The sequence below is a fragment of the Pseudomonas sp. GW821-FHT03A09 genome (assembly GCF_059421065.1).
This window is the reverse complement of the sequence record NZ_JBWKUX010000020.1, coordinates 1-57,325: the sequence shown is the minus strand read 5'-3', so window position 1 is coordinate 57,325 and position 57,325 is coordinate 1. Positions and strand designations below refer to the sequence as shown.

Here is a 57,325-nt window from a genome sequence, read left to right as displayed (position 1 = left end):
TATTTCGGCACTTCGATCTCGGCCAGGCGTGCGGAAACGCCCTTGGCGAAGTCGACGGCGATCTGCACCTGGCGCACCAGCTGGAACATGTCCGGGAACAGACGCGCTTGCAGCAAGGCGTTGGGCTCGATGTTCTTGGCGGTGGCGTGGGCTTCGGCTTTGTTCAGTACATCGCTCAGGGCGTTGAGCATTTGCTTGAAGACAGGGACGGAGGCGGCGTACAGGGAAATAGTCATGACAGTCTCACGGTTATGGCAGGGTTTGGAGCCAGCGGCGATTATAGACCTGCCGGCCGCTTGTCTTTTATTTTTTCCGGCTTAGGCTAGTGGGCTCACTGCATAGGGAAAAGCGCGATGACCGCTGAGCATGACACCGAGACCCCTGAGCCGCGCCTGAACAGCACGGAAATCCGCATCCTGGGCTGCCTGATCGAAAAACAGGCGACCAACCCGGAAACCTACCCCCTGACCCTCAACGCCCTGGTACTGGCCTGCAACCAGAAGACCAGCCGGGAACCTGTGACCAACCTCAGCCAGGGTCAGGTTGGCCAGAGCCTGCGGGCACTGGAAGGCCAAGGCTTTGCCCGACTGGTGATGGGCAGTCGCGCCGATCGCTGGGAGCACCGCGTGGACAAGGCGCTGGAGCTGGTGCCGGCCCAGGTGATCCTGATCGGGCTGCTGTTCCTGCGCGGGCCACAGACGGTCAATGAGCTGCTGACCCGAAGCGGGCGCATGCATGACTTCGAAGATGCCGAGCAGGTGGTGCACCAGCTGGAGCGCCTGATCGCACGCGGGCTGGCGGTGCTGGTGCCGCGCCAGGCGGGGCAGCGAGAAGATCGGTATACCCATGCCCTGGGCGATCCGGCGGATATCGAGGCGATCATCGCCGCGCGGGGCAACCCGGTGGAGCGCTCGACGAGTGCAGTCTCCCAGGATCGTATCGAAGAGCTTGAAGCGCGGATTGCAGCGCTGGAAGAACGCTTGGCGCAGCTGGAACAGGCGTAACACAATCAAACATGTGGGAGCTGGCTTGTGTGGGAGCTGGCTTGCCTGCGATGGCATCACCGTGGTGCGACTAACACACCGAGGTGCCTGCATCGCGGGCAAGCCCGGCTCCCACACAAGCTCCCACATTGGCTCTCCAGTGGCCTAACCCCGAGCGAAAGCTACCGCTGCCTCAAATTGCTCCTGCGTCGGCCGCACGCCGGTATACAACACAAACTGCTCCAACGCCTGGATCGCGATCACTTCCAAGCCGGTAATCACCCGTTTGCCCTTGGCTCGACCACGCACGATCAGCGGCGTTTCGGCGGGGATCGCCACGACATCGAATACGGTGTCTGCGACATCCACGGCGTCAGCCTCAAAAGCCAAGTGGTCCGCCTCTGCCCCACCGGTCATCCCGATCGGTGTCACGTTAACCAACATCTGCGGGCGCAAGTCACCCAGTTCGGCCCGCCATTCATACCCCAGGTTTTGCGCCAGCGCGCGGCCCGCCGCTTCGTTGCGCGCCACAATCACGCCCTTGGCATAGCCGCCGTCTCGCAATGCGCTGGCCACGGCCTTGGCCATGCCGCCGCTGCCGCGCAGGGCAAAGGTCGAGTCCTTGGGCACTGCGTGCTTTTTCAGCAACTGTTCGATGGCAATGTAGTCAGTGTTGTAGGCCTTGAGATGGCCAGCGGTGTTGACGATGGTGTTCAGGGAGTCAATGGCTTGAACCGAATCGTCCAGTTCGTCCACTAAGGCAATGGCGGCCTCCTTGAACGGCATGGAAACCCCGCATCCACGTATGCCCAGCGCCCGGATACCACCGATCGCTCCGGGCAAATCCTGGCTGCTGAAGGCTTTATAGTAGAAGTTCAGCCCTAGTTGTTCGTATAAATGGTTGTGGAAACGCAGGCCAAAATTCCCGGGACGCGCCGACAATGACATGCACAGTTGGGTGTCCTTGTTGGGGTGCATCTGCATGGATAACTCCTTTGGGTAAGCAACTCGGTACAGACCTTACACAACCTTTACCTATCGGCCGTGCTGTTTTTCAGAAATACGTTGTCTTAAAAGTATCCCCGCGACAATCCTTGAGTCTATTGATTGCTGACCACAAGCGCAGGGGCTAACCGAGGAATGACCATGATTCGTAAAATCCCCAAAATCGCCTTGCTTATCGGCGCACTCGCTATGGCAGGCCAAGCCTCCGCCCACGGTGGTGGTTGGGGTGGCCCGGCCGTTCTGGGTGCTTTAGTCGGCGCCGCTGTAGTGGGTTCGGTGGTTGCCAGCCAATCCCAGCCGGTCTACGTGCAGCAGCCGGTGTATGTCCAGCCGCAACCGGTCTATGCAGCTCCTCCGCCGGTCTACTACGCACCGCCACCACCGGTGTACGTGCAACAACAGGTTTACTACCGCCCTGCGCCGGTCTATTACGGCCCACCGCGCGGCTACTATTACGGCCACCCACACGGCTACTACGGCCGCGGCTGGTAACCTTGAACGGATTCGACTGAACAGGCCTCGCCCACACGCGGGGCCTTTTTTTGCCTGCACGGTCTGGATTTATTTTGCCAAGGTCGCAGTGAGGACAATGTTCGAGCGGCAATCCGACATCATGAGGGTCGAATGTCTTCTTGCTCGATTGAGGCCCGCCCTGTCATGTTTACGTCACGAAACGGTCTCACTATCGACCTGTCCACCGAATAACAATTAAGGACGACTGACCATGCCCACGCAAAACCCGCACCGCACTGCCGGCCTCTGTACCTCCAGCAAGGTCTACAGCGCCTTGACCGAACTCAAGCACCTGGAAGGCCACCGCAGCGCAAAATTCCTGGCGTTGCTGGCTGAAAACCTGGTGCGCAAGGGCCTGCTCAGTGAGCAGGAAGTGGTGATGATGCTGGATCAGGTGGTGGACTGACGCCTGGCGTTGATGTCGACTATCGAGCCAGATGATTTTTCCTCTGCGTCCCCCCACCGTAAGGTGACCTCCATAGCGATTGGAGGTACTTATGCCCACTGTTCAGATCATGTCCGTCATCGGAAGCGCCGTTCCCACCCCTCTGCGGGAGTTGGGCCTGCTCGCCTGCTGGTATGTGGTACGCGATGGCGAGCTCATCAGCGGCCCGCTCACGTCGTTATCCGACGCCGAAAAACAGCTTCAATATACGTCCAACTTCAGGCTCAACGCTTGAAGTCCAGGGCAACGGGCCGATCCATGCCAGGAAAACGGACGCGTGCAGCTCTGCGACTTAGTCCGCGGCAATCTCTACGAATGCCCTATTGGTTGCGCCAAGCATAGATCCAGATCAACAACCCCTCGCCTGGCCTGCACTACCCTGCCGCACTTTTGATCGAAGTGCCGACCATGCCCCCTGTTATTGCCCCCGAACTGCTCGCCCCCGCTGGCACCCTGAAAAACATGCGCTACGCCTTCGCCTACGGTGCCGATGCGGTCTACGCCGGTCAGCCGCGTTATAGCCTGCGGGTGCGCAATAACGAGTTTGACCACACCAACCTGGCCCTGGGCATTCAGGAGGCCCACGCCCTGGGCAAGCGCTTCTACGTGGTGGTGAACATCGCGCCGCACAACGCCAAGTTGAAAACCTTCCTCAAGGACCTGGCGCCAGTCATCGCGATGGGCCCGGATGCGCTAATCATGTCCGACCCCGGTTTGATCATGCTGGTACGCCGAAATTTCCCGTGGATGCCGATTCACCTATCGGTACAAGCCAACACGGTGAACTGGGCCAGCGTCGAGTTCTGGCAGCAGCAAGGCATCTGTCGGGTGATTCTGTCGCGGGAATTGTCCTTGGAAGAGATCGGCGAAATCCGCCAGCAGGCGCCGACCATGGAGCTGGAAGTGTTTGTGCACGGTGCTTTGTGCATGGCCTATTCCGGACGCTGCCTGCTTTCCGGCTACATGAACAAACGCGACGCCAACCAGGGCACGTGCACCAACGCGTGCCGCTGGAAATACCAGGCGACACCCGCCGTGGAAAACGCCACGGGTGATATCGTCCAGGAATATCAGCCGACGCTGGGCATCGGCGCACCGACCGACCAGGTATTCCTGTTGCAGGAAGCCAACCGCCCCGATGAACAGATGCCCGCCTTCGAGGATGAACACGGCACCTACATCATGAACGCCAAGGACTTGCGCGCGGTACAGCACGTGGAGCGGTTGACCCATATGGGCGTGCATTCACTGAAGATCGAAGGGCGCACCAAGTCCCACTTCTATTGCGCCCGCACCACCCAGGTGTATCGCCAGGCCATCGATGATGCCGTGGCCGGTCGTGCGTTTGACCGCAACCTGATGACTGATCTGGAATCCCTGGCCCAACGTGGTTACACCGAAGGCTTCCTGCGCCGCCATGTACACGACGAATACCAGAACTACCAGAACGGCAGCTCGGTGTCGGAACGCCAGCAGTTTGTCGGGGAATTGACGGGCGAGCGCCGCAGTGGCTTGGCCGAGGTCAAGGTGAAGAACCGCTTTGCCGTGGGCAATCACTTGGAGTTGATGACGCCCAGCGGCAACTTTCACTTTGACCTGGCCACGTTGCACAACACCCAAGGCGACCCCATCGAGGTGGCGCCGGGAGATGGGCACACGGTGTATGTGCCGCTGCCCATCGAAATGGATTTGCGCTTTGGCTTATTGATGCGCGATCTCTAGATCCGGAACTGCCCCACCAACTGCCCCAAACGCTGGCCCAACTCCGCCAGGCTGCGGGACGTCTGGGCACCCAATTGGGTTTCATCGGCCACGCTATCCACCGCCACGGCAATCTGATGCACGCTGCGGTTGATCTCTTCGGCCACGGCGGTCTGCTCTTCGGCGGCGCTGGCGATCTGCGCGTTCATCGAGTTGATGGTGCCGATCAACTGCGCCATGGTGTCCAGCGAGGCGCCGGCTTCGTTGGCCTGGGCCGAGGTGCCGTCGCCAGCGTCACTGGAGCGGCGCATGGCGTCCACGGCGGCGACTGTGCCTTTTTGCAGGCGGTCGATCATGCCCTGGATTTCCTGGGTGCTGGTCTGGGTGCGGCTGGCCAGGGCGCGTACTTCGTCGGCCACCACCGCAAACCCGCGCCCGGCCTCCCCGGCCCGTGCAGCTTCGATCGCCGCGTTGAGCGCCAGCAGGTTGGTCTGTTCGGCAATCGAGCGGATCACGCCCAGCACGCTGACAATCGACGAAACATCCTGCTGCAGACTGTCGAGGGACACGCCACTGCTGCGGATGTCGTTCACCAGCGCATGGATCTGCGCGATGCTGCCGTCCACCACACGCTTGGCGGCCTGGCCTTCGGCGTCGGTCTGTTGCGCGGCCACGGCGGCCCCCTGGGCACTGCGCGCCACTTCGTGGGCAGCGGAGGACATTTGGTTGATGGCGGTGGCCACTTGGTCAGTCTCGTGGCGCTGACGCTCCATGGCCTGCTCGGAACGCTGGGCCTGATCGGAAACTTGGCTGACAAGGCCGGTCAGTTGGGCGGTCATCTCGGTGATCTGGCGCACCAGGCCGTGGATCTTGTCGACAAACCGGTTGAACGCGCCGGCAAGTTCGCCCAACTCATCCTGGCTGGTGATGGTCAGGCGGCGGGTCAAATCGCCCTCACCGGCGGCAATATCGTCGAGGTTGGCCTTCATCAGGTTCAGCGGACGCAAGATGGTATTGGCCACCACCATGCCGACTGCGGCGATCACCAACAGCACGACGACCGCCACACCGAGGATGCTTAGCAGCACGCCCTCCATACGTTTCTCGACCTTGGCCTCGACCACCGCCACCTGGGCTTCGATGCCATCCAGGTTCACCGACGTACCCATCACCATGTCCCATTTCGGCAAGTAGACGGTGTAGCCAAGCTTGGGCACCAACTCCGTCTGGCCGGGCTGGGTCGAACTGTATTGCAGGTAGTGGGTGCCGTCCTTGCCGACCTTGACCAGGTCGCGGTTGACGTAGACACCGTTCGGGTCGCGGTTGTCCTTGAAGCTCTTGCCCACGCCGTCAGGGCTGTTGCCCTTGAACAGACGAATGGTCTCGGAGTCGTAGCCGAAGAAGTAACCATCCTTACCGTAGCTAGTGTTGGAGAGCAGCTTGACCACCTCGGCCCGCGCCGCCGTATCACCGGGGGCGGCGGCGTCGTAAAGCGGCTTGATGGTGGTCATGGCCACTTCTACATAACTCTGCAGGGTGGCCTTGGCGTCGTTGAGCAGGCGCTGACGGGTCTCGTCCACCTCGTTGCGTGCCTGGCCCTGCAGAATCCACACCGTGGTCAGGCTGATGACCACGGCAAACAGCAGTACCGGCACGACGGCCAGGGACAGGACTTTGGCCTTCAAACTCAGACGCATGGCTTTTCTCTCTTATTCGTGGCGACTTGAGAGGTTAACGGCCAATGGCGAAATATCTGTAGGCGCGAATCGTCAGAGGGTCATTGCGGCGATCCAGCCAAACGCCAACAGCGGGATGTTGTAGTGCAGGAAGGTCGGCACCACGGTGTCCCAGATATGGTGATGCTGGCCGTCGATGTTAAGGCCAGAGGTCGGGCCGAGGGTGGAGTCCGACGCCGGCGACCCCGCATCCCCCAAAGCGCCCGCCGTACCGACGATGCACACGATGGCCAACGGGCTGAAACCCAGTTGCACACACAGCGGTACAAAAATCGCGGCCAGGATCGGCACTGTGGAAAACGACGAACCGATGCCCATGGTCACCAGCAGGCCCACCAGCAACATCAGCAGTGCACCCACGCCACGGCTATGGCCGATAAAGGCCGCCGAGGTTTCTACCAGCGAACGCACGTCACCGGTGGCCTTGAGCACCTCGGCAAAACCTGACGAGGCAATCATGATGAAGCCGATCATCGCCATCATCTTCATGCCTTCAGTGAACAGATCGTCGGTCTCACGCCAGCGCACGATGCCCGACACCGAGAAGATCAGGAACCCGGCCAGGGCACCGATGATCATCGAATCCAACCACAACTGAATGATGAACGCCGAAGCAATCGCCAGCCCGGCCACCAGCAGGGTCAACGGGTTGTATTGCACCGCCACTTGCTCGACCCGCTCGATTTTTTCCAGGTCATACACGCGCTTCTTGCGGTAGCTGATAAACACGGCCACCAGCAGGCCCACGACCATGCCCAACGCCGGCAAGCCCATGGCGTGGGTGACGTTGACCTGGCTGATATCCACCCCACTCTTGGCCACGTTGGCCAGCAGGATCTGGTTGAGGAAGATATTGCCGAAGCCGACCGGCAGAAACATGTACGGCGTAATCAGGCCAAAGGTCATCACGCAGGCGATCAGGCGGCGGTCCAGTTGCAGCTTGGTCAACACGTACAACAGCGGCGGGACCAACAAGGGGATGAAGGCGATATGAATCGGCAGGATGTTCTGCGAGGCAATCGCCACCACCCATAGCAGGCCGATCAATAGCCATTTGACGTGACTGCCACCGCTCGCTTCCTGGCGATCGACCAACAGCAATGCCTTATCCGCCAGGGCGTGAGCCAAACCGGATTTGGCAATCGCTACGGCGAAAGCGCCGAGCAAAGCGTAGGACAACGCCACGGTCGCGCCGCCGCCCAAACCACCGTTGAACGCTTTGAGCGTGGCGTCGATACCCAGGCCACCGGTCAAGCCACCCACCAGGGCGCCGACGATAATGGCAATGACCACATGCACGCGGGACAGGCTGAGCACCAACATCGTGCCGACCGCGGCGATTACTGCGTTAATCATGGTTACCTCAAGACAAAAAACATAAAAACAGGCGTGCGGCGCCCAGGCAGCCATTCAATAGAGTGGCCAGCGTGCAGGCTGAGGAGGTCTTATTAGAGGGCGCGCACTTTGCAGCAGGTGAGCGACCATGTCAAAAAACGACACCGCTTTGAGCTTTATATTGAACGGTTGAATAAAGAAATAATTAGCGCAGCCGATAACGGATCTCTACGTGTTTTCAGGTAAGGATGTCCCGATGTCGCTTAGGCAGCTCTCCATTCAATGGAAAATCACCCTGCTCGCCGGCCTCTGCCTGCTGGGGATCGTGACCCTGCTGGTGGGTCTGTCGCTGTATCGCATGGAGCAGAGTTCCGAGCAGGTCAAGGCATCCAGCATGCAGATGCTCGATGCTGCCGCACAGGCGCGCATCGAGGCACAGGGTGAAGTGCAAGCGTTGGGCATTCGCCAGCAGTTCATGGATGCCTACCAGTACGGCCATGGGTTTTCCCGCCAAGTGCTGTTCCTGCGCGAACAAGCTGAAAAACGCTTCCTCGATGCCTTCGACACCCGCGAAGACCTGACTCGCCAGGTCAAGGCCGCGCTGCAGGCCAACCCGGACCTGCTCGGTCTGTCCCTGGTGTTCGAAGCCAATGCGCTGGACGGCAAGGACGAGTTGTTCGCCAATCAGAAAGAACTGGGCAGCAACGAAAAAGGCCGCTTTGCCCTGTACTGGTCGCAACCCACCCCGGGCAAGTTGACCTCGATGCCGCTGCCCGAAAGCGACATGGCCGACACCAGCGTCGGCCCCAGCGGCGAGAAAGCCAATGCCTGGTTCACCTGCCCGCGTACAACCCTCAAGCCCTGTGTGATCGAGCCGTACTTTTATGTGATCGACGGGCAGAACGTGCTGATGACCAGCATCGTGTTCCCACTGATGTCCAACGGCAAAGTCATTGCCTCGCTGTCGGTGGACATCAACCTCAACAGCCTGCAGGCCGTGAGCCAGCAGGCGAGCCAGAAGCTGTATGACGGCCAGACCCAGGTCAGCATCCTCAGTCCGACCGGCTTGCTCGCCGGCTACAGCCCGGATGCCAGCAAACTCAGCCAGCGCCTGGACCAGGTCGATACCGCCAGCGGCGCGCAATTGATCAGCGCATTGGCCAGCAGCACGCAAACCCGCAGCCTGCGCACCGACCACCAACTCAAGGTCTTGGCGCCGTTTACACCGATACCGGGTGGCAAGTCCTGGGGTGTATTGCTGGACGTTCCAAAAAAAGTCCTGGTCGCCCCTGCAGAAGCCTTGAAAGCGCAACTGGACGCCGATAACGCCAAGGGCACGCTGCTGGAACTGAGCCTGGGCCTGCTGGCCGCGGTGGTTGGCCTGGTCCTGGTGTGGCTGATGGCGCGCAGCGTGACTCGTCCGATTCTCGGTGTGGCGCGCATGCTCGAAGACATCGCCAGTGGCGAAGGCGACCTGACCCGTCGCCTGGCCTACGACAAAAAAGACGAGCTGGGCCAACTGGCCGGCTGGTTCAACCGCTTCCTCGACAAGCTGCAACCGATCATTGCCGAGGTGAAACGTTCGGTACAGGACGCCCGTGGCACCGCCGACCAATCCGCCGCGATTGCCACTGAAACCAGCGCCGGCATGGAGCAGCAATATCGCCAGGTGGATCAGGTTGCCACCGCCTCCCACGAGATGAGCGCCACTGCCCAGGACGTCGCCCGCAGCGCAGCCCAAGCCGCCCAGGCCGCACGGGATGCCGACCAGGCCACCCGCGAAGGCTTGACCGTGATCGACCGCACCACCACCAACATCGGCACGCTCGCCGCCGACATGAGCACCGCCATGGCTCAGGTTGAAGGTTTGGCTGCCAATAGCGAGCAAATCGGTTCGGTGCTGGAGGTGATTCGTGGCATCGCCGAGCAGACCAACCTGCTGGCGCTCAACGCCGCCATCGAGGCGGCCCGTGCCGGTGAGGCTGGTCGTGGGTTCGCGGTGGTTGCCGACGAGGTACGTAACTTGGCGCAACGTACCCAGGAATCGGTGGAAGAAACCCGGCTGGTGATCGAACAATTGCAAACCGGCACCACCGATGTGGTCGGCTCCATGGGCAACAGCTATCGCCAGGCCCAAGGCAGCGTCGAACAGGTCGGCCAGGCGGTAACGGCCTTGCGCCAGATTGGCGAGGCGGTCACCGTGATCAGTGACATGAACTTGCAAATCGCCAGCGCCGCCGAAGAGCAAAGCGCGGTGGCTGAAGAGATCAACAGTAATGTGGCGACAATTCGGGACGTGACTGAATCGTTGTCGGAACAGGCCAATGAGTCGGCGCGGGTGAGCCAGGCGCTGAACAGCCTGGCCAACCAGCAGCAGGGGTTGATGGATCAATTCAGGGTCTGAAGACTGAAGAGGTTCAAATGTGGGAGGGGGCTTGCTCCCGATAGCTGAGTGTCAGTCACCGAAGGTATTGACTGGTCTACCGCTATCGGGGGCAAGCCCCCTCCCACATTTTAATCCGCTGTGTGTCAGCTCTGGCGCTTGGGTAGCTCGATCAGCACTTTCAGGCCGCCCAGCTCGCTTTCTTGCAACTGCAACGTCCCGCCCCACATCTCGACGATATCCCGCACGATGCCCAGCCCCAGGCCATGGCCATCGATCTGCTCATCCAGGCGCGTACCTCGGCTGAGTACCTTGTCGCGCTCAGTTTCGGGGATGCCGGGGCCATCGTCTGCCACCGCCAACAGATAGCCTTGTGCCGTTTCACTGACAGTCAGACGGACTTCGGCGTCCGCCCATTTACAGGCGTTATCCAGCAGGTTGCCGAGCAATTCCAGCAGGTCTTCGCGATCCCAAGGCAGTTGCAGACCAGGCGAAACCTGGAAGCTCAAGTCAAGGTGTTCACCGTGGATCATGCTCAGCGTGGCCAGCAAGCTGGGCAGTTCTCTTTCACAGTCGAACAAGGCGCCTGGCAAGGTTTCACCGGCCAGGCGTGCGCGATTGAGTTCACGGTTGAGGCGTTGCTGTACCTGCTCCAATTGCTCGCGCAACAACTTGCTCAGTTGCGGATGGTCCTTGAGCGATTCGCTGGATGCCGCGCTTAACAGCACGGCCAATGGGGTTTTCAACGCATGACCGAGGTTGCCCAGGGCATTACGTGAACGCTTTAGGCTGTCCTCAGTGTGGGTCAACAGATGGTTGATCTGCGCCACCAGCGGTTCCAACTCCAGCGGCACCTGGGTATCGAGCTGGGAGCGTTGGCCTTGCTGCAGTTGGGCGATCTGTTCGCGAGCAGTCTCCAGCGGACGCAAGGCACGGCGCACGGTAATCCGTTGCAACACCAACACCAGCAACAGCGCCGCCAGCCCAAACACCAGACCGATCTGACGCATCAGGCGGAAGCTTTCCCTTACGGGCGTGTAGTCCTGGGCCACGCTGATGGAAATCGACTGGCCAAAACGCTTGTAGTCCGAACGCAAAATCAGCAGTTGCTGGCCCTCCGGCCCCAACTGTAGGTTGCCTTTAAGGCCTGCCGCCTGCAGATGCGGCAACTCCTGATCCCAAAGTGAACGAGAACGCCAGTGAGTGTCGGCAAAATCAATACGAAAATAATGCCCGGAAAACGGCCGCTGATAAGCCGGTGGCAAACGCTGTTCATCCAGTTGCACACCCTTGGGCCCACGCACCAGTGCTACCAACAGGTTTTCGCTGTCGTTGCGCAACCCCGCCTCCAGGTAGCGCTGCAATCCGGCCTCGAACAACCACAGACTGGTCTGCGCCAGTACCACACCGACGACCACCATCACACTGATCAGGCCAAGGCTCAGCCGCCGCTGAATGGATTTCATGCAGGACTGGCGCCAAATCGGTAACCCTGGCCACGCCGGGTTTCGATCACGCTGCGGCCCAGCTTGCGGCGCAGGTGGTTGACGTGGACTTCCAGCACATTGGAGTCGCGCTCGCTCTCGCCGTCATATAAATGCTCAGCCAAGTGACTTTTCGAAAGGATCTGCTGGGGATGCAGCATGAAATAGCGCAACAAGCGAAACTCGGCGGAAGTCAGTTGAATCTCATCGCCATCACGCAGCACGCACTGGCGCCCCTCATCCAAGTGCAGGCCAGCGGCTTGCAGGGTGGGCTGGTTGGCCTGGCCATGGGAGCGACGCAACAGCGACTGAATGCGTAGGAACAGTTCTTCGGGATGGAAGGGTTTGGCAAGGTAATCATCCGCGCCGGCCTTGAGCCCCTCAATACGTTCGGCCCAGGAATCGCGGGCGGTCAAGATCAGCACCGGTGTGGCCAGTGACGCCGCCCGCCATTGCGCCAGCACCTCAAGTCCGGGCATGCCGGGCAAGCCAAGGTCAAGAATGATCAAGTCATAGGGCTCGCTACGGCCCTGATAGACTGCGTCACGGCCGTCGGCCAGCCAGTCGACGGCGTAGCCCTGGCGCTGCAAACCCGTCATTAACTCATCGGCCAGGGGAACGTTGTCTTCCACCAGAAGCAAGCGCATCAATCGTCTTCCTTATCTTTGAGCAGTACACCGGTGCTCGCGTCGAGTTCGATTTCGCGCACTACCCCTTCGACCGTCAGCAACTCGATTTCGTAGATATAGCGCACCGGACGGTCTTTGTGTTCTTCAAGCTCGGCGTCGAGCAGCTTGGCGCCGGGGTAGCGATCGAGCGCCGGGCCCAACAAGTGCTCCAGTGGAGCGATAATGCCCTGCTGGCGCAGGCGCAAGGCTTCGTCCTGACCGAGATCGTGAGCCGCCAAGTGGGTGCTGGCCAAAAGCAATACCAGCGCCACTGAACCGACTGCGTTTAGATTTACCTTCATTGCGTATCCTGATGTTGCTTGAGGTCACGACGGTAACCGTTGCAACTTAACTGAAACTGAATTGCCACCATGGCAATTCTATCCATCGACTGCCCCATCGCCTTGTGAGATTTTCTATACTGCCACGCTCGCTTCAAATGAGACCGGTATGACAGCCATCCATATCAAATTCCCCGCCTTGACCCTCAAGGCCGGCCAACGCGCCATGACCCGCATTCGCGAACAGGGCCTCAAGCCAGCCGATGTCGGCATCCTACCCGGAGCGGCCGGTGGCCCCAAAGCCTTGGGCATCCAGGGCCTGGACCTGGTTTTGTTCGGCGATTGGCTTCCCCGCGCACCGCGTGAACGTGCGCTGATCGGCGCCTCTATCGGTTCCTGGCGGTTTGCCAGCGCCTGCCTGCCCGACCCGGTACAGGGCCTGCTCGACCTCGGTCGCTTGTACAACGAACAGCGCTTTGCCAAGGGCGTGACCATGGCCGAAGTCACCCAAAGCTGCCAGCGCATGCTCGATGACCTGCTGGCCGGCCGTGACGAGCAGATCCTGGCAAACCCTGACTATCGCCTGAACATCATGGTGGTCAAGAGCCACGGCCTGCTTGCCGATGACCATCGCGGGCGCTTGGGACTGGGCCTGTCGTCGGTGATTGCCGATAACCTGCGCGGTCGCGCACGGCTGTCACGGCATTTCGAACGGCTGATCATCCACGATCCACGCCAGGCGCCTCCGGTGCATCCATTGAAGGACTTTCCCTCGCGCTTCCTCCCTCTGGAACTGGGCAATTTGCGCCAGGCGTTACTGGCGTCCGGCTCGATCCCCATGGTGATGCAAGGCGTGCGCGACCTGCCCGGCGCAGGTGCAGGCACCTACCGCGACGGCGGCCTGCTGGACTATCACCTCGACCTGCCCTATCACGGCGACGACATTGTGCTGTACCCGCATTTCACCGACCGGGTCATCCCAGGCTGGTTCGACAAGGGCCTCCCGTGGCGACGCAGTAATCAGCAGGGTTTGCAGGATGTATTACTGCTCGCGCCATCCAGGGATTACCTGGCGCGCCTGCCCCACGGCAAATTGCCGGACCGCAGCGACTTCAAGCGCTTCATGGGCGATGATCCAAGCCGCAACCAATACTGGCAAACGGCAATGAGCGAAAGCCGGCGGCTGGGCGATGAGTTCTTGGAATTGGCCGATAACGGTGGCTTGGGCGAGCGCTTGCAGGCGCTTTGACCCAGCGGTATGCGCGGCAACGGAGCAAACTGTTAAACTCGCCGCCTGCCAGACACCTGACCGAGCTGAAACCACTGTGGAAATCTTCAAAGAGTTTACTTTCGAATCCGCCCACCGCCTGCCCCACGTACCGGAAGGCCACAAATGTGGGCGCCTGCATGGGCATTCGTTCAAGGTGGCCATCCACCTAAGCGGCGACCTGGACCCTCATACCGGCTGGATTCGCGACTTCTCGGAGATCAAGGCGATTTTCAAGCCGCTCTACGAACGCCTCGACCACAACTACCTCAATGACATCCCCGGCCTGGAAAACCCGACCAGCGAAGTCCTGGCCAAGTGGATCTGGAACGAACTCAAACCACTGTTGCCGGAACTCAGCGCCATTCGCATCCATGAGACCTGCACCAGCGGCTGCATCTATCGCGGCGAATAAACCGGCGATGTGAAGAAACCACCCTTGCGGTGGTTTTTTTATGCCTGCGGCTCCCTTACAGTCGAGGCATCCTGCCATCGTGTCCATACGACCAAGTGCCTACAGGAGAACCCCATGGAAAACCTCTGGCTGGCCCAGGCCAAACGCTTGCAGGCGCTGGCCTCCACCGGGCTGCACTTTTGCACCGACGATTTCGAGCGTGAGCGCCTGGAAGAAATTGCCGAGATTGCCCACAGCATGCTGGCGCAACTGGCCGAAGTGCCCTTGGAACGCATCACCGGGTTGGTGTCGGATTTTGCCCAGCGCTATTCCACGCCGATGATCGACGTGCGGGGCGCAGTGATCGAAGGCGACCGCATTCTACTGGTGAAAGAGCTGACCGATGGTTGCTGGGCGCTACCGGGAGGTTATGCGGATATCGGCTTGTCGGCTGCGGAAAACATCGTCAAGGAGATCCGCGAAGAAGCCGGGCTGACGGTGACCGCGCGAGCGCTATACAGCGTTACGCACAAGGCCAAGGGCTTGTATCGCCCAGATGTACGTGACTTCTACAAGCTGTACTTTCTCTGCGAACGGGCGGACCAGTTGGCGCCGATGGCCGGGTTCGAAACCACGGAGGTGGGCTTTTTCACTCTGGATGACCTGCCCCCGCTGTCCCGAGGACGCACCATTGAAAGCGATCTTGAGGCGGCGTTTGCGTTTCATCGCGGTGAGACTACACAGACGTTGTTCGACTGATTCCAAATGACCACCTGATTGTTTTTTTGCCCTAGAGGAACTTGCCCATGCACATCATCAATGCCCGCCTGCGCAACCGTGACGGCCTGCATGATCTGCACCTGGACCACGGCCGGATCGCCAGCATTACCCCGCAATCAGCAGCCCCCACTTTAATGCCCGGTGACCTGGATGCCGCCGGCAACCTGGTCATCCCCCCCTTCGTCGAACCGCACATTCACCTGGACGCGACCCTGACCGCCGGCGAGCCACGCTGGAACATGAGCGGCACGTTGTTTGAAGGCATCGAATGCTGGGGAGAACGCAAGGCCACCATTACTCAAGAAGACACCAAGACCCGCGCCCAAAAAACCATCCAGGCCCTCGCCGCCCACGGCATCCAACATGTGCGCACCCATGTCGATGTCACCGATCCCGACCTCACAGCGTTGAAAGCCATGCTGGAAGTGCGCGAAGAAACCTCGCACCTGATCGACTTGCAGATCGTGGCCTTTCCCCAGGAAGGCATCGAGTCCTTCCGCAACGGCCGTGAACTGATGGAGGAAGCGATTCGCCTGGGCGCCGACGTTGTCGGGGGCATCCCTCACTTTGAATACACCCGCGACCAAGGTGTGAGTTCGGTGAAGTTCCTTATGGATCTGGCCGAACGCACCGGTTGCCTGGTGGACGTACATTGCGATGAAACGGATGACCCGCACTCACGCTTTCTCGAAGTGCTCGCCGAAGAAGCCCGCAGCCGCGATATGGGCGCCCGCGTCACCGCCAGCCACACCACGGCCATGGGCTCCTACGACAACGCCTACTGCGCCAAACTGTTTCGCCTGCTTGGGCACTCCGGCATCAGCTTTGTCTCGTGCCCGACCGAAAGCATCCACCTGCAAGGCCGTTTCGACAGCTTCCCGAAACGACGCGGCGTCACCCGTGTCAACGAACTGCTCGAGGCCGGCATGAATGTGTGTTTTGGCCAGGATTCCATCGTCGATCCCTGGTATCCGCTGGGCAACGGCAACATCCTGCGCGTACTGGAAGCCGGCTTGCACATCTGCCACATGCTCGGCTACCGCACCCTGCAAAGCGCCCTGGACCTGGTCACCGAGAACAGCGCCAAGGCCATGGCCCTGGGTGAACGCTACGGCCTGGAACCGGGGCGTCCGGCCAACCTGTTGATCCTGTCGGCAGACAGCGACTATGAGGTGATCCGCAGCCAAGGCTTGCCGTTGTACTCGATCCGCAACGGCAAAGTGCTGATGAAACGCCAGCCGGCACAAGTGGAATTTTTATAACCGATTGGCGCGCAGGTCTTCAAAACCCGAACGGTCAACTAGTGCTCCCCTGCTTGCGCCTGCCGGTGTGCGGCCCCGAACAGACTGACGCTCAACAGGGTTTCTGCTTCTGCATGCAAACGGACAGGCGCCGTGCCTCCCGGCATCACCACGGCCACTTCGCCGGCGTCAATCCAGCCCGCCCGCCATGCCGCGCACGCCACGGCACTGGCGCTGGTCCCCGAAGACGCCGTCGGCCCCTCGCCGCGCTCAAACACTCGTGCAATCACCCGATTGCCTGAGGCACGCGCAGCCCATTGCAAATTGACACCGGTCACGCAGGGTTGGCCGCTACCGCCAGGGGGAGCAAAAGCTATCGCCTGCAAGCGCGCAAACAATGCAGCCTGGTGCATAGCCAGGTTTTCTGGCAGGTCCGAGATCTGCTCGACCAACGTCACGCAATGGGGGTTACCCACTCGCACAAACTGGCTACGTGCCCATTGCGGGTTGACAGCAGCCAGGGCGGCTATATGGCTGAACTCGCGATGCACCGCCGTGACGACTTCAACGCCTTCGGCGCCGACCGCTGCAGGACCGAACGCCGGCTGCCCCAAGGCCAGCCAGAACCCTGCGACCTGTTCATAGATCGCCGGTTCGACATGGGTGGCCAAAGGCGACGCTGCATCCGACTTATCGTGATGCACCCGCAGCTCACACGCTTGAGTCATCAGGCCCTGATCGGTCAACGCCTGGGCAAAGATGGTCAAGCCGTTACCACTGCGCTCTGCCAGCGTGCCATCGGTGTTGACGATCAGCAGATCAAACGGTGGTGCAGCCTGAAACGGTCCGATCAGCAAACCATCGCAGCGATGTGCCTTGGCGCCAGCCGGGCGAGGCAATGTTCCCCATCCACATTCGGATGCGATAGCCATTACGGCCCATGCTTGCCGCGTACTCGCCGCCAGGCCGGCACTGTCTGGAAGTTCGACACCTTGGCTGCGCAAAAACGCCGGGCTGACCACGCCATAGATATTGCCGCGCGCATCGTAGAAACGGGTCATGCTGCGACCTGCCTGGAAATTCTCATGGGTTCGTCCATACCGCTGCGTACTTATTTGCCAGCAGCGTATTACAGAACGCTCCAAGTGTGGGAAGTGGCCCGGAAGGTGGTAACCCAAGAAGCCTGGGGGTTCATCAGTCCTCGCGGGGAGTACGTACCCTCCAGACCACTTCCTACACACTGATGTGGTCGCCATCACCCAGAGCGTTCCGTGTTTGTAAAAATAAAAGCCGCGCCCCGTGGATTAATCCTCAGGGAACCCAGCTCGCTCGACAGGGCCTGATGTGCAAGGATGTCACGCCGGACATCGCTCGTTGAACGCAAAACCAAGGATTTTTCATGACTGCCATCCCCACCCCAGCGCCCGTAGTTCCCGGGCGGCTGGAGCAAATGTCGACCCGTATCGCGTTTTTCATTGCCGGCTTCGGCATCGCCGCCTGGGCGCCACTGGTGCCGTATGCCAAGGCGCGTGCGCAGCTCAATGAAGGCACGCTAGGCCTGCTGCTGTTGTGCCTGGGGGTAGGCTCGATCCTCGCCATGCCGATGGCAGGTGTATTGGCGTCACGCTTTGGCTGCCGTCGCGTACTGAGCGCCGGTACGATCATGATCTGCCTGGCTCTGCCGATGCTGGCCACCGTCAGTTCGATTCCACTGCTCATGGCCGGGCTGTTCCTGTTTGGTGCAGGCTTGGGCACGGTGGATTCAACGGTCAACCTGCAAGCGGTCATCGTTGAGCGCGCCAGCGGCAAAACCATGATGTCGGGGTTCCATGGCTTGTTCAGTCTAGGCGGCATTGTGGGTGCCGCGGGTGTTTCCGGGCTTTTGGGGTTGGGCTTTTCACCGCTGCAGGCAACCTTGGTGGTGATCGTCGTTATGGTGCTGGCCCTGCTCAAGGCTGGACCCCATTTATTGCCCTATGGCAGTGAAAGCTCAGGGCCGGCGTTTGCTATTCCCCATGGTGTGGTGCTGTTTATCGGCTGCTTGTGTTTTATCGTGTTTCTCGCCGAAGGGGCCGTACTCGACTGGAGCGCCGTGTTTCTCAGCGCAGAGCGCGGCCTGGACGAAGCCTACGCGGGGCTTGGTTATGCAGCATTTGCCCTGACAATGACTGCCGGGCGCTTGACCGGTGACGCGATTGTGCGTCGTCTGGGCGCTACCCGGGTAATCGTGATCGGTGGCTCGCTGGCTGCAGCCGGTTTGTTCCTCGCCACACTGTCCCCAGCTTGGGAAATGGCACTATTGGGCTATGCGCTCGTAGGCGCTGGTTGCTCGAATATTGTCCCGGTGCTCTATACCTCCGTCGGCAAGCAAAACGTCATGCCGGAACACATTGCCGTTCCTGCGATTACCACGCTGGGATACGCGGGAATACTGGCCGGCCCTGCCGTAATCGGATTCATTGCCCATGGCAGCAGCCTGGCGACTGCTTTTCTGTTGATCGGTGGGTTGCTGGTGGCGGTGGCGGTCAGTGGAAAAATACTGCGGGTATGAACGCGAGGCGGCACGAGTTGTTTGAGTCTTTCAAGCAACTCGTGCTTACCTGCACGCTTGTTTAATTTCCCTTCTCTTTTTTGTCGTTCTCCAGCCAGCGATCAATGCTGTAGTTTTTTAACCACCCATCGTCGTTGCGGCTGCCGAAGATGCTAGTACCGTTGGCCTTGTTACTGTCCAGAGAGCCCATTAACCCGGGTCTCTCCGTAAGATTCTTGGCAAGGTACACCTCCAGCTCACTGTACTTTTTCAAAGGAAACCCAGTGCGCGGATCCCGTACGGCTTCGCCTTTATTGTCCGTTACATTAGGGTCCTTGCTAATTTCCAGGATCGTTTCTCTCTTCACATACCGATGTTTTTCTTTACCAAAAAGGAAATTGAAATCCTCCGACTTGTCCCGCCAATCATCAAATTTCCCTCTGAATGCCTGGACGACCTGAGCATCGGTTTTCGCATGGAACGGGTCCGCGCTCTGGGTGTTGGGGTTGGTGTTGCCGACTTGCGAATCGCTAGCCTTGGTCAGGCTTTCATGAGTGATTTCACCACCCTTTGCAGTAATCGCATCATTCAATCGGGGACGGTTGAGTATTTCTCGCGTCAACATGATTGTGCGCTCCGCAACCTTGCTACTGCTCGGTTCCTCTTTGGCTATCTCCTGCAAAGATCCCTGTGTCAGCCGCCCATCTTTCTTGAAGGCATCCAGCAATGACAGGTTGGTCTTCAGGTCGGTCGCCAGCAGATGGTCGTCTGAGCTGACAAAGGGGTTCCCGATCTTCGTCATGCCTCCGTACAGGTTCTGCCCGTCAAAGTGTCGATCGGAGCCATTCGCGAATCGGGAATTGAATGATTGCGTCGCCGGCAACGGTTTACCCAGTGCACGGGCATCTACCTCATACCGAGACTGACCATTGCCCGCCTGTGCGCCCATTCCTGTATTTGACACGGGCATTTGCGTGTAGCCCAGACTGTTGATACCGCCACTCATGATTCACCTCCACCTAATCTAGATTGCGTAGCCAGGGCCTTGGTTAACTGATCTTCGAAAACCCCTCGAAATCAATACGGCACAAGCACCCATTGAGTGGTTCTCCAAAAACAGCAGTTCCGAAGACTACCGTCCAAACCGCCGGACACGCCCCAGTAAACCTTGAGCCTTTGTAACCACCTCACCCGACGGGCCATCCATGCCATGCAAAGACCTGCTCGCACGAATTTACAGCGCCTAACGGCTGAACAGCTTGCTCCAAAGGTTGGTAATCATTGAAAGCACAGGGCTGCGCGCCGGCTCTTCCATGAAAAGCCGGGAGCCCTTGTCAAAATCTTCGGAGGTGGGCGCCCGGAAGCTGAACTTAGGCGAGGATGTGAGGTTGAGCCCCGGTGACGAGGACGCCCTTGGCTGCTCTGCCTCCTGAGTAAGCGTAGCCAGGCTCGATGCGTTGTACGGGGAGTGACGGGATTCAAATGATGTCGAATTCATGGTTCAGACCTGATCCAGTAGATGAAGGCCCCCATCGGCAGCCAATGACCGATGGATACTTACTTCGTGGTGCATTTTCGAAAACGGTTCCTGCAGAACCGGAGTTGTATTCCTGTGCCAGGTGCTAACCACCCTATGTCGTGTAGTACACGGCATAGGGCAACCCCGGATCTAACGAAGCAGGTCGAACAACTCTTGTCGCGTGACTCTGCCGTCGCGTAGCCAACTGAAACGGTTGTCCATCGCCGCTTGTAAATCCGAACGGGACATGACTTCCCTCGACAGCTGTATGAGGTGGTCCTGGTACGGGTTACCGGTCAACGGCTGCGACGCACGTGCGCTGATATCTTTGAGCTTTATGCTGTTACTGAAGTAGCCGCCCTTCAACGCGTTGAAATTAGTCAGCATGTCCCGCACAAGCTGCTTGTCGTCGCTAAGTTTCAAGGGATTACCGGAACCAATGAAGCTCCGGATATCGTCTCTGGACAGACGACCATCCAAAGCACCCGTGCTGCCATTTCGATCGAGCGCCTGCATCAAATCCGGACGCCGCTGGAGTTCGTTCGCCAGTTGAATGTTCGCGTCCGTGTAGGGATTGCCGGTCAACGGACGATTGGCCATTTTCGCTATGCTCTGGGGCGTGACCGTTGTTGAGGGCCAACGGCCCTTGAACGCCTCATAGTTGTTCAGAAGCCCCCAAGCCAACTGCTCGTTACTCTTGTTCGGGAAAGGGTTCGGTAATGTCGGGGTCGGGCGTGGCGGTGGACCGGGGTTCGGACGCACACCAATGGGTAGCGGACGCGGTGGCGGGCCGGGGTTCGGACCCACACCGATTGGCAGCGGACGCGGTGGCGGGCCAGGATTTGGACGCACACCAATTGGCAATGGGCGCGGCGGCGGACCGAACACGGGTCCGCAGAGATTTGTCTGCGATGTGAAATTGATGCCTACCGTGACCTGGGCACTTGATGAGGTACCAGACCGTTCGCTGTTGGGTTTTGCATCTGTGGGCGAGGTGTTGTCGGGGGAAGGAGCAACCTTCTGATTGGATGCTGATGCCAGCATTTTTTGTTCTCCAGTTCGGTATGTTCAGGCGCCTGACCTCACCGCCCCGGCTCCCCCGACGATCTAAAGTCGTAAAGAAAGCCAGCAGTGGCAGACATATCCTGTGTGGCCGAACTGTGGAGGCCGGTTCCTGAGACAGCTGAAAATTTCCAGTACTCCGGTAGGAAGAACATCTGAAAGGTGAGAGTTACCGCCCAACCTGACGAGGAAGAGCGGCAATGCTCCGACTCACCACATGATCAGAAACCGACGCTGGCCTGCACGAAGAAAGTACGTGGCTCGCCCAGATACAACCCGGCATTGTTGTCGCTGGAACGGGTGTAGTGCTGCTGGTCGAAGACGTTCTTCACACCGACACCCAGCTTCAGGTTGGACAACTGCTCACCGAAGTCATACCCGCTGCGCAGGTTGACCGAGACATAACCCGGGATATCGCCGTACTGGCCATCGGCTGTGCCCTGAGTGATGTACGTGGTGCCGGTACCGGGCGCGCGTTGGCCGGATTGTGCGTAGACATCCAGGTTATGGGTCCAGTGGTTGATGTCGTAGCGCAGGCCTAGAGTCGCCACTTCACGGGAGTACAGCGGCAGGTCACGGCCCTTGAAGGGCACGTCGCCTTCGGAGGTCGCCTTGGTGTAGGTGAAGCCGGCGTTGGCGGTCAGGCCATCCAGGCGCGGGTCCAGGTTGGACAGGTCGTAGTGGGCCGACGCTTCAAGACCTGTGTGCTTGGTGGCGCCGAGGTTAGTCCAGCCCACGTCGTTGCTGACGTATTGCAACTCATCCGAGAAGTCGATGTAGAACAACGTCACTTCGCCGCCCCACACGCTGTCGTTGTAGCGCGTGCCAATCTCGTAGGTCTTGGCTTTTTCCGGGTTCAGCCCGTTGGCGGTCTGATTGCCGGTGCCGCCCTGGCCCAGTTGGAAATATTGCAGGCTGCCGAAGGACGTTTCGTAGTTGGCGAACAGCTTCCAGGCGTCGGAGACGTGGTACATCACACTCAAGGCCGGCAACGGCTCGTTGTTGTGGATCTCGCGGCGTTTTTCCTCAGTACGCTTGCCGTTCAGGGCCACTACCGGACGGTCGTGCCATTCAGTGCGGATGTCTTCGAAGCGAATGCCCGGGGTGATGGTCCACTTGCCGATGTCGACCTTGTTATCGATATAGAACGCGTTGGCCTCGGTGCCGCCGGTGCGGTCCTGATAGACATGACCATCACTTTGGCCACCTGGCGTGGGCACATTGTTGACCAGGTTCAGGCTGGTCGCCTGCTCGTGCATGCCTTCTTTGAGGTAGCGATAACCCAGGCTGACCTCCTGGGTGCTCGGGCCCACGTCGAATACATGGGATACCCGAGGTTCGATGCCGAAGGTGTAGTAAGTGCGCGGGTAGGAGCCGAGGGTCTTCAGGTCGCGGTTGGCGATGTTGCTGCCACGGAAACTGTCCGAGTAATAGGTCAACACCTCCGCCTGGGTACGGTCGTCGATCTGGCGGATGTATTTGAAGGACACATCCTTGCGGCGTCCGCTGAAATTGTCCCAATCACGCACCGATTGATACGGGTTGGCATCGAACTGCTTCTGGGTCAGGCCGCCAGGCATATCGGCGCTGGCGTCGTAGTAGTGAAAGTTCAGCGAGAAGTCATCTTGGTCGGTCGGCGCCCAATGGGTCTTGAAGATCACATCGTCGATGTCGTTGGAGTTGTTGTTATTGCGGTAGCCGTCACCTTTAACGCCGGAATACAACAATGCTGCACCGATGCCATTGTCCGCCGTGCCGCCGACGAAGGCATTTTCGATGTGTTTCCAGCCGCCATGGGCCGAGGTTTCCAGGGTGGTGCCGATATCACCGGAGAACTTCTCGGGAATGGCGCGAGTCACGAAGTTGATCACGCCACCGACGTTCTGCGGCCCATAACGTACTGAACCGGCACCGCGCACCACGTCGATACTGTCCAGGTTGCCCGAGGAAATCGGCGCCATCGACAGTTGTGGCTGGCCGTACGGAGCGAACGCCGCCGGCACGCCATCGATCAGGACGGTGGAGCGTGGCGACAGGCGGGAAGTCAGGCCGCGCACACCGACGTTGAGTGAGATATCGCTGCCACCGGTGCCGTTGGCTTCCTGCACCTGCACACCGGGGATACGACGTAGCACGTCCCCCACGTTCATGGCGCCCTGCTCAACCATGGCTTCGCGACGCACAACCGTGCGCGCGCCCGGATGGTTCTGCACGACTTCAGCGTTGGCATCCCCCAACCAGTCGCCAACCACCTTGATATCGGTGACACCCAACTCAACCGGCGAACCGGCTTCACCCGTGCCGCTGCTCACTGGGCGCAAGGTCACGGAGCCGGCGTCGATCTGGTAATCCAGACCACTGCCTTGCAACAATTGGCGCAGGGCTTGTTCCGGCGAAAGATTGCCATCAACCGCTGGTGCGTGTTTGCCCGCGACCATGTCGGGACTGAAAAACACTTGCAGGGACGTCTGCTGGCCCAGTTGGCTCAACGCCGCGCCCAGCGATTGAGCGCGTATGTGGATACCCTCGGCAGCATAGGCCGCAGGGAGCGCGGCGCTGACCGCAAGCGCCAGGGCGAGCGGCGCCCAGCAGGAAATTTTATTGTTGTTCACGGCAAGTTTTTTCACGTCGAACCTAGTCCTGTGATCGCAAGAGTGTGCGGCTGTTAATGCAAACCAGTTGCAGTTGCACAAGAAGACGAAGAACTCGGAAAAAACCTGAATCTCAGCGCGAAATAATTTCCTGGCTACCGTCGGGCAAGGCGCGCACCGCCACGGGCAGGATGTGCGGCAAGGCTTTGAGCAAGGCATCGGTGTCGCTGGACTTGAACACGCTGGTCAAGCGCAAGTTGCCCACCGCAGCGGTACTGACCCGTAAAGGCCGCTCGCGGTAGCGCGATACTTCTCGCGCCACCTCGCCCAGCGTGGCGTTGTTGAACACCAGTTTTCCACTGCGCCAAGCCGTCAATTCATCGGGATTAACCCCATAGGCAGCGACGACTTGCCCTTGGGAATCAATATGGGTGCCGCGACCCGCCGTCAGCGTTACGATCTGATCCGAAGCGCGCCCTTTCACCTTGACCGTGCCGGCCTCGACCACTACGCGGGTCTGATCGTCATCACGGCGTACATCGAAACGTGTGCCGGTGACCGTCACCTGCCCTGCCCCGGCAGCCACCACAAATGGGCGGCTGGTGTCATGCTCAACGCTGAACATGGCTTCACCCTGCTTGATTTCCACACCGCGCCGGTCCTTTTCATAGTGCACCGCGACCACGCTGCGGCTGTTCAGGTCCATCATCGAGCCGTCGGGCAGAGCCACCTGGCGATGCTCGCCCAAGCGCGTGCTGAACTCGGCACTGTAGGGCTTGGGATGCTCAAGCCCGCTGAACAGACCCAACCCCAACGCGACTGCCACCACCGTCGCGGCCACCGCGTAACGCAAGACCGCGTGACGCTTAGGACGCTCGACCGGGGCATCACACAACGCCTGCAGGCGCATCTTGGGCAACAGGTCCGTGGCGCTCCACAACCCTTGCAACACATCGAATTCATATTGGTGCTCAGGCCGCAGGGCACGCCATGCGTCGAAACGCTGGCGCTCTTCGCTGCTCAGTTCGGCGTCTTGCAGGCGTACGAACCACTGCGCGGCTTCGTCGCGCGCACGGCTATCCATCATGGAAGGTCCTGTTTCAAAACGGGTCATGGGGCCATCGCATCCAAGCGGTCACGCAGATGCCGCAGGGTACGGATCATATACTTTTCCACCATGTTTTTAGACAGCCCCAGGCGTTCGGCGATTTCCTGCTGGGTCAGGCCCTCGATTTTCTGCCAGATGAAAACCTTGCGGCAGTTGAGCGGCAGCTCAGCCAAGGCCAGCTCGACCGAGTGCGCTAACTGGATCGCGTGCATGTAATGCTCCGGGTCGCCTTGATGGGGCGAACGCTGATCAAACGTTTCCAGGGCCAAGGCCTCGCGGCGGTCTTCGCGGCGATAGGCGTCAACCGCAATGTTGCGCGCCGTTTGATGCAGATAAGCGCGTGGCTGCTCAACTTCGGTGGAGCGCGACTCAAGCACTCGCACAAAGGTGTCGTGAGCCAGGTCTTCGGCCTGCTGACGGTTTCTCAGGCGACGAGTCCACGTGCCGATCAACTCTTCGTAGTGCTCGAAAAAGCCTGTTCTGCGGGGCGGCTGGGGAATCATCGCGTGAGCACTGGGAAGGCGGGCGTGAATAGTAATGCTTCCTATTAAGCGGGGCAATTGCTTCACACCGCCCTAGTTGCAAGCTGAACTTGTGCGTCGCGACGCCGGTCCTCAGAAAAGACTCTCATAAAACGGTGGGCGGGCAATGGTTGACTTCAAGAATGAACCCCAAAGCGCCATTGATGCCCACGGCATCATTGGCGACATGCGCAGCGCCGCCCTAGTCAGTGATAAAGGCAGCATCGACTTCTTCTGCTGGCCGGAGTTCGACAGCCCGTCGATCTTTTGTTCACTGCTCGACACTCCCGAGGCCGGTGTGTTCCAGCTCACCCCGGACTTGCCCAACGCTCGCCGCGAGCAAATTTACCTGCCCGATACCAACGTGCTGCAGACCCGTTGGCTGAGCGACGAAGCCGTGGTGGAGATCACCGACCTGCTGACCGTCAGTGAGGAAGTCGACGACTTACCGATGCTGATACGCCGGGTGCGTGTGGTCAGTGGCAAGGCGACCATTCACCTGCGCTGCGCTGTGCGCCATGACTATGCGCGTTCGGCAACACGCGCCAGCGCCAACCATGACAGTGTGCTGTTCACTGCCGACGGCCAGCCTGGCCTGCGCTTGGTTGGCAGCCAGCCGTTGACCCTCGAAGACCACTCTGCGATCGCCCGCTTTACCCTCGACCAGGAACAGGGCGCCGAATTCGTGCTGGGTGGCGCAGACGATCCACGTGTCACCCACCACTGCACCGACCTGTACCTGGAGCGCACCTTGAAGTTCTGGCGCGGCTGGATCGCCCAGTCCAATTACCGTGGGCGCTGGCGCGAGACGGTCAACCGCTCGGCCCTGGCGTTGAAACTCCTGACCTCGCGCAAGCACGGCGCAATCATCGCCGCCGCCACCTTCGGCCTGCCGGAAACACCTGGTGGCGAGCGCAACTGGGATTATCGCTACACCTGGATCCGCGACGCTTCGTTCACCGTCTACGCCTTCATGCGCCTGGGTTTTGTCGAGGAAGCCAACGCTTATATGCGCTGGCTCAAAGGTCGCGTGGGTGACTGTTGCGGGCAGCCGATGAAAATCAACATTCTCTACGGTATCGACGGTCGCCAGCAATTGCCGGAAGCCGAGTTGGATCACCTCAGCGGCCATGGCGGCGCCAAGCCGGTGCGCATCGGCAATGGAGCATTCGAGCAGATCCAGCTGGATATCTACGGCGAATTGATGGATGCGGTGTACCTGGTCAACAAATACGGCGAGGCCATTTCCCACGAAGGCTGGAAACATACGGTGGAGGTGGCCGATCAGGTCTGCGAAATCTGGAACCGGAAGGATGTCGGCATCTGGGAAATGCGCGGTGAGCAACATCACTTCCTGCATTCACGGCTAATGTGCTGGGTGGCATTGGACCGCGCAATCCGCCTGGCCTCCAAACGCTCGCTGCCTGCTCCGTTCACCCGCTGGGACCAGACCCGCCAGGCAATTTACGCCGACATCTGGAGCAATTTCTGGAATGAAGAACGCGGGCATTTTGTGCAGCACATTGGCAGCACGGCACTGGACGGCTCGATGCTGTTGATGCCGCTGGTGCGCTTCGTCGCCGCCACCGACCCACGTTGGTTATCGACCCTGGAAGCCATCCAGAAAAGCCTGGTGCGCGACGGCATGGTGTACCGCTATCGCAACGACGACAGCCAGATCGACGGCCTGCAAGGTACCGAAGGTGCGTTCGCTGCGTGTTCGTTCTGGTACGTCGAATGCCTGGCCCGCGCTGGGCAGGTGGAAAAAGCCCACTTGGAGTTCGAACAATTGCTGCGGTATGCCAACCCGCTGGGCTTGTATGCCGAGGAGTTTGACAGCCAGGCCCGGCATTTGGGGAATACGCCACAGGCGTTGAGCCATTTGGCGCTGATCAGTGCAGCGACGTTTTTGGACCGTAAGTTGAGTGGAGAGAAAACCGTCTGGCAACCCTGAACCCAATGTGGGAGTTGTCGAGCTTTAGCGAGGCTACGATGGCGGTGGGTCAGTCAACTTCAATGTCGCCTGTGCCGCCGTCTTCGCGGGCAAGCCCGCTCACACACTTGGATTCGTATAGAGTCTGAGGATCTTCGGCCAACTCATCGGAGCCCACGATGTCTACCAGCAACTCGCTGTTTTCTATTCGCACACCCATGCTCAACGTGGCATACGAAGCCCACGGCCCCGTTGAGGGTGAGCCGGTGATCCTGCTGCACGGCTTCCCCTACGACCCTCGCGGCTACGATGAAATCGCACCGGTCCTGGCCGAACATGGCTACCGGGTGCTGGTGCCATACCTGCGTGGCTATGGCCCGACGCGGTTCACCAACGATCAGGTGATGCGCTCCGGCCAGCAGGCGGCGCTGGCCAAGGATCTGTTGGACTTCATGGATGCGCTGTCTATCCCGCGCGCAACGCTGGCAGGTTATGACTGGGGCGGGCGGGCGGCGTGTATTGTCGCGGCGTTGTGGCCCGAACGGGTACGTGGATTGGTAACAGGCGATGGCTACAACATCCAGGATATCGCCCGGTCGCTCAAGCCCCGTGCGCCGGAGACGGAGCATCGGTTGTGGTACCAGTTCTATTTTCACACCCAACGTGGTGTGGATGGCCTGACGGCCAATCGCCGCGCGCTCTGCGAACTGCTGTGGCAGTTATGGTCGCCGACCTGGGCCAAAGGGCCGAGCCTCTACAGCAACACCGCGCCATCGTTTGATAACCCGGATTTTGTCGACGTGGTGATTCATTCCTACCGCCACCGTTTCATGTATGCCCCTGGCGATCCGGCGCTGGAATCCATCGAGCAGGCCCTGGCCCGGCAGCCGCCGATTTCGGTGCCGAGCATTTCACTCTGCGGCGCCGATGATGGTGTGGGGCCAGCCCCGGTGGAAGACGACGATGTGGGACATTTCAGCGGTTTTTACCGACGCGAAGTCTTGCCCGGGGTGGGCCACAACATTCCACAGGAAGCACCGCAAGCGACCCTGGACGCCCTGCTGGAGTTGCTCGCTCATGACACCGGCGAAAAACGTTCGCGGTAAGCCTGGGGCGTCACCGACAGCGCCCGCAAGAAGCTGCGACGCAGGGTTTCTTCACAGCCAAACCCGCATTGCACGGCGATGCGCTTGATGGATGTGGTGCTGTCGGCCAATTGCAGGCGGGCGGCTTCCACGCGGAGCAGTTCAACCGCCCGCGCCGGGGTTTGCCCGGTCTCGGCACGGTAGTGGCGGACAAAGCTGCGCTCGCTCATACAGGCCTTGGCAGCCAGGGTTGAAAGGTTGAGGTCCAGGCTCAGGTTTTCCGTGATCCAGGCGTGCAATTCGGCAAAACGACTGTCGCCTTTTTGCAGGGACAACGCCGCACTGAACTGCGATTGCCCGCCCGGGCGCTTGAGGAACACCACCAGGTGCCGCGCCACCTCCAAGGCGACGGCTCGGCCCAGGTCTTCTTCCACCAGGGCTAGGCACAGGTCGATACCGGCCGTGACGCCGGCAGAGGTCCACACGCCACCCTGCTGGATAAAAATCGGATTGGGCTCCACCGTCAGCGACGGAAACTTGCGCGCCAGTTCTTCGCAGCGAGTCCAGTGGGTGGCCACGCGGCAGCCGTCGAGCACGCCGCTGGCGGCCAGCAGGAAAGCGCCGGTACACACCGAGGCCATGCGCCGGGTGTGCCGGGCTTTTTCCCGCACCCAGTCGACCAGCGCCGGATCTTCAGCAGCCCCGTAAACGCCCCAGCCCCCAGCGATCACCAAGGTATCGCCGGGCGTGTCGGCAGACGGCAGCGGCTCGGCCAGCAGCGCCAGGCCGGCGGAGGTCATCACCGGCGCTGCCTGGGCCGCGATCACCGATACCGCGTAGGGCAACGGCAAACCGCGCTGGCGGGCCAGGTCGTTGGTGGAGGCAAACACTTGCAACGGCCCGGTCACGTCGAGCACTTGGGCATTATCGAAAGCGAGGATGTGAATGATCCGAGTCATGTTTGGCGTGATCTGTGGGCTCAATGGCGAATACGCCAAAGCCTAGGCCTCTAGAGTGGAGCCGTCCACCCCTCTTTCGGAGTTTCATACATGACCTTGCAGATCGGCTTTCTGTTGTTCCCTGGCATCCAGCAGTTGGACCTGACCGGCCCCTACGACGTGCTGGGCTCACTGCCGGATGTGCAACTGCACCTGGTGTGGAAAGACCTTGCGCCGATCACCTCCAGTACCGGCATGGTGTTCACGCCGACCATGACCTATGCCGGCTGCCCGCGCCTGGACGTGATCTGCGTACCCGGTGGCGCCGGCGTGGGTGCCTTGATGGAAGACCCGCAAACCCTGGACTTCCTCAACGCCCAGACACTCACGGCGCGCTATGTGACGTCGGTGTGCACCGGCTCGCTGGTGCTCGGCGCGGCGGGCCTGCTGCGGGGTCGCAAGGCCACCACCCACTGGGCGTATCACCACCTGCTCGCCCCGCTCGGCGCTACCCCGGTGCAGGCGCGTGTGGTGCGTGACGGCAACCTATTCACCGGGGGCGGCATCACGGCCGGGATCGACTTCGCACTGACCCTGGCCGCCGAGCTTTACAGCGAGGCCGCCGCACAGCTGGTGCAATTGCAGATTGAATACGCGCCGGCGCCGCCGTTCGACGCGGGCAGCCCAGACACCGCGCCCAGGCATGTGCTGGAAGAGGCCCAAAAACGCACGACGGAGTCGCGTCGGGTACGCGGTGAAATTGTCGCGCGGGCGGCAGCGCGGTTAGGCTGACGCGTCTCCTCAGGCCGGGCGCGACATCACCGCCAACCGCGCGGCCAATAGCATCAGTACCGTCGCCAGGCCCCACTTTTGGAGCCTGGCGCTCTGGGCGCGGCCGGCAAAAAAACGGCTGAGCGCACCGCCGAAAAAACCCAGCAAGGCATGAAACACACTGGCGATCAGGGTCAGGACGCCCCCCAACACCAACAGTTGCAGGGCGATGGACCCTGCCTCGGGCCTGACGAACTGGGGCAGGAATACCATGAAAAACAGCAGCGCCTTGGGATTGAGCAAACTGTTGACCATGGCCTGCAGGAACACTTGCCCCAGACGCACACGACGGACCTGGGCCATATCCAGACCGGAATTTTTCTGCAACGTCTTGTAGGCCAGCCACAACAAGTAGACCACCCCGGCGTAGCGAATCAGATCGAACGAAGGCGGCCAACTGGCGACCAACGCAGTCAAGCCGGTGGCGGTCAATACCGTCAGCAGCACATCCGCGACGCAGATCCCCAGGCTCGAAGCCAGGCCACCACGCCAGCCGTAACTCACACCATGACTGATCACAAAAGCCATGTTCGGCCCCGGGGATAACAGCAACAGCAAAACAGCGCCTGAAAAAACCGCCAGGGTTGCCAAGTCGATCATGCTCGCGCCATCCAGCCAGGAAAGCCCTCAGATTAATCGGCTGAGCGTGTGCCCACAAAAAATTGTGCTGGATACATTCATCACCATCAGCAACACCGGCAGGACATTCAGCGTGCTGCCCTCCTTCCTACCGCCTTTATAAAAAGGTTTTCCATCCGCACAGGAAAATTCTCACATTTGTTCCTACACTCAAAATCACATCCCGCCACCGAGTGTCCGAACAAGGAATGTCAACAAAATGACACAAACAAGACAAATTAAAGTGCCTGGAATGCCAGCCTCGCAAAAAAGTCAAGTTATTGACTAATTCACCAAAAGGACACATCCTTTAGCCACTGCCCCTACAAACTTCCTTCATTTGGATGGCTTCACGTGGATGAAATAGTTGCGTTTTACCCAGAGTAGCCGTCGGTCGACTTGCCCCTGGTTAAGCAAGCAAACCACCGAGCCAAAGAGTCTGGAGTGCAATGAGGGATGTCTGTATGCGAGAGAAGTCGTCAGTCGATAGCCTGTTTTTGACACGCGCCGGTTTTATTGAGTTTTTTGTTGTTTTTGTCAAATTGGTCCACGGACTGACTGCGATCTTGCCACCGCTGATCCTGGTGCTTTTCCTCGACCCGATGGTCCCTGAACTGCGCTCCCACTTCCTTGGCCTGCTGCTGTTTTTCGCGATCCTGACCATCATTCTGTTTCAGGCCTTGGGGATTTATTCCGAAGATCTTTTCAGCAATCGCCTGCGCCTGCGCACCAGTATCGTGGCGTGGTCCGCTGCGTTCTGCATCTTGCTGTTCATGTACCAGATCCTGCAGTTCTTCCCGCAGTTGACCCCACGCAACCTGGCGGTCTGGTACATCGCCAGCCTAGGCTTGTTCTGCGTGGAGCGCCTGGTGATGCTGCGCCTGTATCGCAACCTGATGCGCAAGGGCAAATACTTGCAACGCACGGTGATCCTGGGCTTCACCGACACCGCCGTACACGTGGCCGACCACCTGCAACGCAACGGCGATATCCGCTCCGGCCTGATCGGCTTCATCGACGACCGTACCGAGCGTATTCCCAAGGAACTCAGCAACCTGCCCTTGCTCGGCAACACCCGCGACCTGGAAAAACTGATCCGCGCCGAGCAGGTCAACCAAGTGATGATCTGCCTGCCCTGGGCCGCCGAGCAACGTATCCACGGGTTGGTCAATCGCCTGCGGCAGATGTCGGTGAACGTGATGCTGGTGCCCGACATGGCCGCCCTGCGCTATGGCCACAGCCGCATCACCGACGTGGGCGGCATCCTGATGTTCAATACCTCGCAATTGCCGTTGCGCGGTTGGTCACCTTTCATCAAGCGCTGTGAGGATTTGCTGTTGGCCAGCCTGACATTGGTGGTGCTGTCCCCGGTGATGCTTATCACGGCCCTTGCGATCAAGCTCGACTCCAAGGGCCCGGTGCTGTTTCGCCAGAACCGCTACGGCTACAACGACAACGAGATTCGTGTGTTCAAGTTCCGCTCGATGTTCACCGACCAGAGCGACTTCACCGCGGAGCAGCAAACCACCCGCAAAGACCCGCGCATCACACGTGTGGGCCGCATCATCCGCAAGACCAGCATCGATGAGCTGCCGCAGTTGTTCAACGTACTGCAGGGCAATATGTCCATGGTCGGCCCGCGTCCCCATGCCACGGCGACGAAAGCGGCAGGCATTCCGTTTGAAGTGGCGGTGAGCGAATACAGTTCGCGGCATCGGGTCAAGCCGGGCATTACCGGTTGGGCGCAGATCAACGGCTACCGGGGTGAGACTGACACCCTGTTCAAAATCCAGAAACGCGTCGAGTACGACTTGGAGTACATCTCCAAGTGGTCCGTATGGTTTGACCTGTATATCGTTTTCATGACGGTCCCTGCCGTCCTTTCCACCAAGGAAGTCTATTGATGAATACCCTCAACGGATTAATTCCCTGCATTATTTCCGGTGGTTCGGGCACACGGCTGTGGCCAGTGTCCCGACAGAACATGCCCAAGCCCTTCATGCGCATGCGCGATGGCCAGAGCCTGCTGCAAAAGACCTTCCAGCGCGCAGCCAAACTGCCCGGCGTGGAAAGCGTCCTCACGGTGACCAACCGCGACCTGCTGTTCCGCACCCTGGATGACTACCGTGGGGTGAACAAGGCCCACCTGCCCCTGGACTTGCTGCTGGAACCGTTCGGCCGTAACACCGCCGCCGCCATCGCCGTTGCCGCGTTGCACGTGCAGGAGCATTTCGGCGACACCGCCCAGTTACTGGTGATGCCCGCCGACCATTTGATCTTGAATGAAGTCGCGTTCGCCGAAGCCGTGACCCAGGCCCGCGACCTGGCCGAAACGGGCTATCTGGTGACCTTCGGCATCCAGCCCGACCACCCGGAAACAGGTTTTGGCTACATCGAAAAAGGTGAAGCCCTGAGCACCGGCAACCGGGTCAAACGCTTTGTCGAAAAACCCGACCTGGCCACCGCCCAAGGCTACCTCGACGGCGGCAAGCACCTGTGGAACGCCGGCATGTTCTGCTTCAAGGCCAGTACCTTGGTGGACGAACTGACCGTCCATGCACCTGACGTGTTGGCGGCTGCAAAAGCAGCGTTGGAACATAGCCAGCACCTGCAGAACAAGACGTCGCGCCAGCGTGAGCTGGACTCGGATGCGTTCGGCACCGCGCCGGATATCTCCATCGACGTGGCGCTGATGGAAAAGTCCAAACAGGTGGCGGTGGTGCCCTGCGACATCGGCTGGAGCGATATCGGTTCCTGGGAAGCACTGCGCCAACTCACTCCCAGCGACGCCCATGGCAACCAGGTCAACGGTGAAGCGATCCTGCATGACGTGCACAACTGCTACATCGACTCGCCCAAGCGCGTGCTCGGTGCCGTAGGCGTGAAAGACCTGATCATCGTCGACACCCCCGACGCCCTGCTGATTGCCGATGCCAATCGCAGCCAGGATGTGCGCTACATCGTCGCCGAACTCAAGCGTCAGAACCATCCGGCGTTCAGCCTGCACCGCACGGTCACGCGGCCTTGGGGCACCTACACCGTGCTGGAAGAAAGCAGCCGGTTCAAGATCAAGCGCATCGTCGTCAAGCCACAAGCTTCGCTGTCGTTGCAAATGCATCACCACCGCAGTGAACACTGGGTGGTAGTCAGCGGCGCTGCACAAATCACCAATGGCGACCGTGAATTCCTGATCAACGCCAATGAGTCCACCTATATTCCTGCCGGGCACAAACACCGCCTGACCAATCCCGGCATCATCGATCTGGTGATGATCGAAGTGCAGAGCGGCGAGTACCTGGGCGAAGACGACATCGTGCGCTTCGACGACATCTATGGGCGCGCCCCTGCAGAAGTGAAGAAATAATATGCGCACCGCGCTGATCATTCCGACCCGCAACGCCTCCAGCCACCTCGCGCGGCTGCTGCCTGCGCTGAAGATGCAGACCCTGCAACCGGACGAGATACTGGTGGTCGATAGCGCCTCCAGTGACGACACCGTGGCGCGCTTTCGCGAATTCGGCGCGCGAGTCGAGGTGATCGACGCACGGGACTTCAACCATGGCGGTACACGGCGCTGGGCCAGCGAACAGGTCGGCGGCGACGCACTGATCGTGATGACTCAGGACGCGATTCCGGCGAATGCACACACCTTCGCCAACCTGATTGATGAGTTGCAGCTCGACCCGCTCAACGGTGTCGCCTACGGACGCCAACTGCCCCACCCCGGCGCGGGTGTGCTGGGCGCACAGTCACGGCACTTCAACTACCCGGCCCAGAGCCGCAGCAAAAGCCTGGCTGATGCTCCTGAGCTTGGGATCAAAACCTGCTTCAGTTCCGACTCCTTTTCCGTATACCGACGCAACGCCCTGGAAGCGGTGGGTGGTTTTCCGGCCGATGTGATCGGCAGCGAAGACGCCTACGTTGCCGCACGCATGCTGCTCGACGGCTACAACGTGCGCTACGCCGCCACCGCCGAGGTTTATCACTCCCACGATTACGGCCTTATGGACGAGTTCCACCGCTACTTCGATATCGGTGTGTTCTATGGCCGTGAGCCGTGGATTCGCCAGGCGTTTGGTGATGCCGGCGGTGAAGGCAAACGTTATGTACTGGCCGAACTTCGGGCTCTGCGCGAAGCCGGTGCCTTGCATCGCACACCCGAAGTCGTGGTGCGCAGTGCCTTTAAATTGCTGGGCTATCGCCTCGGCCACCTTGAACGCTACCTGCCCAACTCGCTCAAGCAGCGCTTGGGTATGTTCTCTACCTACTGGACCTGAGCCGTCATGAAGACTACCAACCGACGTTCCCGTCTTACCCTGCTCGGCCTCCTGAGCGTCTCAATCTGGCTGGCCGGTTGTTCGACCCCTGCGCGGGTGCCGCTTCCTGACAAAGAAACGCTCAAGGCTGGCCATCAAGCGGCACTGACGCTGGCTGATCTGCCACCGGCCCAGGTGCTGATCCAGAGCGGTGACTCGCTGCGTATCGTGCGCGATGCCCAGGAGCCGGCAGCTGCCGATGAGATGACCATCTTCGTGGTGCGCCCTGACGGCGTGATCTCGATGCCCAATATCGGGCGCATCAAGGCGGCATTGCGTACACCGGAGGACCTGGGCAAGGAGATCAGCGACAAGTTCAAACGTATCTACCGCGAGCCCGCTGTGACGGTAAACATCGCCAGCGCTCCGAGCAATCGTGTGTTTATTGGCGGCGCGGTGCCTAACCCGGCGTTTTTCGACCTCGCGGGTTCGGTCAGCATAGAACAGGCGCTGCTCAGTTCCGGTGGTGTGCTGCCTTCGGCGGACAGCTCCAATATTGCCCTGATGCGCACAGGCGCCAACGGCAAGTACAACATGTACTTCATCAGCCTGAGCGACATGCTCACCGACCCGAATCACCCACGGGTGCCATTGCAACGCGGCGATTTGATCTATGTGCCGCAGTCGAAGATCGGTGCAACAGTTGAAGCGGTGGACATGTATTTCACCCGGTTGTTTCCAATCAACAAAGGCATTGGTATTGGCCTGAACTACGACCTCAACAATCAGGGCGTGAAGAACAGCGGTAACACCACCAACAACACCAGCACCACCATCAACAACAAGCCATGATCCTGGCGCCGGTTTTGTATGACTCGACCCTGTTCTTTCCATTTAGCGTTCAATACTTATTCAATGGAGTGATCCTGTGATCGAAATCCGCTCTCTACGCGACCTGCTGCGGTTGTTCTTCATCTTCCGTCGCGAATTCAAGCTGGCAGTGATCACCACCATCGTGGTCGCGGTGCTGGGTGCATTCCTGTTACCGGCTCGCTACGAGTCCGACGCGCGTCTGCTGGTCAAGCCGGGCCGGGACAACACCACGGTTCCCATTGAAGCCGGCAACCGTCAGACGCTGATTGCCCCGAGCACTCAGCACGACCCGATCGTTGACGAAGAGAAAATGCTCACCGGTCGGCCGATCATCCACATCGTTGCCGAGCGCTACCTGGCCATGACGTCAGAGCCGCCGCAAGGGTTTTGGAACACGTTAAAATTCTACGTCAAGAAAGGCGTCGGCGAGGTACTCGACGGCGTGCGTAGCGTGCTGCAGTTTATCGGCCTGGCCGAGAAGCAAAGCCCGTTAGAGCGCTTGGCAACCGAACTGGAGAAGAACTTTAAGGCCAGCCATGAGCCTGGCTCCTCTGTGATCGAAATCTCCTTCACCTGGGATGACCCCGCTGTTGCGCAAAAAGTCGTGCAGACCTGGGTCGACGCTTACCTCGAAGAGCGCGCGCGAATCCTCGGACGCAAGAGCCTGTACGAGTTTTATGACGTAGAAGGGACCAAGGTTGCCAGCCAGATCCAGACCCTCAAGGATCAATTGCAGGGCCGCTTGAAGCAGATTGATTCGATCAGCGTCGACGCGCGCTTGAAGAACCTCACCAGTCAGATTGACCGTACCACCGATGCCAAAGTCAGTGCAGTGAACAAACTGTCGGGGATTCGCAGCTTCCTGGTCAACGCCGCCCTGCAGATCAAAAATCAACCCGCCGAAGTGGTGACGTCCCGGGAAACCAGCCTCAACCCGACCCAACTGGACCTCAAGCGCCAGCTCAACACCTTGCAAGTAGAACGTGCGCGCCTGCTGCGTACTTTCCTGCCAGGCACACCGCAAGTAAACCAGATTGAACAAAACATCCAAGACCTGAAAGCCTTGAGTGCTCAGGAAGCAACTCGCCTGGAACGTTCGCAAAACAGCGCGCCCAACTCGCTGCTGATCAACGTCCAGCAGCAAGTAATTGATGCTCAACTGGAAGAGCGCAAGCTGGCCGGGGAAATCGACAGCTTCAACACCACACTCGCCGCACTGCGTACCGAGCGCGACCGTGTGATGACCGAAGAACCTGAGCTCAATCGCCTGACCCAACAACTGCGCACCGCCGAGAAAAGCTACGCGCTGTACTCGGAAAACCTTGAACAGGCGCGCATCGACCACGAGCTGGACAGCAGCCAGATCAGCAACATTGCCTTGATCGAACACGCCACCTTGAACCCGGCGCGGGTGTTCCCGAAAAGCTTACTGATTCTGTTGTTCGCCATCCCGGCCGGTCTCGCCGTGGGCCTGCTGACCATCTACGTGCTGTACCTCTTGGACCAGCGCATCCACGACGGCGCGCGGCTGCAAGAACTCTTCCACGTGCCACTGTGGAGCAGCATCCCCGACGTACACGACACAACCCCTGCTGCGCTGACCGCGAGTATCTATCGCTTGTACAGCCTGCTGCCCACCGACCGCATCGCCGGCGAGGGCTTTGCCCTGGGGCTGACCTCGGCGCGCCATGGTGAAGGCGTGACCTACATCATCGAGCAGTTGAAAAGCCTGCTGGTAGAGCGCGGTCATAAGGTCACGGTCAATGGCGCACAAGCGCCGCAACCGGGTGAAGTGCTGCTGCTGGACGCCTCTGCCCTGTCGTCCAACCCGCAAGCGTTTCTGACCTTGCGCCGCGCCAACCAGATTGTACTGGTGATCGAGGCCCGTACCAGCACCGTGCCAACCATTGAGAACGCTCTGTCGCTGCTGACTACCGCGTTCGGTAAGGTCGACGGGATCATCCTCAACCGTCGTCGCTTCGAAGTACCGGCCAACGTCCTGGCACGGATCAACAGCTGGCGCGGAGCGGCCTGATGCGGATTGCGCTGCTGGCACCGCTGCCGCCGGAACAAACCGGCATTGCCGACTACGCCGCGCACTTGTGCAAGGCGTTGGTCGAACTGGGCATTGAGGTGCTCACACCGCTCAAGGGCTGCCACAACCCAGCCGAATTACAGCGCCAGTTGCATGTATTTGACTGGAACAGCGTGGACCTGGTCCACGCAGAACTGGGCGGTGGACGCTTCGGCGAATTCCAGGCGCTGGACTATTTGCGCCTGGCTCATCCGCAGTTGCCACTGACCGCTACCGTACATGATCCAGAGCGGCTGATTTGGCGTCGGGCCAAATTGTTCTTCCCGCTGACCTTGCTCGAACGCCTGCCCCATCCAATGCCACAAGCAGCAGCCTTGTTAGCCGACCCGTTGACCCTGCATGAAGAACGGCGTGTGGCCAAACACATGCGCCGCCTGATCACCCTCACCCAGCTGGGCGGCGACTGCCTGCGTCAGCGCATGAGGCTGCGTGCGGACCAAGTAGCGGTGATTGCCCATGGCAACCTGGCGATTGCGCCGGTGACATTACCGCCTCTGGACCCCCTGCGGCTGCTGTATTTCGGTTTTATTTACCGCGGCAAAGGCATCGAGGATTTGCTTGAGGCCTTGGCGCGTTCGCTATCGGCCAACCCGCAATACCGTGGCCAGGTCCGCCTGACCCTGGCCGGTGGCACCGCACCAGAAATGACCTTCGACCCAGCCGGTAACTACCTGGACAGTTTGCGTCAACAGATTGCCGCACTGCAGCTCGGTGACGTAGTGGACTGGCAACTGGACCTGCCCTCGGCCGACATTGCACGCACGATCCAGGCACACCATGTGATGGTGCTGCCGTATCGCGAATCGAAAAAGCTCGGCTTCCTGGGGCAGATGCGTGGCACCAGTGGCGCCCTGTCCTGGGCCAACGCCTGCGGACGCGGGGTCATTACCTCCAATGCCAGGGCCTTCGCCGAAGAAGTAGCCGAGGGCAATGGCATTACGTACCAGCAAGGTGATATCGACTCATTAAGTGACGCCTTAAACCGTTTGATCCTGGACCCGCAACAGGCTCGCCAGTGGGCGAACCAAGCTGCTCAGATCGGCCAGCAACGCCAGTGGGCCAACACCGCCCAGCGTTTTGTCGAGTTATTCCAGTCGGCATGTAAGGAGCCATCGAGATGAATATTTTGCCTGTTCGCCCAGTGCTGCGTTATCTGCCACTGGTGGCGGCCATCACCCTCGGCAGCGCCTTGTTTTTGAGTGAGAAGGTCGACGCCGAGCCGGTCAATCTGGCACCCCAGCGCACAGTGGTGTGGAAAGACTTCCTGGGGGTGAACGCACATTTTCTATGGTTCAAGCCTGAGCAGTATCGCAAACAAATCAACCAGTACCAGAAGCTGGGGCTGAACTGGGTGCGCGTCGACCTGCATTGGGACCGCCTGGAGCCCAAGGAGCAGGACTATCAACTGAGCACCTTCGACGAACTGGACAAAACCCTCACCGACAAGAACATCCGCTCAGTGTTCTACCTGGTAGGTTCGGCGCCGTTTGTAACCACCGCGCCCAAGGGTGCGCCATTCCAAGACCAATACCGGCCTCGGGACAACAGCGTATACGCTTTGCGCCTAGCGATGCTCGCCAAGCGCTATCCGCATATCGATGCCTGGCAGGTATGGAACGAACAAAACCTGCCCAATAACTGGCGCCCTCAAGTGAATGCCAAAGAGTACGGGGAGCTGTTACTGGCCAGCCACCAGGCGCTGAATCTCGCTGCGCCAGGCAAGACACAGGTGATGGGCGGCATGGCGTATTACAGCCAGATGCCCCCTCGTGGCAAAACCCTGATGTTCGAGGCGCTGGGAGCGCTAGGGGTACAAACCCTCGGTATGGTCGCGGCGTATCACCCTTACTCGATGACCCCGGAAACCGATGAGCCTGGCAAGAACGAAGTGCTCCTTCGAGGCGATCAGCTCAATGCAATCCTGCACAACGCGGGGATCAAGGACGTTTGGGCCACCGAATGGGGCTGGTCCAGCTATGCCGGGCCCAAAGAGCTACAGGACCTGATCGGCATCGACGGCCAGGCCGACTACACCCTGCGCCGCCTGGCGCTGATGGCGTCCCAGGACTACCAGAAAATTTTCCTGTTCGCCCTCTCGGACCTGGATGAACGAGCCTCGGCGCGGGACCAGCACTACGGCCTGCTGGACCTCAATGGCGAACCGAAACCGGTATACACCGCGCTTGCGCGATTCCTGGAAATCACCGGTCCGCGCCTCACGCCCGGCACCACGCCGTCACTGCGGGATGTTCCGAAGGACTTGTACAGCGTCGCGTGGACCCGCGACGACGGTAAACACTTGTTGATGTACTGGAGCGCCAACGGCACAAGCATCACCCTGCCCGAGGTACATAACGCCGAACTGATTGACCCGTTGACCGGCGCCAGGCAAACCTTTGACGATGGCAACGGCATCCGCCCGCCGGTCAAACCAACGTTGCAGATACTCGTGTGGTAATGCATTCAGGCATGGAGAGCAGTACGTGAGAATCCTGTGGATTGTGCCTTATCTGCCGTGGCCCATGACGAGCGGCGGCAAGACCCGGCAATACCATTTGCTGCGCACGCTGAGCGAGCGCGGGCATCGCATTACCCTGCTGGTGCAATCGAAAACCGAGGCCGATGCGGCCGTACACAGAGCACTTGAACCGCTGCTGGAGCGGCTGATCGTCGTACCCCGTCGCTCGCTGAAACACCCCTTGACCCTGCTCGGCGGCGTGTTTGCGCCCTGGCCGTTGTTAACCACGGTCAATGGCCTGTCAGCACCGTTGCGCCAGCGTTTTAATGAGTTGTTGAGTGAGTCCTGGGACGTTATTCAGGTTGAGCACAGCTACAGCTTGCAGCCGTACCTCAAGGCCTTGCAGCAACAATCCCGCGATTTCGTGCTCACCGAGCACAACCTTGAGTCCAGCCTGGGCGGTGCTACCTATGACCGCTTCCCCGCCTGGGCCAGCCTGTTTGTGCGCTACGATCAATGGCGCTGCGAACAATGGGAGCGTAAGGCGTTTGATGCCGCCAACCATGTGGTTGCCGTGACACAAACCGATGCACAAGCCATGCGCCAAGTCACTTCGACGCCGGTCAGCGTGGTGGTCAACGGTGTCGACAGCCGCGGCTTCGCCGAAGTGACCGCCGACCCGCAAAGCCTGCGTCTGTTGTTTGTTGGCAACTATGAATACGCCCCCAACCTCGACGCCGTGCAATGGTTGCTCGACGAGATTTTCCCCCGTGTGTGGCTGCAATGCCCCACCGCCCGCCTAGCCATCGCCGGCTACGGTTTGCCTGAGGAATGGCGCAACCGTTGGCCCGACGAGCGCATCGACTGGCAGGGGTTTGTGCCTGACTTGACGGCGTTGCAACGCCGTTGCGCGGGGTTTGTCGCGGCCCTGCGCCATGGTGGCGGCTCCAAACTCAAAGTGCTGGAAGCCATGGCCGCAGGGTTGCCGTTGGTCAGCACCGCCCAAGGCGTATCAGGACTGGCCATCCGTGCCGACCAGCACTACTTGGCCGGCGAAAGCACAGAGGCCTTCGCCAATGCCATTATTCGCTTGCTGGATCAGCCGGCTCTGGCCCGGCAGTTGGCTGACACCGCCCGCGAGTACGCGCGCAATTTTCACGACTGGGCGGTGGCCGGTAACGAACTGGAGCAGATCTACAAGACCTCTCTCACCCATCAGGAGCGTCCTGCATGCGCGTAGCCGTGGATTACCGCCCCGCGACCGTCGCGCCTTCGTCAGGGATTGCGCGTCAGGTCAAGGCACTTGAACAAGCGCTACGTGAACGCGGCGACACCGAAGTGGTGCTGTTCAGTGAGGCGCCGCTGGATCACCCTCAGCGCGAAACCGCCGTTTGCCCTGCATGGGCCAGCCCACTGGATGGCCTGCAACGTCCTCAGGTGCGGCTGCGTTTCGAACGTAAATTCCTGCCTCGGGCGCTCCACGAACAGCGCATCGACCTGTACATCGCCACCGCCAACATGGGCTTGCCCCTGGGCCGAAAACCGGCAGGCACCCGCTATGTGTTAATCCTGCACGACCTGTTTCAACTGACCCAACGCAACTTTCACCGCTCAAAAATCAAGGCCCTGGCCTACCGCTTGATCGATGGAGCATCAATCGCCTGGTCCGTATGGCGCGCGGATCGGGTGTGGTGCCCATCGCAGTTTTCCTGCAACGAAGCGAAGCGGCTGTTTCCCTGGGCGCGCTCCAAGTTTCGCGTGCTGTACAACCTTGTACCTGAGTTCACTGCGGCACCTGAGCCTCTGCCCAACGGCTTGCCAACGCGCTATTGGCTGGTGGTGGGCACACGCGAGCCACGCAAGAACATGGAGTTCTTCCTCACACAGTGGCAAGCCAGCCGCGCCAAGAGCCCAAACGTACCGGATCTGGTACTGGTGGGGCATGCCAGCGACGTGCCCGACGTACTCGGAGGGTTAGACGGCCTGCATTGGCGTAGCGGTTTGTCCGACGGCCAACTACAGGCACTTTATCGTCACGCCACGTGCCTGTGGCAACCCTCCTACGCCGAAGGCTTTGGCCTGCCGGTGGTAGAAGCGCTGACTGTCGGAACGCCGGTGGCGGTCGCAAGGGGGTCCGCTCTGGACGAAGTCGCCCCGCCCGACGCTGCGCGCTTTGATCCACACAATGGTGCGCAATTGCAGGCCCTCATGGTGTCGATGGCAAAACCTTCGGGCACCCTCGACCTCGAACTACAACGCACATGGGCCAAGCAGTTTGCCGAACCGGCTTATCGCCTGAACTTGGATACTTTGCTCAAGGAATTAACCCCCTAATGCTGCCAGGAAAACTCATTAGTCTGATCTTGGGCCTGGTCTTCGGCGTACTGCTGCTGGCACTGCCGCCGATGAAGGTCTTGATGATCGTGGTTGGTCTCGGTGTGGCGTTGACGCTAATCCGCAAGCCATTATGGGGATTGCTGATTTTTGCGGTATTGGCCACCAGCATTCCCTACACCACCTTGGAGTTGGGGGTCCGCACCACCATCAGCGAAGCCGTGCTGGGGCTGACCTGGGTTGGGGTATTCTTCCAATCGTTTATCGGCAAGACCCGTGGCTTTCTGCTTTGGCGCCCCACCGAGCGAGCGTTGGCGTGGTTGATGCTGTTCAGCACGATTCCGTTTATCTGGGGCATGATCGTCATCCATGCCGAGGGTAGCGGGCCGGTTAATTGGGTGCGCTGGCTGATGAACCTTTCTCTGTTGTTTATTGTGCCGCTGCTGCTGCGCACCCATGCCGACCGTGAAAAGGTAGTCGTTGCCCTGCTGCTGGGTAACCTGGCGATGCTGCTGTTGTCGATCTTTATGTTCCTCAAGACGCGCAACGCGATGTCGATGATCCAGATTCTCACTGACCTCAAATACGCGCACCCGGAGGCGGTGAAAGACATCTTCTCGGCCAACTACCAGCGGATGGCATCGCCCTGGGTTCACCCGAATTTGACCGGGGGTGTGCTGGTGCTGTTTATCCCGTTGGCGCTTTTCTATGGCTGGACCCGCGCCGGTTGGCGCCGGGCACTGGGCTTGGCCGTGGCCGTGCTGGGCTGTGCCGGGTTGCTGCTGAGTATTTCGCGTGGGGCGATTGTCGCGCTGGTACTGATTCTGATCTGGCTCACCTACAAACGCGTCCCTCACAGCGGACGAATCATCGGCATCGGTGTGGCCTTTGTGGTGGCGTTGGTGCTGTTTTACCCGCCCCTGCAAGAGCGTTTGCTGAGCATGTTCTCTTCCAGTAACGCCAGTACCGAAATCCGCTTTGACGAATACGCAAAATTCCCTGAAGTGATGGCGCGCTACCCCTTGGGCATCGGCTTCAAGGTAGACCCGCCGGTACCAGGAACGGGCCTGCTGGGTATTTCCAACCTGTGGTTAAACTTCATTTACAAGATCGGTATTCCGGGCCTGCTGCTGTTTATCACCGTCACTGTATTGTGGTGGCGCGAAGTGCGACCACACGGCCAGGTGCGCAAGGTCACCGCCGAGAATGCACTGTGGCTGGGTTGCGTATGCGGCGTGTTGGCAGCGCTGATCACCGGGATATTCGACCACTACTTCAGTTTCACCTTTGTACTGATCGCACTGTTTTGGCTGTTGATGGGCATAAGCCTGCAACAAGTTCGTCTGAGCCCGACCATCATCACCGCCGACGTTTCAGCGCCGAAGGATAAACAACCATGAAACACCGAATTCTGCACTCTACCGATCTGCCTGACAGACTGCCCGCCTTAGCCAACGAAATAGGGGTAAGCCTAGATGACTTGCAACAAGCCCTGACTTGGAGCTTGGCCAACGAAGTGATTTTCGAAGACGGCGAGGGCGAGGGCAAACGGTTCTGGATTAGCTCAATCGACATTGAACAGCGCATTGAACAGCCCATAGCACGCCGGCTGTACCATCGTTTGAAACAGGACATTCCGTCGGACCTGGTTCCGATGTATGGAAAAAACTGGAGCACCCTCAAGGATCGCTGGCGCAACGCATGGGATATGGCCTACAACATCTTGATCAACAAGATCCCCAGCCATCATGTACGCGTGGCCTGGCTGCGTCTTGGCGGCGCAAAAATCGGCAAAGGCTCAAGCCTCTGGCGCAATACCGAAGTGCTAGGTATGCATAACCTAACCATCGGCGAAGATACGGTGGTTGGGTGGCACTGCGTGGTAGATGCTCGCGCCGGGCTGGTGATTGGCAACCACGTAGCGATTGCATCACATGTGCTAATTATCGCTGGCAGCCATGACTTGCAAGCGCCGGAATTCTGGTCGATTTCCGGGCCGATTTATATTGATGATTATGTGTGGATTGGCACCCGTGCACTGATTGGCTTCGGCACACGACTGGGACGTGGCTCGGTGATCACAGCCAATACGGTGATAGGCAAAAACGTAGCCCCTTACAAAATTGTAGGCGGTAGTGGCGCCAAAACCATGGGCGAGCGGACTCACGACCTGACTTACAAGGTGGGTGGCAAGGGCCTGTTCACCCTGTTTCATTAATGTTTGGCAGCACGCTGTGGTTGACCGTGGCGACACTCGCCGGTCTGGTGGCCGGCTTTGCTCGCGAGTGGCTGCTGGTGGCGGCCTGGGGTGCGGGCAGTCGCAGCGACGGGTTTCTGGTCGCCGTGTTTCTGCCCGAAGCCTTGCGCATGACCCTGGCCGCAGGCTTGCTCGCGGCGGCTGCCCTGCCCTTGTATCAACAACGCGACCCACAACGTCAACAAGCATGGTTGGCCAGCCTGTCGCCACGCCTGCTCGGAGTGGGCCTGGCGCTCTATGCGTTGCTGGCACTGGGCGCGCCGCTGTGGGTGCGGCTGATCGGTCCGGGCCTGGACGCCGCCGCCCAGGCCCAGGCCACTGAAAACCTGCGCTGGCTCGCCGCGTGCGCGCCGGGGTTGGTGATGCACAGCTTGTTCAGTATTCCATTGCAGGCTCGACAGCGCTTTGTGCTGCCCGGCCTGGGCTCGTTGTTGTTCAACCTGCCACCGGTTCTGTACCTGTTTATCCGTGGCTCCTCCAGCGACAGCGCCGAACTGGCGATGAGCTTTTTTGCCGGCAGCGTCCTGATGTGCTTGCCGCTGCTGGTGCCGGTGTGGTCTTTCGGCTGGCGCCCCTGGCAGGTCAAGGGCGATGCAGTGGCCGGGCGCGAATTGCTCGCACGTATCGGCCCGCTACTGGCCAGTAACGTCGCCAGCCAGGGCTTGGCGTTACTCGAGCGGTTGATCGCCAGTTACTTGGGAGAAGGTGCGGTTACCTGGGTCAACCTCGCACGCAAACTAATCAATTTGCCGTTGATTGCGCTGATGAGCCTCAACCAGGTGCTACTGGGGTTGATGAGCGGCGAACAAGGCCAACAACGCTTGGCCCTGCTGCGCCGAGGCCTGGACGCCGCCACCCTGCTGAGCCTTCCGGCCGCCCTCGGCCTGATCGGCGCCAGCCCGGTGTTGATTCATCTGCTGATGCCGGCGCAAAGTGCCGACGGCCCGTTGCCCGCGCTGCTCGGTTGGTTCGCCACACCGTTGGTATTCGGCGCCTGGAACGCCATGCTAGCACGCTACGCCTACGCCAGCGGTGACACACGCCTGCCTCTGCGGTGCGAACTGCTGGGCAGCGTGATCAACGCCGCATTATTGGTGTTGCTGCCGTACTTCTTTGGCCTGCCAGGTATCGCACTGGCGGCATTGGGCGGGGTCATCGTCACCAACCTGCTGCTGATGCAACGCCAGCAGTTGCTGGGGCAACTGGGCTGGCCATTGCAGTGGGGGCTGAGCGTGGTGTTGCTGGGCTTCGCGGCACTTATATTGCACCCGTTGCACAATGATGGCTGGCAACTGGGTTTGAGTACCCTGACTGGAGCGCTGGTATTGGGCGGGTTGGCCTGGTGGTTCAAGCCGTGGAAACAGTAAAGTCTGTAAACCCTGGGATTATCGCTGCGGGAGCCGGCAAGCCAGCTCCTGCGCAAGTTCAATCATCCAGTTGTTGAGGAGCAGCAACCTGCTTGCTTGTCTTGCCCGCTTTGGCCGCAGCCTTGCTGGGAGCAGGCTCTGGAGCAACAGGCGCTACGGTCTCTTTTTCGGCCGCAGGCATGGTGTCGACAACACCAAAGAACTCCTTCAGATCAAGCACGTCCGGTGGCACGGTCTTCTCGAGTTTTTTCTCGCCGTCCTTGCCGATCAGGATCACCTTGGTACCACTGCCTGCGCCCAACTTGAGGGCACGGATCAAGGCATTGGTTTCCGGCGGTGTCAGCTTCTTGTTGTCCTTGGCGTCCTTGGCGAATTTTTCCCCTTCGGCACCGATGCTGCCGAACTTCACGGTGTAAAACACCATGCTGCGTTCTTCAAAGGATTGTTTGGTGGCAGGCTCGTCCAGTTGCTTCTTGAGGGTCGCCAGTGTTTCGTTACCGGAATCAAGCTCCACGACCACCAGCGGGCGGGACTTGCCCATGTCTTGCTTGAGCGGGTTGATATCCTCAGCGGCCAACAGCGGCCCCGTTAAAGCCATCAAGGTAGCCAGGGTCAGCGACCGGATGAGCATGCGCACCTCCTTTGAATTCCATGCAGGGTTCTTGAGTTTCATGTGTGCGACAGTCAAATTCAAGGATGATTCCTACACCATTTCAAGAAAGCGTAGGACAGGACGCCCGCTACGCAAGGGGTTGGACGGGATCAGGCGTCATTGTTTCTTCTGATTGCGGAAACATCACGAGATCTTCCACGCCGGCCAGTGACGGGCAAACACTGGCGCCACGACGGGGTCGGCATCCACCTGAGCCAGGCTCTGGGCAAAGCCTGGGGCCAAGGCGTTCAACGCCTCTCGCGCCTCATCCCAACGCGACACCGCCGCCGCCATGATGCCCAGTGCGTTCGGCACATTGCTGGGGGCAAACAACTGCCCGGCAAATTGGTCGGCAAACACGACCCAGGCTTGGTGCAGGTAGCGTCGCGTGCCTGTGACCAATTGCGCCTGTACCGCCTCATCTGCGTTTTCGAGCCAGCGTTGCGGGTAGTCGATGATGCCAATGGTCGAGTAGCAATTGGCGGCGATGTACAGCAGGCCGCGCAGGATCTGCGCGCGGTTGCCACCCAGTAGGTCGGACGCGGGAAACTCCAGGCCCAAGTGGATCAGGATAGCCGCGCTTTCGGTCAGCACTTGCCCATCGGGAGTGACCAGGGTGGGAATCTGTTTGAGCGGGTTGATACGGGCCAGGGCTTCGCTGCCCTCGCCGCCCTGCCAAGAGCTGGCATCTACCCGATGCCATGGCACCGCGCAACGTTGCAGGGCGATTTCGATCATGCAAGAGCCGGACTCGTCGGTGCCGTAGAGCGTGTACATAGGCGTTTCCTCTTATCGCAGCAGTTTGGCCTGCAAATGGGCTTTCACCTGCGGCCATTCCGAATCGATGATGCTGAAACGTACTGAGTTGCGCTTGCGCCCGTCCGGCATGATGCGCTCGTGACGCACGATGCCTTCTTGCACAGCCCCCAGGCGCAAGATGGCGGCGCGGGACTTTTCATTGAGTTCGTCGGTGGTGAATTGCACGCGCACGCAGTCGAGCACTTCGAAGGCGTAAGTCAGCAATAAGAGCTTGGCCTCGGTGTTGATCCCGGTCTTCTGTGTGGATTGCGCCAGCCAGGTGTGGCCGATTTCCAGCTTGCGATTGACCCGGTCAACCTTCCAGAAGCGCGTGCTGCCCACCACCTGGCCGGTGTCCCGACTCACGATAGTGAAAGGTATGACCGTACCCGCCTCACGCCCGGCCAAGGCGGTGTCGATGTACGTATCGATGGTGTCCGGACCCGGCACGTTCGTGACCTTGAGGTTCCACAATTCGCCGTCGGCGGCGGCCTGGAGCAAGGCCACCGAGTGTTCGCGTTGCAGGGGTTGGAGTTCGACCGTGGTACCGGTCAGTGTGATCGGGGTCATTGAGCGCTGCGCCGTCTGCGGGTGGTCATCAGAGGGCAAGAGTGCAGGCTCTTGTGGTGCCTCGGCAAGCGTTTTAGAACAGGCCCATCTGCCCACCGACCAAGGTGCTGAAATCGTCGTTGACGAACGGCAGGATCGCATCTGCCACCGGCTGCAATTGGCGCGTGACGTAGTGGTCGTAGTCGATCGGCGCCTGACGCACCTCCAGCGGCTCCGGACCATTGAGCGTGATCACATAGCTGATCCAGCCGCCGCGTTGGTACTGGCGCGGGCGGCCCAGGCGGTCGTTGTATTCATCCGCCAGGCGCGCGGCGCGTACATGGGGCGGCACGTTGCGCTCGTAGTCATCCAGTTGCCGCCGCAGGCGTTTGCGATAGATCAGTAGCTCATCGAATTCACCGCTCAGGGTGCGGCGCACGTAGTCTCGTATGTAATCCTGGTGGGGCTGGCGATGGAAGATGCGCTGGTAGAGTTCCTGCTGGAACTGGCGGGCCAGGGGCGACCAGTCGCTGCGCACGGTTTCCAAGCCTTTGTAGACCATTTCCTCGCGGCCATCGCCGCGCATCACCAAGCCCGCATAGCGCTTTTTACTGCCCTCCTCCGCGCCGCGAATGGTCGGCATGAGAAAGCGACTGAAATGGGTTTCGTACTGCAGCTCCAACGCGCTTTGCAGGCCGAATTCGTGATGTAAATGCTCGCGCCACCAGTCGTTGACGTGCTTGACCAGCGCCCGCCCAATACGGCCGGCCTCGTCCTCGGAGTGCGCTGTGCCCAGCCAGACGAAGGTGGAGTCAGTGTCGCCGTAGATCACCTCGTAACCCTGGGCTTCGACCAGGTGGCGGGTCTGGCGCATGATCTGGTGCCCACGCATCGTGATCGACGAGGCCAGCCGCGTATCGAAGAACCGGCAACCGCTGGAACCGAGCACGCCGTAGAAGGCGTTCATGATGATTTTCAGGGCTTGGGACAACGGGGCGTTGTGTTCACGCTTGGCCACTTCGCGGCCTTCGGAAACACGGGCGACGATGGACGGCAGGCAATGTCGGGTACGGGAAAAACGTGCACCGCGAAAGCCTTCCACCGACGCACTGTCCTCGGGGTGTTTGAGACCTTCGATCAAGCCCACCGGGTCGATCAGGAAGCTGCGGATGATCGACGGGTAGAGGCTTTTGTAATCCAGCACCAGCACCGATTCGTAGAGGCCCGGGCGCGAGTCCATGACAAATCCGCCGGGGCTGGCCTGGGGTGGTTTGTCGCCCAGGTTCGGTGCGACGAAGCCCTGACGGTGCATCAGCGGCATGTACAAATGGGTGAAGGCGGCCACCGAGCCGCCGTTACGGTCGGCCGGCAAGCCGGTGACACTGGCCCGCTCCAGCAGGAACTTGAGCAGGTCGGTCTTGGCGAAAATCCGCGTGACCAGCTCGCAGTCCTTGAGGTTGTAGCGCGCCAGGGCGGGCTTGTCCTCGGCGAACATGCGGTTGATTTCGTCCATGCGCTGGTACGGTGTGGAGATATCCTTGCCTTCACCGAGCAGGGTTTGCGCGACGTTTTCCAGGCTGAAGGATTCGAAACTCCAGGTGGCGGAACGCAGCGCCTCGATGCCGTCGATGATCAGCCGCCCCGCTGCCGCCGCGAAGTAGTGATTGCGACTGCCGTGTTCACGCCAAGCCATGGCTTCACCACCACGCCCCAGCAGCAGCGGCACATTGAGACGTTGGGCATGTTCATGGAGTACGCGCAGGTCGAACTGCACCAGGTTCCAGCCGATGATCGCATCGGGATCAAAGGTAGCGAGCCATTGGTTGAGGCGTTCGAGCAGTTGGGCGCGGGTGTCGCAATAGTCGAGCTTGAAATCCACCGCCGTGGTTTTGTTGGGTGGGCCGAGCATGTACACCTGGCGCTCGCCGCAGCCTTCGAGGGCGATGGAATAAAGATCGCCCTGGGCAGTGGTCTCGATATCGAGGGACACCAGCTTGAGCGGCGGCCGGTAGTCGGGTGCGGGTTTCAACTGCGCATCATCCAGCACACCAGCGGCATCGAGCGTGCCGCCAAACCACACGGGAGCAGTGATGAAGCGCTCCATCATGTAGCGCTCGGGTGGACGTACATCGCCTTCGTAGACATCGACCCCGGCAGCACGCAGGCGTTTTTCCAGGTCCATCAGTTGACGATGTTGGCGGGTGTAGAGGCCTAACACGGGGCGATGATGAAAATCGCACAATTGCAACGGACGCAATTCGATATCGCGTTCACCCTTGAGCAGCCAATCGAGCGGCTTGCGATGAGCCTCTGGAATGAACATCACCGAGGTCTGCACGGGTAACCGGATACGCCGCGGACCGTGGTCCGTGGCCAACCAGAAACTGACCTCCGTCCCCGCCGGGGTGTCGCGCCAATGCCGGGTCAGGACAAAACCCTGCTGTAAATCCACCGTACCGCACCTCAGGAATCGCTTTCAGAGCATGATTCTACTCGGCATCAGCCTCTACACGGCACGTTTACGCACACGCAGACCGCAATCTCATAATTTTGTTGCAAATCATTAATGACAATTAATATCATTTGCACCGGAGTCGTATTCGCGCAGTAAGGAAGCGCAACGCTTGTTGCCCCCATTCCTCCTGTTGACGGTTTACCGTCAGGATCGACCATGCCCATTTGCGCCCGACTTGCTGTGCCGTTCCGCCCGACCCTGCTCGCCCTTTGTTGCTCACTGAGTGTCGTCGCTCACGCCGCCACCCCAGCCATCCCGCAGGATGCGAACAACAGTCAGGGCGGCAATACACTGGAGTTGGGAGCGACCAACATCAGTGCCGAGGCACCTGCGCCCAACGCATTGCCCCCGGTTTACGCCGGCGGGCAAGTGGCCCGTGGCGGCCAACTGGGCGTGCTGGGCAATCAGGACATCATGGATGTGCCGTTCAGCATGTCCTCCTACACCGAAAAATTGATCCGCGATCAGCAAGCGGAAACCGTCGGCGATGTGTTGCTCAATGACTCCTCCGTGCGTCAGGCCTCGGGCTATGCCAACCAGGCACAGGTTTTTGTGATTCGTGGCTTGCCGCTGAATGGCGATGATATTTCCTATAACGGGCTGTACGGCATCCTACCGCGCCAGATCATGTCTACCGACGCCCTGGAGCGGGTTGAAGTATTCAAGGGCCCCAACGCTTTCATCAACGGCGTGACGCCTAGCGGTTCAGGCATCGGCGGTGGCGTGAACCTGCAACCCAAGCGCGCCGATGATGTGCCGCTGCGACGTTTCAGCACTGACATCAGCAGCGACGGCCGTGTGGGGGAGCACTTGGATCTCGGCCAGCGCTTCGGTGAAGACAATCGTTTTGGTGCGCGGCTGAACCTGTCCCAGCGTGAGGGTGATACCGCGGTCGACAACGAAAACCAGCGCTCCAAGTTGTTTGCCATCGGCCTGGATTATCGCGGCGATGCATTGCGTTTGTCCGGGGACTTTGTCTATCAGCGCCAGCACATCAATGGTGGTCGTAACTCGGTGTTCCTCGGCAGCGCGGTCACCCACATTCCTGACGCGCCGTCGGCGGCGACCAACTACGCGCCGAAGTGGGGTTCCACCGATATCGAAGACACCTTCGGCATGCTGCGCGGCGAGTACGACCTGAACGACAACTGGACCGCCTACCTCGCGGGCGGTGCCAAGCACAGCAACGAGGACGGCCGTTATTCGTCGGTGACCCTGACGGACAACCTCGGCAGTGCCAAAGTCACCGGCTCGCGCATCCATCACCAGGAAGACAACACCAGCCTGATGGCCGGCCTGAACGGCAAGTTCCAGACTGGCGAAGTCAGCCACAAACTCAACATCGGGTTAACGGGCATTTGGACCCAGGCACGCAACGCCTACGACTTTGACCTCACCGGCCGTGCCAGCAATATCTACAACCCGTCGAGCATTCCTGAACCCGCCCGAGGCCGTTTCGCGGGGGGTGACATGAGCGACCCAGGCATCACGACCAAAACCTTTGCGCGCAGTGTCGCCGTGTCGGACACCGTTGGCTTTATGGACGACCGTTTGCTGTTTACCGCAGGCTTGCGCCGTCAGGAGTTGGTGGTGCAAGGCTTTGCCTACGGCACCGGTACGCGCACGGCCAACTATGACAAGTCCATCACCACACCGGTGTACGGTCTGGTGTTCAAGCCTTGGGAACATGTGTCGTTCTACGCCAACCATATCGAAGGACTGGCCCAGGGGCCGACCGCACCGGTGTCTTCCGGCAATTTGACCGTGACCAATGGCGCCCAGGCATACGCACCGGCTCGCTCGAAACAGACCGAAGCCGGCATCAAGTTGGATATGGGCACTTACGGTGCGACCTTGGGTGTCTACCGCATCGAGCAACCGAGCAATGGCTATTCAGTCCAGACCAGTGCTACCACCGCCCTGTACGTACGTGAAGGCCAGCAGGTCAATCAGGGCGTGGAGTTGAACGTCTTCGGCGAACCCCTCAGTGGCCTGCGCTTACTGGGCGGTGTCACGGTCATGAAGACCGAACTCAAAGACACCCTCAACGGCGCCAACGACGGCAACCGCGCCATCGGCGTACCGTCATTCCAGCTCAATGCTGGCGTGGATTGGGACGTGCCAGGCTTGCAGGGCGTGAGTGTCAACGGTCGCATGCTGCGCACCGGCGGCCAATACGCCGATGCGGCCAACAACCTGAGCCTGCCGACCTGGAACCGCTTCGATGTAGGTGCTCGCTACAATTTCAAGGTGGACCAGCGTGAGGTAACGTTGGGTGCGACCGTGGAGAACGTGGCGAATACCAAATACTGGGAGTCGGCGTTGGGTGGCTATTTGACCCAAGGCGATCCGCGGGTGGCGAAGTTGTCGGCGACGGTGGACTTTTAACAGACGTTACAACGTGGAGAGTTGGCGGATTTGCGCATCGCTGACTCGCCACTAGACTCAAGGGTTTCTCTCACATGGAAGTCCCCACAATGATCTCATCCCGCACCCTGCGCCAGGCAGTCGCCCTGGTCACACTGCTGTCTGTTGGCAACCTCGCTGCTTACGCTGCCGACATTCCGCTGTCCAAATCCCTAGAGGCCGATGAAGTGACCACCAAGGTGCTGTCGGTTGATGCGGCCAATCACCAGGTCGTGCTCGCCGGCGCCCAGGGCAACCCTGTGCATGTGCAATTGAGTGATGAAGCCAAGGACCTGGGCAACCTCAAGGTGGGTGATCAGGTGAAGGTGCTGACCACCCATTCGGTGGCCGCCGTGCTCGATACCGATGTGGACAAGAGCCCGCCCGACGCCAGCGAAAAAACCGGCGTGGTGCGCGCCACCGCCGACAACCCGAACCCCGGTGGCGCAGCCTTTCGCCAGGTACAGGTGCAATTGAAGATCACCCACATCGACCTGAAAAAAAACCAGGTTACCCTGGAGAATCCGACCGGCGCCACCAAAGTGCTGAACGTTGAAAAACCGGAAATCCGTGCCGCCCTCAAAGACCTCAAGGTCGGGCAAAGTGTGTTGGTGACCTTCACCGATACCCTGGAAATCACCACCGCTCACGAAGGCTGACTCACGTGAACACGGGCATCAATACTGATGCCCGTGGGGTCAGGCTCGGCGGGCTTGGCCCAGATAAGTTTCAATATTGCCCATTTGCTCGTCCCAGCCACGGGAATTCATCTTGAAGGCTTTTTGGCGGCGGTCCTCAGGGATTGCGTCAAACCCGGACTCGACCACCCGCAGCAGAATGCCTGGCGCACGGTCTTCAAGGGTGAATTCCACCAGTGTCGGGGTTTCCTTGTCGTAATCGACACCCTGCTCGACCGCGTAAGGATGCCACCAGAAGGAAAACAGGGTTTGGGGCAGAATGCGCTCGATCTTAGCCTTCCACACCACATGTTCGTAGCCAGGGTAAGTAATCGGCGCTTCGATGGTTTCACCCACGACGAAAGCTTTACCCTTGAGCGCGATGCCGAACCAACTGCCGAATTGCTCGGCATCCGTAAGGGCTTCCCAGACCTGTTTGCGTGAAGCGTTGAGCAAGACTTTTCGTTCGATGCGATCTAATACGTGCATAAGTCACCTCCTCCATTGACAGTAGGCGACATCGACCAATGCGCAACCTCGAGTTGTGCGCGATGATGATGCACCTATCCTTGACCCGGCCATACGTTATGACTGACCCGTTGAATGGAAGTTGCTTCTGCAAAGCTGTGCGCTATCAGGTGGACAGCCTCGACATGCCCATCAGCCATTGCCACTGCAACAGTTGCCGCAAAACCCATGCAGCCGCGTTCGTCGCCACCGCCGGGGTGATGCGCGAGCACTTTCGTTGGACGCAGGGTGAAGAGTTGCTGTCGGCGTTTGAATCTTCCCCGGGCAAGTTGAGGCATTTCTGCTCCCGTTGCGGTTCACACCTGATGGCTGAACGCGGGCATCAGCCCCATGTGATCGTGCGCGTGGCGACGCTGGATGATGACCCGGGCGTCAGGCCCACCTCGCATATCTGGACGAGCCACGATGTTCCGTGGCTGGCTCATGAGGGCTTGGAGGATTCGGCGTGACTTAGACGTGTGGATCACCCGGAGCTTTGACCGGAGTCGCATATTGCGGCTTCAAATGACCCTCTTGATCAAGCAGCCATGCGTCCATGATTTGTCGAACCACCGGACCGGCGACGCGTCCACCGGCCTCCCCGTTCTCGATCATCACCGAGATCACGATCTTCGGGTGTTCCGCCGGGGCAAAGCCGACGAACAAGGCGTTATCGCGATGACGCTCCAGGGTCTTGTTACGGTTGTAACGCTCACCTTGCTTGATCGCGACCACCTGCGCCGTACCACTCTTGCCGGCGATGCGGTATTGCGCACCTTGCGCCGCCGCCCGTGCGATGCCGCGTGGGTCGTGCATCACCAACTGCATGCCGTGGTTGACCTGTTCCCAATCACGCGGGTCCTTGAGGACGACGTTGGGCATCGGGTTCTCGTCCACCGGCGGCACACCGTTGATGGTCTTGGCCAGGTGAGGTCGGTTCCACACGCCTTTGTTAGCGATCAACGCGGTGGCCTGGGCCAGTTGTAATGGTGTGACCTGCATATAACCCTGGCCAATGCCGAGGATCACGGTTTCGCCCGGGAACCAAGGCTGACGCCGGGTTGCGCGCTTCCAGGCTTGGGAGGGCATCAAGCCAGCTGACTCCTCGAACATGTCCAGGGAAACTTTCTGGCCGAGGCCGAACTCAGCCAGGTAGTCATGCAGCCGGTCGATTCCGAGCTTATGGGCCAGGTCGTAAAAGTAGGTGTCGTTGGAACGCATGATAGCCGCGTCCATATCCACCCAGCCGTCGCCGCTGTGATTCCAGTTGCGGTATTTGTGGTCAAAGTCGGGCAGTTGGTAGTACCCAGGGTCGAACACACGAGTTTGGGCGGTCACCACACCACTGTCGAGGCCGGCGATGGCCACTTCCGGCTTGATGGTCGAACCAGGCGCGTAGAGCCCGCGCAACACGCGATTGAACAACGGTCGGTCGATGGAGTCGTGCAGCGCGGCGTATTCCTTGAAGCTGATACCAGTGACGAACAGGTTCGGGTCGAAACTCGGCTTGCTGACCATGGCCAGCACCTCGCCCGTTTCCGGATCGAGGGCCACTACCGAACCACGGCGGTCACCCAGTGCCTCTTCGGCAGCTTCCTGAAGTTTGACGTCGAGGCTCAGAACAATGTTTTTGCCGGGGATCGGATCGGTGTGCTTGAGCACGCGCAACACGCGACCTTGAGCATTGGTCTCGACCTCCTCATAACCGACGTGGCCATGTAGCTCAGACTCGTAGAAACGCTCGATGCCGGTCTTGCCGATGGATTGCGTACCGCGATACTCCACGGAGTCGAGGACCTTGGATTCTTTTTCATTGATACGGCCGACGTAGCCGATCGAATGGGCGAAATGCGCGCCCAGCGGGTAGTGCCGCACGAACTGCGGCTCAACGTCCACGCCGGGTAGACGGAATTCGTTGACGGCCAGCACGGCGATCTGCTCTTCCGTCAGCTCATAAAACAACGTGACGGGGACAAACGGGTGGCGTGCCTGCTTCAGTGCCTTGTCGAATACCGCGCGATCCTCGGCAGGCAAGTGCAGAAGATCGACGATAGCGTCCAGTTCGCCTTTAAGGTCGGTAGTACGCTCGCGGGTGATTGTCAGGTTGTAGCTGGGCCGGTTATCCGCCAGCACGACGCCATTGCGGTCATAGATCAACCCGCGGGTCGGCGTTATCGGCAGCACGTGGACCCGGTTGTTTTCAGAAATCGTGGAGTGATAGTCGTACTGCACTACCTGCAAGAAATACATGCGGCCCACTAAAGCACAGGTGATGCCGATCACCAGCAGCGCGCAGGCGAACAGGCGCTTGTTGACCAGGCGGTTTTCTTTCTCGTGATCCTTGATCGGTATCGGTTCAGGCATTTCTACAGCATCTCGTTGAAGAAGGTCGACGCCGCATCCTGCGGGTAAGAGATCAATCCCTATGAAAATGTGCTGCACCATACCAAAAATGCAGAAACACTTTGCATTGATTTCCCCAACGGCATGCTGTTTTGTCAGGCGAGCACGGCCTTGGGCTACAAAAAGGCCCTTGGGTGAAAAGTTGACGTATCAAAAACTTCAAATAGTTTTCGAGCGCCCAAAACAAAACCCCATCTGCTTTCGCAAATGGGGTTTCGGAATTTAA

Annotated in this window: 51 protein-coding genes and 1 pseudogene (1 of these 52 cut by a window edge); 30 read left to right on the top strand and 22 right to left on the bottom strand. The window is 59.8% G+C overall.

All coding sequences use genetic code 11. The annotated features are described in order from the left end of the window. Positions 1 to 236: the 5' end (the start) of a DUF1993 domain-containing protein gene (locus tag AC07V4_RS25825; RefSeq protein WP_492638580.1), read on the bottom strand. It extends 274 nt beyond the left edge of the window; 236 of the gene's 510 nt are visible here — the first part of the coding sequence; the start codon lies at positions 234 to 236; the stop codon falls past the left edge of the window. Positions 237 to 353: 117 nt separating this feature from the next. Here AC07V4_RS25825 and AC07V4_RS25820 point away from each other — a divergent pair, with 117 nt between their 5' ends. Then, on the top strand, positions 354 to 1,004 hold the full coding sequence (locus tag AC07V4_RS25820; RefSeq protein WP_492638581.1) for a YceH family protein: 651 nt from the start codon (positions 354 to 356) through the stop codon (positions 1,002 to 1,004). 144 nt (positions 1,005 to 1,148) lie between these two features. Here AC07V4_RS25820 and AC07V4_RS25815 read toward each other — a convergent pair whose 3' ends face one another. Further along, positions 1,149 to 1,967, bottom strand: a complete 819-nt coding sequence (locus AC07V4_RS25815; protein WP_492638582.1) for a shikimate 5-dehydrogenase — start codon at positions 1,965 to 1,967, stop codon at positions 1,149 to 1,151. 156 nt (positions 1,968 to 2,123) lie between these two features. Here AC07V4_RS25815 and AC07V4_RS25810 point away from each other — a divergent pair, with 156 nt between their 5' ends. From AC07V4_RS25810 to trhP, 4 genes are all read left to right on the top strand, one after another. Next, a complete protein-coding gene (locus tag AC07V4_RS25810; protein ID WP_492638583.1) occupies positions 2,124 to 2,480 on the top strand; it encodes a hypothetical protein in 357 nt (118 codons plus the stop codon). Positions 2,481 to 2,712: 232 nt separating this feature from the next. Further along, positions 2,713 to 2,907, top strand: coding sequence for a hypothetical protein (locus tag AC07V4_RS25805; protein ID WP_431751919.1), 195 nt, complete (start codon positions 2,713 to 2,715; stop codon positions 2,905 to 2,907). A 91-nt stretch (positions 2,908 to 2,998) separates the two neighbouring features. Beyond that, positions 2,999 to 3,181 carry a hypothetical protein gene (locus AC07V4_RS25800; RefSeq protein ID WP_492638584.1) on the top strand — a complete coding sequence of 61 codons (183 nt, stop codon included), beginning with the start codon at positions 2,999 to 3,001 and terminating at the stop codon, positions 3,179 to 3,181. Positions 3,182 to 3,354: 173 nt separating this feature from the next. Further along, a complete protein-coding gene (gene trhP, locus AC07V4_RS25795) occupies positions 3,355 to 4,668 on the top strand; it encodes a prephenate-dependent tRNA uridine(34) hydroxylase TrhP (RefSeq protein WP_492638585.1) in 1,314 nt (437 codons plus the stop codon). On the opposite strand, the gene ctpM is transcribed toward trhP, so the two are convergent. Then, positions 4,665 to 6,344, bottom strand: coding sequence for a methyl-accepting chemotaxis protein CtpM (gene ctpM / locus AC07V4_RS25790; protein ID WP_492638586.1), 1,680 nt, complete (start codon positions 6,342 to 6,344; stop codon positions 4,665 to 4,667). The genes trhP and ctpM overlap by 4 nt on opposite strands. A gap of 72 nt (positions 6,345 to 6,416) precedes the next feature. Beyond that, positions 6,417 to 7,736 carry a Na+/H+ antiporter family protein gene (locus tag AC07V4_RS25785; RefSeq protein ID WP_431751920.1) on the bottom strand — a complete coding sequence of 440 codons (1,320 nt, stop codon included), beginning with the start codon at positions 7,734 to 7,736 and terminating at the stop codon, positions 6,417 to 6,419. A 238-nt stretch (positions 7,737 to 7,974) separates the two neighbouring features. Here AC07V4_RS25785 and AC07V4_RS25780 point away from each other — a divergent pair, with 238 nt between their 5' ends. Continuing rightward, a complete protein-coding gene (locus tag AC07V4_RS25780) occupies positions 7,975 to 10,122 on the top strand; it encodes a methyl-accepting chemotaxis protein (protein ID WP_492638587.1) in 2,148 nt (715 codons plus the stop codon). 125 nt (positions 10,123 to 10,247) lie between these two features. Here the strand turns inward: AC07V4_RS25780 and AC07V4_RS25775 are convergent, their stop codons facing one another. From AC07V4_RS25775 to AC07V4_RS25765, 3 genes are read right to left on the bottom strand one after another with little or no spacing between them, the layout of a single operon-like run. Next, a complete protein-coding gene (locus AC07V4_RS25775; RefSeq protein WP_492638588.1) occupies positions 10,248 to 11,567 on the bottom strand; it encodes a sensor histidine kinase in 1,320 nt (439 codons plus the stop codon). Continuing rightward, entirely contained in the window at positions 11,564 to 12,232 is a 669-nt protein-coding gene (locus AC07V4_RS25770; RefSeq protein WP_492638589.1) for a response regulator transcription factor, read from the bottom strand. Before AC07V4_RS25770 ends, AC07V4_RS25775 begins: the two co-directional genes overlap by 4 nt. Next, positions 12,232 to 12,555, bottom strand: a complete 324-nt coding sequence (locus AC07V4_RS25765; protein WP_492638590.1) for a PepSY domain-containing protein — start codon at positions 12,553 to 12,555, stop codon at positions 12,232 to 12,234. Before AC07V4_RS25765 ends, AC07V4_RS25770 begins: the two co-directional genes overlap by 1 nt. A 148-nt stretch (positions 12,556 to 12,703) precedes the next feature. Here AC07V4_RS25765 and AC07V4_RS25760 point away from each other — a divergent pair, with 148 nt between their 5' ends. The 4 genes from AC07V4_RS25760 (at position 12,704) to codA (ending at position 16,237) form a co-directional block, all read left to right on the top strand. Then, positions 12,704 to 13,783 carry a patatin-like phospholipase domain-containing protein gene (locus tag AC07V4_RS25760; protein ID WP_492638591.1) on the top strand — a complete coding sequence of 360 codons (1,080 nt, stop codon included), beginning with the start codon at positions 12,704 to 12,706 and terminating at the stop codon, positions 13,781 to 13,783. A 76-nt stretch (positions 13,784 to 13,859) separates the two neighbouring features. Then, entirely contained in the window at positions 13,860 to 14,216 is a 357-nt protein-coding gene (gene queD / locus AC07V4_RS25755; RefSeq protein WP_003190259.1) for a 6-carboxytetrahydropterin synthase QueD, read from the top strand. 114 nt (positions 14,217 to 14,330) lie between these two features. Continuing rightward, the gene (locus tag AC07V4_RS25750) at positions 14,331 to 14,954 is read left to right on the top strand and encodes an NUDIX hydrolase (protein ID WP_492638592.1); all 624 of its coding nucleotides are present in this window, start codon (positions 14,331 to 14,333) and stop codon (positions 14,952 to 14,954) included. A 47-nt stretch (positions 14,955 to 15,001) separates the two neighbouring features. Continuing rightward, complete coding sequence (gene codA / locus AC07V4_RS25745; RefSeq protein WP_492638593.1) at positions 15,002 to 16,237, top strand: cytosine deaminase; 1,236 nt, start codon at positions 15,002 to 15,004, stop codon at positions 16,235 to 16,237. Between the two features lie 38 nt (positions 16,238 to 16,275). On the opposite strand, the gene AC07V4_RS25740 is transcribed toward codA, so the two are convergent. After that, on the bottom strand, positions 16,276 to 17,277 hold the full coding sequence (locus tag AC07V4_RS25740) for a diaminopimelate epimerase (RefSeq protein ID WP_492638594.1): 1,002 nt from the start codon (positions 17,275 to 17,277) through the stop codon (positions 16,276 to 16,278). A 338-nt stretch (positions 17,278 to 17,615) separates the two neighbouring features. Here AC07V4_RS25740 and AC07V4_RS25735 point away from each other — a divergent pair, with 338 nt between their 5' ends. Then, the gene (locus AC07V4_RS25735) at positions 17,616 to 18,767 is read left to right on the top strand and encodes an MFS transporter (RefSeq protein ID WP_492638595.1); all 1,152 of its coding nucleotides are present in this window, start codon (positions 17,616 to 17,618) and stop codon (positions 18,765 to 18,767) included. Positions 18,768 to 18,828: 61 nt separating this feature from the next. On the opposite strand, the gene AC07V4_RS25730 is transcribed toward AC07V4_RS25735, so the two are convergent. From AC07V4_RS25730 to AC07V4_RS25710, 5 genes are all read right to left on the bottom strand, one after another. Then, positions 18,829 to 19,752: a hypothetical protein gene (locus tag AC07V4_RS25730; protein ID WP_492638596.1), complete on the bottom strand. Its 924-nt coding sequence runs from the start codon at positions 19,750 to 19,752 to the stop codon at positions 18,829 to 18,831. 663 nt (positions 19,753 to 20,415) lie between these two features. After that, positions 20,416 to 21,309, bottom strand: a complete 894-nt coding sequence (locus AC07V4_RS25725; RefSeq protein WP_492638597.1) for a hypothetical protein — start codon at positions 21,307 to 21,309, stop codon at positions 20,416 to 20,418. 239 nt (positions 21,310 to 21,548) lie between these two features. Then, entirely contained in the window at positions 21,549 to 23,954 is a 2,406-nt protein-coding gene (locus AC07V4_RS25720) for a TonB-dependent siderophore receptor (protein WP_492638598.1), read from the bottom strand. A 97-nt stretch (positions 23,955 to 24,051) separates the two neighbouring features. Further along, the gene (locus tag AC07V4_RS25715; RefSeq protein ID WP_492638599.1) at positions 24,052 to 25,005 is read right to left on the bottom strand and encodes a FecR family protein; all 954 of its coding nucleotides are present in this window, start codon (positions 25,003 to 25,005) and stop codon (positions 24,052 to 24,054) included. Between the two features lie 23 nt (positions 25,006 to 25,028). Further along, positions 25,029 to 25,529 (bottom strand): sigma-70 family RNA polymerase sigma factor, encoded by a 501-nt coding sequence (locus AC07V4_RS25710; RefSeq protein ID WP_492638600.1) that lies wholly within the window; start codon positions 25,527 to 25,529, stop codon positions 25,029 to 25,031. Between the two features lie 145 nt (positions 25,530 to 25,674). Here AC07V4_RS25710 and AC07V4_RS25705 point away from each other — a divergent pair, with 145 nt between their 5' ends. Next, positions 25,675 to 27,501, top strand: a complete 1,827-nt coding sequence (locus tag AC07V4_RS25705; protein WP_492638601.1) for a glycoside hydrolase family 15 protein — start codon at positions 25,675 to 25,677, stop codon at positions 27,499 to 27,501. Between the two features lie 158 nt (positions 27,502 to 27,659). After that, complete coding sequence (locus AC07V4_RS25700; RefSeq protein WP_492638602.1) at positions 27,660 to 28,586, top strand: alpha/beta fold hydrolase; 927 nt, start codon at positions 27,660 to 27,662, stop codon at positions 28,584 to 28,586. On the opposite strand, the gene AC07V4_RS25695 is transcribed toward AC07V4_RS25700, so the two are convergent. Continuing rightward, on the bottom strand, positions 28,556 to 29,524 hold the full coding sequence (locus AC07V4_RS25695; protein WP_492638603.1) for a GlxA family transcriptional regulator: 969 nt from the start codon (positions 29,522 to 29,524) through the stop codon (positions 28,556 to 28,558). The genes AC07V4_RS25700 and AC07V4_RS25695 overlap by 31 nt on opposite strands. 90 nt (positions 29,525 to 29,614) lie before the next feature. On the opposite strand from AC07V4_RS25695, the gene inhA reads away from it, so the two are divergent. After that, entirely contained in the window at positions 29,615 to 30,295 is a 681-nt protein-coding gene (gene inhA / locus AC07V4_RS25690) for an isonitrile hydratase (RefSeq protein ID WP_492638604.1), read from the top strand. 9 nt (positions 30,296 to 30,304) lie between these two features. Here the strand turns inward: inhA and AC07V4_RS25685 are convergent, their stop codons facing one another. Beyond that, positions 30,305 to 30,934 carry a LysE family translocator gene (locus AC07V4_RS25685; protein WP_492638605.1) on the bottom strand — a complete coding sequence of 210 codons (630 nt, stop codon included), beginning with the start codon at positions 30,932 to 30,934 and terminating at the stop codon, positions 30,305 to 30,307. Between the two features lie 482 nt (positions 30,935 to 31,416). Here AC07V4_RS25685 and AC07V4_RS25680 point away from each other — a divergent pair, with 482 nt between their 5' ends. From AC07V4_RS25680 to AC07V4_RS25620, 13 genes and pseudogenes are all read left to right on the top strand, one after another. Then, entirely contained in the window at positions 31,417 to 32,856 is a 1,440-nt protein-coding gene (locus tag AC07V4_RS25680; protein ID WP_492638606.1) for an undecaprenyl-phosphate glucose phosphotransferase, read from the top strand. After that, entirely contained in the window at positions 32,856 to 34,316 is a 1,461-nt protein-coding gene (locus tag AC07V4_RS25675; RefSeq protein WP_492638607.1) for a mannose-1-phosphate guanylyltransferase/mannose-6-phosphate isomerase, read from the top strand. Before AC07V4_RS25680 ends, AC07V4_RS25675 begins: the two co-directional genes overlap by 1 nt. A 1-nt stretch (position 34,317) precedes the next feature. Then, a complete protein-coding gene (locus AC07V4_RS25670; protein WP_492638608.1) occupies positions 34,318 to 35,229 on the top strand; it encodes a glycosyltransferase family 2 protein in 912 nt (303 codons plus the stop codon). Positions 35,230 to 35,235: 6 nt separating this feature from the next. Then, a pseudogene (locus AC07V4_RS25665) lies at positions 35,236 to 35,613 on the top strand (polysaccharide biosynthesis/export family protein); the annotation flags it as partial. After that, a complete protein-coding gene (locus AC07V4_RS25660; protein ID WP_495029367.1) occupies positions 35,611 to 36,060 on the top strand; it encodes a polysaccharide biosynthesis/export family protein in 450 nt (149 codons plus the stop codon). The pseudogene AC07V4_RS25665 and the gene AC07V4_RS25660, both read left to right, overlap by 3 nt. A 76-nt stretch (positions 36,061 to 36,136) precedes the next feature. Next, the gene (locus tag AC07V4_RS25655) at positions 36,137 to 38,116 is read left to right on the top strand and encodes a GumC family protein (protein ID WP_492638610.1); all 1,980 of its coding nucleotides are present in this window, start codon (positions 36,137 to 36,139) and stop codon (positions 38,114 to 38,116) included. Further along, a complete protein-coding gene (locus tag AC07V4_RS25650; protein WP_492638611.1) occupies positions 38,116 to 39,297 on the top strand; it encodes a glycosyltransferase in 1,182 nt (393 codons plus the stop codon). Before AC07V4_RS25655 ends, AC07V4_RS25650 begins: the two co-directional genes overlap by 1 nt. Next, on the top strand, positions 39,294 to 40,634 hold the full coding sequence (locus AC07V4_RS25645) for a beta-galactosidase (RefSeq protein ID WP_492638612.1): 1,341 nt from the start codon (positions 39,294 to 39,296) through the stop codon (positions 40,632 to 40,634). Before AC07V4_RS25650 ends, AC07V4_RS25645 begins: the two co-directional genes overlap by 4 nt. Before the next feature lie 25 nt (positions 40,635 to 40,659). Further along, a complete protein-coding gene (locus tag AC07V4_RS25640) occupies positions 40,660 to 41,874 on the top strand; it encodes a glycosyltransferase family 4 protein (protein ID WP_492638613.1) in 1,215 nt (404 codons plus the stop codon). After that, positions 41,865 to 42,968, top strand: coding sequence for a glycosyltransferase family 4 protein (locus AC07V4_RS25635; RefSeq protein ID WP_492638614.1), 1,104 nt, complete (start codon positions 41,865 to 41,867; stop codon positions 42,966 to 42,968). The genes AC07V4_RS25640 and AC07V4_RS25635 overlap by 10 nt, the downstream gene beginning before the upstream one ends. Then, a complete protein-coding gene (locus tag AC07V4_RS25630) occupies positions 42,968 to 44,368 on the top strand; it encodes an O-antigen ligase family protein (RefSeq protein ID WP_492638615.1) in 1,401 nt (466 codons plus the stop codon). The genes AC07V4_RS25635 and AC07V4_RS25630 overlap by 1 nt, the downstream gene beginning before the upstream one ends. Continuing rightward, on the top strand, positions 44,365 to 45,186 hold the full coding sequence (locus AC07V4_RS25625; RefSeq protein ID WP_492638616.1) for an acyltransferase: 822 nt from the start codon (positions 44,365 to 44,367) through the stop codon (positions 45,184 to 45,186). Before AC07V4_RS25630 ends, AC07V4_RS25625 begins: the two co-directional genes overlap by 4 nt. Beyond that, a complete protein-coding gene (locus AC07V4_RS25620) occupies positions 45,186 to 46,592 on the top strand; it encodes an oligosaccharide flippase family protein (RefSeq protein ID WP_492638617.1) in 1,407 nt (468 codons plus the stop codon). The genes AC07V4_RS25625 and AC07V4_RS25620 overlap by 1 nt, the downstream gene beginning before the upstream one ends. Positions 46,593 to 46,650: 58 nt before the next feature. Here the strand turns inward: AC07V4_RS25620 and AC07V4_RS25615 are convergent, their stop codons facing one another. From AC07V4_RS25615 to AC07V4_RS25600, 4 genes are all read right to left on the bottom strand, one after another. Next, positions 46,651 to 47,223: a DUF4174 domain-containing protein gene (locus tag AC07V4_RS25615; RefSeq protein WP_492638618.1), complete on the bottom strand. Its 573-nt coding sequence runs from the start codon at positions 47,221 to 47,223 to the stop codon at positions 46,651 to 46,653. A gap of 165 nt (positions 47,224 to 47,388) precedes the next feature. Continuing rightward, positions 47,389 to 48,021, bottom strand: coding sequence for a glutathione S-transferase N-terminal domain-containing protein (locus AC07V4_RS25610; RefSeq protein ID WP_492638619.1), 633 nt, complete (start codon positions 48,019 to 48,021; stop codon positions 47,389 to 47,391). 12 nt (positions 48,022 to 48,033) lie between these two features. Next, the gene (locus tag AC07V4_RS25605) at positions 48,034 to 48,612 is read right to left on the bottom strand and encodes a GNAT family N-acetyltransferase (protein WP_492638620.1); all 579 of its coding nucleotides are present in this window, start codon (positions 48,610 to 48,612) and stop codon (positions 48,034 to 48,036) included. Between the two features lie 73 nt (positions 48,613 to 48,685). Continuing rightward, a complete protein-coding gene (locus AC07V4_RS25600; protein ID WP_492638621.1) occupies positions 48,686 to 51,043 on the bottom strand; it encodes a DNA polymerase II in 2,358 nt (785 codons plus the stop codon). 219 nt (positions 51,044 to 51,262) lie between these two features. Here AC07V4_RS25600 and AC07V4_RS25595 point away from each other — a divergent pair, with 219 nt between their 5' ends. Beyond that, positions 51,263 to 53,494 carry a TonB-dependent receptor gene (locus AC07V4_RS25595; protein WP_492638622.1) on the top strand — a complete coding sequence of 744 codons (2,232 nt, stop codon included), beginning with the start codon at positions 51,263 to 51,265 and terminating at the stop codon, positions 53,492 to 53,494. 89 nt (positions 53,495 to 53,583) lie between these two features. Then, on the top strand, positions 53,584 to 54,171 hold the full coding sequence (locus tag AC07V4_RS25590) for a hypothetical protein (protein WP_492638623.1): 588 nt from the start codon (positions 53,584 to 53,586) through the stop codon (positions 54,169 to 54,171). Between the two features lie 39 nt (positions 54,172 to 54,210). On the opposite strand, the gene AC07V4_RS25585 is transcribed toward AC07V4_RS25590, so the two are convergent. Further along, positions 54,211 to 54,678, bottom strand: coding sequence for an SRPBCC family protein (locus tag AC07V4_RS25585; RefSeq protein WP_492638624.1), 468 nt, complete (start codon positions 54,676 to 54,678; stop codon positions 54,211 to 54,213). 98 nt (positions 54,679 to 54,776) lie between these two features. On the opposite strand from AC07V4_RS25585, the gene AC07V4_RS25580 reads away from it, so the two are divergent. Beyond that, positions 54,777 to 55,166: a GFA family protein gene (locus AC07V4_RS25580; protein ID WP_431749074.1), complete on the top strand. Its 390-nt coding sequence runs from the start codon at positions 54,777 to 54,779 to the stop codon at positions 55,164 to 55,166. A gap of 1 nt (position 55,167) precedes the next feature. Here AC07V4_RS25580 and mrdA read toward each other — a convergent pair whose 3' ends face one another. Beyond that, positions 55,168 to 57,060: a penicillin-binding protein 2 gene (gene mrdA / locus AC07V4_RS25575; RefSeq protein ID WP_431749073.1), complete on the bottom strand. Its 1,893-nt coding sequence runs from the start codon at positions 57,058 to 57,060 to the stop codon at positions 55,168 to 55,170. Positions 57,061 to 57,112: 52 nt separating this feature from the next. After that, positions 57,113 to 57,325 (bottom strand): hypothetical protein (locus AC07V4_RS25570; RefSeq protein WP_492638625.1); only part of this gene is annotated, 213 nt, incomplete at its 5' end.

What these genes read in the sequence shown, in the direction of transcription:
- AC07V4_RS25820 (WP_492638581.1), top strand. Translation starts at nt 354, where the DNA reads ATGACCGCTGAGCATGACACCGAGACCCCTGAGCCGCGCCTGAACAGC.
- AC07V4_RS25815 (WP_492638582.1), bottom strand. Translation starts at nt 1,967, where the DNA reads ATGCAGATGCACCCCAACAAGGACACCCAACTGTGCATGTCATTGTCG.
- AC07V4_RS25810 (WP_492638583.1), top strand. Translation starts at nt 2,124, where the DNA reads ATGACCATGATTCGTAAAATCCCCAAAATCGCCTTGCTTATCGGCGCA.
- AC07V4_RS25805 (WP_431751919.1), top strand. Translation starts at nt 2,713, where the DNA reads ATGCCCACGCAAAACCCGCACCGCACTGCCGGCCTCTGTACCTCCAGC.
- AC07V4_RS25800 (WP_492638584.1), top strand. Translation starts at nt 2,999, where the DNA reads ATGCCCACTGTTCAGATCATGTCCGTCATCGGAAGCGCCGTTCCCACC.
- trhP (WP_492638585.1), top strand. Translation starts at nt 3,355, where the DNA reads ATGCCCCCTGTTATTGCCCCCGAACTGCTCGCCCCCGCTGGCACCCTG.
- ctpM (WP_492638586.1), bottom strand. Translation starts at nt 6,344, where the DNA reads ATGCGTCTGAGTTTGAAGGCCAAAGTCCTGTCCCTGGCCGTCGTGCCG.
- AC07V4_RS25780 (WP_492638587.1), top strand. Translation starts at nt 7,975, where the DNA reads ATGTCGCTTAGGCAGCTCTCCATTCAATGGAAAATCACCCTGCTCGCC.
- AC07V4_RS25775 (WP_492638588.1), bottom strand. Translation starts at nt 11,567, where the DNA reads ATGAAATCCATTCAGCGGCGGCTGAGCCTTGGCCTGATCAGTGTGATG.
- AC07V4_RS25770 (WP_492638589.1), bottom strand. Translation starts at nt 12,232, where the DNA reads ATGCGCTTGCTTCTGGTGGAAGACAACGTTCCCCTGGCCGATGAGTTA.
- AC07V4_RS25765 (WP_492638590.1), bottom strand. Translation starts at nt 12,555, where the DNA reads ATGAAGGTAAATCTAAACGCAGTCGGTTCAGTGGCGCTGGTATTGCTT.
- AC07V4_RS25760 (WP_492638591.1), top strand. Translation starts at nt 12,704, where the DNA reads ATGACAGCCATCCATATCAAATTCCCCGCCTTGACCCTCAAGGCCGGC.
- AC07V4_RS25750 (WP_492638592.1), top strand. Translation starts at nt 14,331, where the DNA reads ATGGAAAACCTCTGGCTGGCCCAGGCCAAACGCTTGCAGGCGCTGGCC.
- codA (WP_492638593.1), top strand. Translation starts at nt 15,002, where the DNA reads ATGCACATCATCAATGCCCGCCTGCGCAACCGTGACGGCCTGCATGAT.
- AC07V4_RS25740 (WP_492638594.1), bottom strand. Translation starts at nt 17,277, where the DNA reads ATGACCCGTTTCTACGATGCGCGCGGCAATATCTATGGCGTGGTCAGC.
- AC07V4_RS25735 (WP_492638595.1), top strand. Translation starts at nt 17,616, where the DNA reads ATGACTGCCATCCCCACCCCAGCGCCCGTAGTTCCCGGGCGGCTGGAG.
- AC07V4_RS25730 (WP_492638596.1), bottom strand. Translation starts at nt 19,752, where the DNA reads ATGAGTGGCGGTATCAACAGTCTGGGCTACACGCAAATGCCCGTGTCA.
- AC07V4_RS25725 (WP_492638597.1), bottom strand. Translation starts at nt 21,309, where the DNA reads ATGCTGGCATCAGCATCCAATCAGAAGGTTGCTCCTTCCCCCGACAAC.
- AC07V4_RS25715 (WP_492638599.1), bottom strand. Translation starts at nt 25,005, where the DNA reads ATGATGGATAGCCGTGCGCGCGACGAAGCCGCGCAGTGGTTCGTACGC.
- AC07V4_RS25710 (WP_492638600.1), bottom strand. Translation starts at nt 25,529, where the DNA reads ATGATTCCCCAGCCGCCCCGCAGAACAGGCTTTTTCGAGCACTACGAA.
- AC07V4_RS25705 (WP_492638601.1), top strand. Translation starts at nt 25,675, where the DNA reads ATGGTTGACTTCAAGAATGAACCCCAAAGCGCCATTGATGCCCACGGC.
- AC07V4_RS25700 (WP_492638602.1), top strand. Translation starts at nt 27,660, where the DNA reads ATGTCTACCAGCAACTCGCTGTTTTCTATTCGCACACCCATGCTCAAC.
- AC07V4_RS25695 (WP_492638603.1), bottom strand. Translation starts at nt 29,524, where the DNA reads ATGACTCGGATCATTCACATCCTCGCTTTCGATAATGCCCAAGTGCTC.
- inhA (WP_492638604.1), top strand. Translation starts at nt 29,615, where the DNA reads ATGACCTTGCAGATCGGCTTTCTGTTGTTCCCTGGCATCCAGCAGTTG.
- AC07V4_RS25685 (WP_492638605.1), bottom strand. Translation starts at nt 30,934, where the DNA reads ATGATCGACTTGGCAACCCTGGCGGTTTTTTCAGGCGCTGTTTTGCTG.
- AC07V4_RS25680 (WP_492638606.1), top strand. Translation starts at nt 31,417, where the DNA reads ATGCGAGAGAAGTCGTCAGTCGATAGCCTGTTTTTGACACGCGCCGGT.
- AC07V4_RS25675 (WP_492638607.1), top strand. Translation starts at nt 32,856, where the DNA reads ATGAATACCCTCAACGGATTAATTCCCTGCATTATTTCCGGTGGTTCG.
- AC07V4_RS25670 (WP_492638608.1), top strand. Translation starts at nt 34,318, where the DNA reads ATGCGCACCGCGCTGATCATTCCGACCCGCAACGCCTCCAGCCACCTC.
- AC07V4_RS25650 (WP_492638611.1), top strand. Translation starts at nt 38,116, where the DNA reads ATGCGGATTGCGCTGCTGGCACCGCTGCCGCCGGAACAAACCGGCATT.
- AC07V4_RS25645 (WP_492638612.1), top strand. Translation starts at nt 39,294, where the DNA reads ATGAATATTTTGCCTGTTCGCCCAGTGCTGCGTTATCTGCCACTGGTG.
- AC07V4_RS25635 (WP_492638614.1), top strand. Translation starts at nt 41,865, where the DNA reads ATGCGCGTAGCCGTGGATTACCGCCCCGCGACCGTCGCGCCTTCGTCA.
- AC07V4_RS25630 (WP_492638615.1), top strand. Translation starts at nt 42,968, where the DNA reads ATGCTGCCAGGAAAACTCATTAGTCTGATCTTGGGCCTGGTCTTCGGC.
- AC07V4_RS25625 (WP_492638616.1), top strand. Translation starts at nt 44,365, where the DNA reads ATGAAACACCGAATTCTGCACTCTACCGATCTGCCTGACAGACTGCCC.
- AC07V4_RS25620 (WP_492638617.1), top strand. Translation starts at nt 45,186, where the DNA reads ATGTTTGGCAGCACGCTGTGGTTGACCGTGGCGACACTCGCCGGTCTG.
- AC07V4_RS25615 (WP_492638618.1), bottom strand. Translation starts at nt 47,223, where the DNA reads ATGCTCATCCGGTCGCTGACCCTGGCTACCTTGATGGCTTTAACGGGG.
- AC07V4_RS25610 (WP_492638619.1), bottom strand. Translation starts at nt 48,021, where the DNA reads ATGTACACGCTCTACGGCACCGACGAGTCCGGCTCTTGCATGATCGAA.
- AC07V4_RS25605 (WP_492638620.1), bottom strand. Translation starts at nt 48,612, where the DNA reads ATGACCCCGATCACACTGACCGGTACCACGGTCGAACTCCAACCCCTG.
- AC07V4_RS25595 (WP_492638622.1), top strand. Translation starts at nt 51,263, where the DNA reads ATGCCCATTTGCGCCCGACTTGCTGTGCCGTTCCGCCCGACCCTGCTC.
- AC07V4_RS25590 (WP_492638623.1), top strand. Translation starts at nt 53,584, where the DNA reads ATGATCTCATCCCGCACCCTGCGCCAGGCAGTCGCCCTGGTCACACTG.
- AC07V4_RS25585 (WP_492638624.1), bottom strand. Translation starts at nt 54,678, where the DNA reads ATGCACGTATTAGATCGCATCGAACGAAAAGTCTTGCTCAACGCTTCA.
- AC07V4_RS25580 (WP_431749074.1), top strand. Translation starts at nt 54,777, where the DNA reads ATGACTGACCCGTTGAATGGAAGTTGCTTCTGCAAAGCTGTGCGCTAT.
- mrdA (WP_431749073.1), bottom strand. Translation starts at nt 57,060, where the DNA reads ATGCCTGAACCGATACCGATCAAGGATCACGAGAAAGAAAACCGCCTG.